This is a genomic window from Pseudomonas sp. (assembly GCF_035554175.1).
In the GTDB taxonomy this organism is placed as follows: Bacteria; Pseudomonadota; Gammaproteobacteria; order Pseudomonadales; family Pseudomonadaceae; genus Aquipseudomonas.
In genome coordinates this window covers 1-57,671 of sequence record NZ_DATMIV010000001.1, presented here as the reverse complement: position 1 = coordinate 57,671, position 57,671 = coordinate 1, and the positions used below count along the sequence as shown (strand labels likewise).

The 57,671-nt window shown below is 59.0% G+C and carries 46 protein-coding genes and 4 tRNA genes (1 of these 50 running past the window's edge); 32 read left to right on the top strand and 18 right to left on the bottom strand.

Annotation, left to right across the window (positions count from 1 at the left end; all coding sequences use genetic code 11):
* The 6 genes from VNV36_RS00250 to VNV36_RS00225 all read left to right on the top strand — a co-directional run.
* Nucleotides 1-996: the end of a calcium-binding protein gene (locus VNV36_RS00250; RefSeq protein ID WP_325715137.1), read on the top strand. The gene continues 2,550 nt to the left of window position 1, outside the view; the window shows 996 of its 3,546 coding nt (coding positions 2,551-3,546); the start codon falls outside the window, past its left edge; its stop codon occupies nt 994-996.
* A 408-nt stretch (nt 997-1,404) separates the two neighbouring features.
* Entirely contained in the window at nt 1,405-2,754 is a 1,350-nt protein-coding gene (locus VNV36_RS00245) for an NCS2 family permease (protein WP_325715135.1), read from the top strand.
* Between the two features lie 85 nt (nt 2,755-2,839).
* A complete protein-coding gene (locus VNV36_RS00240; RefSeq protein ID WP_325715133.1) occupies nt 2,840-3,469 on the top strand; it encodes a LysE family translocator in 630 nt (209 codons plus the stop codon).
* A gap of 195 nt (nt 3,470-3,664) precedes the next feature.
* Entirely contained in the window at nt 3,665-7,189 is a 3,525-nt protein-coding gene (locus VNV36_RS00235; RefSeq protein ID WP_325715131.1) for a calcium-binding protein, read from the top strand.
* 90 nt (nt 7,190-7,279) lie between these two features.
* Nucleotides 7,280-9,118: a hypothetical protein gene (locus VNV36_RS00230; RefSeq protein WP_325715129.1), complete on the top strand. Its 1,839-nt coding sequence runs from the start codon at nt 7,280-7,282 to the stop codon at nt 9,116-9,118.
* Between the two features lie 170 nt (nt 9,119-9,288).
* Nucleotides 9,289-11,142, top strand: a complete 1,854-nt coding sequence (locus tag VNV36_RS00225) for a hypothetical protein (RefSeq protein WP_325715128.1) — start codon at nt 9,289-9,291, stop codon at nt 11,140-11,142.
* A 102-nt stretch (nt 11,143-11,244) separates the two neighbouring features.
* Here VNV36_RS00225 and uraH read toward each other — a convergent pair whose 3' ends face one another.
* Complete coding sequence (gene uraH / locus VNV36_RS00220) at nt 11,245-11,598, bottom strand: hydroxyisourate hydrolase (RefSeq protein WP_325715126.1); 354 nt, start codon at nt 11,596-11,598, stop codon at nt 11,245-11,247.
* A 420-nt stretch (nt 11,599-12,018) separates the two neighbouring features.
* Between uraH and puuE the strand changes: the two genes are divergently transcribed.
* From puuE to VNV36_RS00180, 8 genes are all read left to right on the top strand, one after another.
* Nucleotides 12,019-12,945, top strand: coding sequence for an allantoinase PuuE (gene puuE, locus VNV36_RS00215; RefSeq protein ID WP_325715122.1), 927 nt, complete (start codon nt 12,019-12,021; stop codon nt 12,943-12,945).
* On the top strand, nt 12,942-13,457 hold the full coding sequence (gene uraD / locus VNV36_RS00210) for a 2-oxo-4-hydroxy-4-carboxy-5-ureidoimidazoline decarboxylase (protein ID WP_325715120.1): 516 nt from the start codon (nt 12,942-12,944) through the stop codon (nt 13,455-13,457). Before puuE ends, uraD begins: the two co-directional genes overlap by 4 nt.
* Nucleotides 13,458-13,547: 90 nt before the next feature.
* A complete protein-coding gene (alc, locus tag VNV36_RS00205; RefSeq protein WP_042608506.1) occupies nt 13,548-14,543 on the top strand; it encodes an allantoicase in 996 nt (331 codons plus the stop codon).
* Nucleotides 14,544-14,691: 148 nt separating this feature from the next.
* A complete protein-coding gene (locus VNV36_RS00200; protein ID WP_325715336.1) occupies nt 14,692-15,195 on the top strand; it encodes an ureidoglycolate lyase in 504 nt (167 codons plus the stop codon).
* A 51-nt stretch (nt 15,196-15,246) separates the two neighbouring features.
* Nucleotides 15,247-16,560, top strand: a complete 1,314-nt coding sequence (locus tag VNV36_RS00195; protein ID WP_325715117.1) for a urate hydroxylase PuuD — start codon at nt 15,247-15,249, stop codon at nt 16,558-16,560.
* A 221-nt stretch (nt 16,561-16,781) separates the two neighbouring features.
* Nucleotides 16,782-18,140 (top strand): nucleobase:cation symporter-2 family protein, encoded by a 1,359-nt coding sequence (locus VNV36_RS00190; RefSeq protein ID WP_325715115.1) that lies wholly within the window; start codon nt 16,782-16,784, stop codon nt 18,138-18,140.
* Nucleotides 18,141-18,296: 156 nt separating this feature from the next.
* Nucleotides 18,297-19,082 carry an outer membrane protein OmpK gene (locus VNV36_RS00185; RefSeq protein WP_325715113.1) on the top strand — a complete coding sequence of 262 codons (786 nt, stop codon included), beginning with the start codon at nt 18,297-18,299 and terminating at the stop codon, nt 19,080-19,082.
* A gap of 372 nt (nt 19,083-19,454) precedes the next feature.
* Nucleotides 19,455-20,240, top strand: coding sequence for an outer membrane protein OmpK (locus tag VNV36_RS00180; protein ID WP_325715111.1), 786 nt, complete (start codon nt 19,455-19,457; stop codon nt 20,238-20,240).
* A gap of 90 nt (nt 20,241-20,330) precedes the next feature.
* On the opposite strand, the gene VNV36_RS00175 is transcribed toward VNV36_RS00180, so the two are convergent.
* Both VNV36_RS00175 and VNV36_RS00170 read right to left on the bottom strand, forming a co-directional pair.
* A complete protein-coding gene (locus tag VNV36_RS00175; protein ID WP_325715109.1) occupies nt 20,331-21,503 on the bottom strand; it encodes a patatin-like phospholipase family protein in 1,173 nt (390 codons plus the stop codon).
* Between the two features lie 35 nt (nt 21,504-21,538).
* The gene (locus VNV36_RS00170) at nt 21,539-22,471 is read right to left on the bottom strand and encodes a lipid A biosynthesis lauroyl acyltransferase (RefSeq protein ID WP_325715107.1); all 933 of its coding nucleotides are present in this window, start codon (nt 22,469-22,471) and stop codon (nt 21,539-21,541) included.
* A 117-nt stretch (nt 22,472-22,588) separates the two neighbouring features.
* Here VNV36_RS00170 and minC point away from each other — a divergent pair, with 117 nt between their 5' ends.
* The 7 genes from minC (at nt 22,589) to VNV36_RS00135 (ending at nt 29,438) form a co-directional block, all read left to right on the top strand.
* A complete protein-coding gene (gene minC, locus VNV36_RS00165; protein ID WP_041479318.1) occupies nt 22,589-23,326 on the top strand; it encodes a septum site-determining protein MinC in 738 nt (245 codons plus the stop codon).
* 169 nt (nt 23,327-23,495) lie between these two features.
* Nucleotides 23,496-24,308: a septum site-determining protein MinD gene (gene minD, locus VNV36_RS00160; protein WP_096822931.1), complete on the top strand. Its 813-nt coding sequence runs from the start codon at nt 23,496-23,498 to the stop codon at nt 24,306-24,308.
* Nucleotides 24,308-24,562, top strand: a complete 255-nt coding sequence (gene minE / locus VNV36_RS00155) for a cell division topological specificity factor MinE (RefSeq protein ID WP_003223146.1) — start codon at nt 24,308-24,310, stop codon at nt 24,560-24,562. The genes minD and minE overlap by 1 nt, the downstream gene beginning before the upstream one ends.
* A gap of 169 nt (nt 24,563-24,731) precedes the next feature.
* Complete coding sequence (locus VNV36_RS00150; protein ID WP_024012204.1) at nt 24,732-25,367, top strand: RluA family pseudouridine synthase; 636 nt, start codon at nt 24,732-24,734, stop codon at nt 25,365-25,367.
* A 180-nt stretch (nt 25,368-25,547) separates the two neighbouring features.
* Nucleotides 25,548-26,837 carry a M18 family aminopeptidase gene (locus VNV36_RS00145; RefSeq protein ID WP_325715099.1) on the top strand — a complete coding sequence of 430 codons (1,290 nt, stop codon included), beginning with the start codon at nt 25,548-25,550 and terminating at the stop codon, nt 26,835-26,837.
* A gap of 193 nt (nt 26,838-27,030) precedes the next feature.
* Nucleotides 27,031-27,207: a hypothetical protein gene (locus tag VNV36_RS00140; RefSeq protein ID WP_325715097.1), complete on the top strand. Its 177-nt coding sequence runs from the start codon at nt 27,031-27,033 to the stop codon at nt 27,205-27,207.
* A gap of 74 nt (nt 27,208-27,281) precedes the next feature.
* Entirely contained in the window at nt 27,282-29,438 is a 2,157-nt protein-coding gene (locus VNV36_RS00135) for a mechanosensitive ion channel family protein (protein ID WP_325715095.1), read from the top strand.
* 47 nt (nt 29,439-29,485) lie between these two features.
* On the opposite strand, the gene VNV36_RS00130 is transcribed toward VNV36_RS00135, so the two are convergent.
* Nucleotides 29,486-29,740: a bacteriocin immunity protein gene (locus VNV36_RS00130; protein WP_186565859.1), complete on the bottom strand. Its 255-nt coding sequence runs from the start codon at nt 29,738-29,740 to the stop codon at nt 29,486-29,488.
* Nucleotides 29,740-31,650: a pyocin-S2/colicin E7-DNase domain-containing protein gene (locus tag VNV36_RS00125; RefSeq protein ID WP_325715092.1), complete on the bottom strand. Its 1,911-nt coding sequence runs from the start codon at nt 31,648-31,650 to the stop codon at nt 29,740-29,742. Before VNV36_RS00125 ends, VNV36_RS00130 begins: the two co-directional genes overlap by 1 nt.
* Before the next feature lie 306 nt (nt 31,651-31,956).
* Here VNV36_RS00125 and VNV36_RS00120 point away from each other — a divergent pair, with 306 nt between their 5' ends.
* Entirely contained in the window at nt 31,957-33,291 is a 1,335-nt protein-coding gene (locus VNV36_RS00120) for an amidohydrolase (protein WP_325715090.1), read from the top strand.
* A gap of 515 nt (nt 33,292-33,806) precedes the next feature.
* On the opposite strand, the gene VNV36_RS00115 is transcribed toward VNV36_RS00120, so the two are convergent.
* Nucleotides 33,807-34,520 (bottom strand): UTRA domain-containing protein, encoded by a 714-nt coding sequence (locus tag VNV36_RS00115; RefSeq protein WP_325715087.1) that lies wholly within the window; start codon nt 34,518-34,520, stop codon nt 33,807-33,809.
* Nucleotides 34,521-34,870: 350 nt separating this feature from the next.
* Here VNV36_RS00115 and VNV36_RS00110 point away from each other — a divergent pair, with 350 nt between their 5' ends.
* The 6 genes from VNV36_RS00110 to VNV36_RS00085 all read left to right on the top strand — a co-directional run bounded on the left by VNV36_RS00110 (nt 34,871) and on the right by VNV36_RS00085 (nt 40,305).
* Entirely contained in the window at nt 34,871-35,938 is a 1,068-nt protein-coding gene (locus tag VNV36_RS00110) for an ABC transporter substrate-binding protein (protein WP_325715085.1), read from the top strand.
* Nucleotides 35,939-36,117: 179 nt separating this feature from the next.
* Nucleotides 36,118-36,924 (top strand): alkaline phosphatase family protein, encoded by an 807-nt coding sequence (locus VNV36_RS00105; RefSeq protein WP_325715083.1) that lies wholly within the window; start codon nt 36,118-36,120, stop codon nt 36,922-36,924.
* Nucleotides 36,925-36,929: 5 nt separating this feature from the next.
* Nucleotides 36,930-37,766 (top strand): ABC transporter permease, encoded by an 837-nt coding sequence (locus tag VNV36_RS00100; RefSeq protein ID WP_325715334.1) that lies wholly within the window; start codon nt 36,930-36,932, stop codon nt 37,764-37,766.
* Nucleotides 37,753-38,553, top strand: a complete 801-nt coding sequence (locus tag VNV36_RS00095; RefSeq protein ID WP_325715081.1) for an ABC transporter permease — start codon at nt 37,753-37,755, stop codon at nt 38,551-38,553. The genes VNV36_RS00100 and VNV36_RS00095 overlap by 14 nt, the downstream gene beginning before the upstream one ends.
* A complete protein-coding gene (locus VNV36_RS00090) occupies nt 38,550-39,539 on the top strand; it encodes an ABC transporter ATP-binding protein (protein WP_325715079.1) in 990 nt (329 codons plus the stop codon). The genes VNV36_RS00095 and VNV36_RS00090 overlap by 4 nt, the downstream gene beginning before the upstream one ends.
* Before the next feature lie 112 nt (nt 39,540-39,651).
* A complete protein-coding gene (locus VNV36_RS00085; protein ID WP_325715077.1) occupies nt 39,652-40,305 on the top strand; it encodes an HAD family hydrolase in 654 nt (217 codons plus the stop codon).
* A gap of 98 nt (nt 40,306-40,403) precedes the next feature.
* On the opposite strand, the gene VNV36_RS00080 is transcribed toward VNV36_RS00085, so the two are convergent.
* Complete coding sequence (locus tag VNV36_RS00080) at nt 40,404-41,366, bottom strand: zinc-binding dehydrogenase (protein WP_325715075.1); 963 nt, start codon at nt 41,364-41,366, stop codon at nt 40,404-40,406.
* Nucleotides 41,367-41,504: 138 nt separating this feature from the next.
* Between VNV36_RS00080 and VNV36_RS00075 the strand changes: the two genes are divergently transcribed.
* Both VNV36_RS00075 and VNV36_RS00070 read left to right on the top strand, forming a co-directional pair.
* The gene (locus tag VNV36_RS00075; protein WP_325715073.1) at nt 41,505-43,589 is read left to right on the top strand and encodes a carboxy terminal-processing peptidase; all 2,085 of its coding nucleotides are present in this window, start codon (nt 41,505-41,507) and stop codon (nt 43,587-43,589) included.
* A gap of 118 nt (nt 43,590-43,707) precedes the next feature.
* Nucleotides 43,708-45,492 (top strand): bifunctional diguanylate cyclase/phosphodiesterase, encoded by a 1,785-nt coding sequence (locus tag VNV36_RS00070; protein WP_325715071.1) that lies wholly within the window; start codon nt 43,708-43,710, stop codon nt 45,490-45,492.
* Between the two features lie 86 nt (nt 45,493-45,578).
* Here the strand turns inward: VNV36_RS00070 and VNV36_RS00065 are convergent, their stop codons facing one another.
* From VNV36_RS00065 to bamJ, 7 genes are all read right to left on the bottom strand, one after another.
* The gene (locus tag VNV36_RS00065; protein ID WP_325715069.1) at nt 45,579-45,995 is read right to left on the bottom strand and encodes a hypothetical protein; all 417 of its coding nucleotides are present in this window, start codon (nt 45,993-45,995) and stop codon (nt 45,579-45,581) included.
* 11 nt (nt 45,996-46,006) lie between these two features.
* Nucleotides 46,007-50,734 carry an RHS repeat-associated core domain-containing protein gene (locus tag VNV36_RS00060; protein WP_325715067.1) on the bottom strand — a complete coding sequence of 1,576 codons (4,728 nt, stop codon included), beginning with the start codon at nt 50,732-50,734 and terminating at the stop codon, nt 46,007-46,009.
* Between the two features lie 239 nt (nt 50,735-50,973).
* Entirely contained in the window at nt 50,974-51,381 is a 408-nt protein-coding gene (locus VNV36_RS00055) for an SEL1-like repeat protein (protein ID WP_325715065.1), read from the bottom strand.
* Nucleotides 51,382-51,753: a hypothetical protein gene (locus tag VNV36_RS00050; RefSeq protein ID WP_003223109.1), complete on the bottom strand. Its 372-nt coding sequence runs from the start codon at nt 51,751-51,753 to the stop codon at nt 51,382-51,384. It abuts the gene before it with no gap.
* Nucleotides 51,750-52,094 (bottom strand): helix-turn-helix domain-containing protein, encoded by a 345-nt coding sequence (locus tag VNV36_RS00045; RefSeq protein WP_325715062.1) that lies wholly within the window; start codon nt 52,092-52,094, stop codon nt 51,750-51,752. The genes VNV36_RS00050 and VNV36_RS00045 overlap by 4 nt, the downstream gene beginning before the upstream one ends.
* Before the next feature lie 112 nt (nt 52,095-52,206).
* Nucleotides 52,207-52,662: a YkvA family protein gene (locus VNV36_RS00040; RefSeq protein WP_325715060.1), complete on the bottom strand. Its 456-nt coding sequence runs from the start codon at nt 52,660-52,662 to the stop codon at nt 52,207-52,209.
* A gap of 293 nt (nt 52,663-52,955) precedes the next feature.
* Nucleotides 52,956-53,672, bottom strand: a complete 717-nt coding sequence (gene bamJ / locus VNV36_RS00035) for a BamJ family beta-barrel-assembly machinery protein (RefSeq protein ID WP_007950433.1) — start codon at nt 53,670-53,672, stop codon at nt 52,956-52,958.
* Nucleotides 53,673-53,941: 269 nt separating this feature from the next.
* Between bamJ and VNV36_RS00030 the strand changes: the two genes are divergently transcribed.
* Together VNV36_RS00030 and VNV36_RS00025 are read left to right on the top strand one after the other, a co-directional pair.
* Nucleotides 53,942-55,753 carry a di-heme-cytochrome C peroxidase gene (locus VNV36_RS00030; RefSeq protein WP_325715057.1) on the top strand — a complete coding sequence of 604 codons (1,812 nt, stop codon included), beginning with the start codon at nt 53,942-53,944 and terminating at the stop codon, nt 55,751-55,753.
* On the top strand, nt 55,750-56,940 hold the full coding sequence (locus VNV36_RS00025; RefSeq protein ID WP_325715055.1) for a catalase family protein: 1,191 nt from the start codon (nt 55,750-55,752) through the stop codon (nt 56,938-56,940). Before VNV36_RS00030 ends, VNV36_RS00025 begins: the two co-directional genes overlap by 4 nt.
* Before the next feature lie 165 nt (nt 56,941-57,105).
* Here the strand turns inward: VNV36_RS00025 and VNV36_RS00020 are convergent.
* The 4 genes from VNV36_RS00020 to VNV36_RS00005 all read right to left on the bottom strand — a co-directional run bounded on the left by VNV36_RS00020 (nt 57,106) and on the right by VNV36_RS00005 (nt 57,639).
* Nucleotides 57,106-57,182 (bottom strand) — tRNA-Asp (locus tag VNV36_RS00020).
* Between the two features lie 19 nt (nt 57,183-57,201).
* A tRNA-Val gene (locus VNV36_RS00015) sits at nt 57,202-57,277 on the bottom strand.
* Nucleotides 57,278-57,467: 190 nt separating this feature from the next.
* Nucleotides 57,468-57,544: transfer RNA gene (locus tag VNV36_RS00010), tRNA-Asp, on the bottom strand.
* 19 nt (nt 57,545-57,563) lie between these two features.
* A tRNA-Val gene (locus VNV36_RS00005) sits at nt 57,564-57,639 on the bottom strand.
* Nucleotides 57,640-57,671 lie beyond the last annotated feature (32 nt).

Sequence of the window (57,671 nt, the reverse complement as noted above, 5' to 3'; positions counted from 1 at the left end):
GTCTTTGCCACCACGCCTTCCGTTTTGATGAACAACGCGGCGGATAAGGACAAGGTCAATGTCTCATGCGACTTTCTGTTTTATTTTGGCGAGAGCCTGTTGCAGATCGCCGGATTTGGCCAATATGCAGAAACGACGCTTGATGCTGCGCTGAAGAAAGCCGCAGCCAATATCTCCACCCATGGCTACATGCTGGTATTCCGCGATGGCACATCTCACACACTGGTCCTTGAAGAGGAATACGCCGTAGCTCCGGCGCATTACCAACACAGCGTTGTCGCCAATACGCTGACCAGCCATGACTTGCGTTTCCCGCTCAGAACAAATCCTGAAGCGGTTTTCGAAATCCCCGAGACCCCGCCTTTGAAGCTGGATCACGTTTCTGCTTGCATCCGGCCCTTGCCTATCGACAAACAGACGGCGATCGAAACCTTGGAAGGTGCGGGAGCTACCTATCATCTGCATTTGCGTGAGAACAGGGTATTGAGGATTTCGACGCCGGGCGGCCTGGCGACCGCCACAACACGGCTGAACAACTCATCCACCTGGGAGATCGATGCGACGCAAATCAAAGACTTCAACATCGTCCTGGCAGGCAATCAGCTTTATATCGGAACTGTAACCCTGCATCTGCCGCAGTACGAGGCGGATGACCTGATTGACCAGATTTTGGTGATTGGGCCAGAGGGTGTGGTTCACACGGTGGACCTGGCTTTTGACCAGGTTTATATCAGCAGCCTGGACGCCCGATACTTTGAACCGCCCACGCTTGCTGATTTACCTGAGGCATTTTCAGCGATTGCGCACCGCGAACTGCCCGTGCGCCATGTTGCATTGCGCGACGGCACTCGAGGCGCGTTGAAGTACAACCTGACCAACCGCAAGTGGATCCTGGACAGCAACAAATCCCGGGACATAAATTATTCGGAGCTGGAAGTTTTGAGACGTTGCGAGCATCAGACCAAAACGGCGCCCCCGTCGCTGCCCGACCACTGATCACTGGCCATTCGACGTCAGCGCCTGAATAAACCGGCCTCCGAATCTGAGCGTGAGGGAGTTGCTGGCCTTGCCCGGCGTGAGCAAACCGTTGGCTCACAGTCAGACTGGCCATGAGTGACTGAACCGACGCCATCGCGAGCAGGCTCGCTCCCACAGGGCAATGGATTCAAAGGTGGGAGCGAGCCCGCTCGCGATCGAACTGAAAGCCATATATCCCCATCATCAAAAAAATCGTCGACAAAACCCAAAACAATATTTGCTTTATTTGTACACAAAAGCATAATCCACTGCGTGCGAGTTCCTGACTACACGGTCAACAAATTCGCGTATGCCTCAAAGGGCCGCTGCCACCCCTCATGGGTCCGGTCCTGGAAATAACAATAAAACTCTTGAGGAGTACTCGCTGTGGAAAGCCGCAAATCCGAAGCACCGCCGCTCGAGCTCACGCCGCCATTACGCAATGGCCTGCTGGAGCGTCTGTTCAAACTCAGCTTGCATGGCACCACGGTGAAGACCGAGCTGATCGCCGGTCTGACAACCTTCATCACCATGGCCTACATCATCTTCGTCAACCCCAACATCATGGCCGATGCCGGGATCGACCACGGTGCGGCCTTCGTCGCTACCTGTATCGCCGCCGCGCTCGGCTGCCTGTTGATGGGCCTCTACGCCAACTGGCCGGTCGGCCTCGCGCCGGGCATGGGCCTCAATGCGTTCTTCACTTACACCGTAGTCGGCACCATGGGCTACAACTGGGAGACCGCCCTGGGCGCGGTGTTTGTCTCGGGTGTGCTGTTCATGTTTCTGACCTTTTCGCGGATTCGTGAATGGCTGCTCAACAGCATTCCGGTGAGCCTGCGCTTTGCGATGGGCGCCGGTGTCGGCCTGTTCCTTGGCCTGATCGGTCTGAAGACTGCCGGTATTGTCGTCGACAGCCCGGCTACCTTGATAAAACTCGGCTCCCTGCGCGAGCCAGGCCCGCTGCTCGCTACGATCTGCTTCCTGATGATCGCCATCCTCAGTTACCACCGCGTGTTCGGTGCAATCCTGATCAGCATCATCACCGTCACCCTCGCCGGCTGGGGCCTGGGCCTGGTGCACTACGAGGGCATCATGTCCGCCCCGCCGAGCCTGGCGCCCACCTGGATGGCGATGAACGTCGCCGGTGTGTTCAACGTCAGCATGATCAGCGTGGTGCTCGCGTTCCTCTTCGTGCACATGTTCGATACCGCCGGCACGCTGATGGGCGTAGCCCAGCGCGCCAACCTCTTCGCGGCTGACGGTCGCATCGAGAACCTGTCGCGCGCGCTGAAGGCCGACAGCGCATCCAGTGTCTTCGGCGCCGTCGTCGGCGTGCCGCCGGTAACAAGCTACGTGGAAAGTGCCGCCGGCGTAGCCGCTGGTGGTCGGACTGGTCTTACCGCCGTCACTGTGGGTGTGCTATTTATAGCGGCGATGTTTTTCGCACCGCTGGCTGGCATGATCCCCGCTTATGCTACCGCTGGTGCGCTGATCTACGTGGCGATGCTGATGATGGGCGGCATGGCCCACATCGAATGGGATGAAGCGACGGATGCCATTCCGGCGATCGTGACGGCAATCATGATGCCGCTGACCTTTTCGGTCGCCGACGGCATCGCGCTGGGCTTCATCACTTATGTGGCGTTGAAGGCCGGCACTGGCAAGTACAAGGAAATTTCCGTGAGCCTCTGGGTACTTTGCGCGATCTTCATCGCCAAGTTCATCTTCCTGTAAGCGCTGCGCGGCTCAGGCCTCAAACCAGCCTCACCCTCACGGGTGGGGCTTTTGTGCATCTCGATAACAACAAAGGAGCAAAGCGATGAGTCTGGAAACCTGGCTGCTGTTCAGTGGCGCAGCATTGGTAGTGATCCTGATTCCTGGGCCGCTGTCGTTGCTGATGATCAGCAACAGTCTGAATTACGGTTTGCGCCGGTCGTACCCGGCGTTTCTCGGCGGTGTGATTGCCTCGATCTGTCTGCTCAGCGCTTCGGCACTGGGGCTTGGCGCGTTGCTGCTGGCCTCGGAGCAGCTGTTCAGTGCGCTGAAAATCGTCGGCGCGCTGTACCTGTTCTATCTTGCCTGGCAGAGCTGGCAGCAATCACGGCAGCCTTCAGTGGGCGCTGAAGTGCCCCTGGCTGCACCTGTGCCACGCTTTCGCACGCTGTTCGGGCGTGCCTTCGTGTTGGGCGCGAGCAATCCGAAAGACATCCTGTTCTTCGCCGCGTTTCTGCCGCAGTTTCTGAGCGCGCAACAACCGTTTCTGCCGCAGTTGCTGATCATGATTGTGACGTGGGTGGTGCTCGATCTGTGCTGCAAACTGGCGTACGGGTTGGGTGCCCATGGGGCAGCGCGATATTTGCGTAGCGGCAAGGGCCAAAGCTGGTTCAACCGGATCAGTGCCGGATTGTTCGGTGGTGCCGGTGCTGCATCGTTGCTCAGTAGTCATTAAGTATTGCGACAATTAGCCATCCCGCCTGAACGGATTCAAGTCGGGATGGTGCTGTTTACAATTAATCACAGCGCCCCAACCCTGTAATCAGGGATATGCAATACAAGGCAACAACCCATCGATGTACAGCGCTCAAAAGCACGCCGTAATATCCGTTTCGACTCGAAACAAACCTGCCTGAACAAGGAAGTTCCAATGGCAACTTTGATACACGAAGCGTCAGTACAGACTGACCCGGCAATAAACCCGAACAACGACAAAGTTACGGATACGGTCGTTATCACGGATATGCAATTCGAAACCAACGAGCGCACTGCCTCAACTATTGACCTTGCGGAAATCCCACGCAAAACAAGTCAATTGAAATTGGTCGACGAAATATTTGGCCCTTTGCAGATGGGGAATATTTCAATCACTCGAGTTGCTCTGGACAGTTTGGGGGCGACCTTCGAAGGCAATCCGTTAAATGGTCGAAATACTTTCAGCGGGGTGCCCAAACGCTCTTTTTTCAATGCGCTGCAACTGGATCTCGACAAAGTCGAACACGCGATAAAAACCGCCACGGGCAGCGACAGTTATTTACTGCCGACGCTGCTGTTTGAAATGGCCAGTCAGCGCCCGCTGACCGCGCCTCCACTGTTCGCCAAGCGCAGTGCCGCCGAGAGTGATCCGGGCAATTACCGCCGCAAGCTGATCAAACTTGCAAATGCAGCGCAGACACTCGACCTGCAGCATGTGCATCTGCCCAAGCACGATCCACGCTGGAAGACATTGACCAAAAGCTACGCGACACTCGGCTCGAGCATCGGTATCCAGGGTTTCGGGATATTCATGGGCCTGCGTGGAGTGGTCGATGCGATCAAGGCCGACAACACACCGGAGATCGTGCTGAACGGCGTGGGCGTTGCGTCGGAGCTCGGATCGATCGCGGTCGATCTGACCGTCAGCAAAATGGCCACCGAGATGCTCACCGCCGGGCAACACGCTTTCCGCGACTTCGCGAGGACGCGGATGGCCCTCAGGCTGGGGCGCTCAGGTGGTCTGGTCGGCGGCGCGTTGACGTTGCCCTTCGATATCTTCACCGCCGTCCGCTCCATGAATGCCGCTGCGAACACCACTGGCAAGGAAGCGATGGATCACTACGTCAGCGCCGGGTTAAGCATTACCAGTGCAGCCATGACCTTGATCCTCGGCGCTGCGGCAATGGCCGGATTTTCGTTTGCCGGCCCGGTCGGACTGGCTGCCGGTGCGCTTCTGGCCATTGGCTCGCAGGTTTATGGTGCGGTACGCGTCGTCGACGACATTGACGACTATATCGAGCTCACCGTGGAAGAGCGGTGGCGTACCGGCTGGTTTTCGTTCTGCATGCTGGACATCGATCAGGACATTCAAGACCGCTATCTAAAAGCGAAGACGCTGGTACAGCACTCGCTCAAAGTGAAGACGACGACAAGACAGCTGCTCGATGGCCCTCTCAAGGACAGCACCGAAGCCATCGTCAATGGCCAGTTCGAAGTTCAGCTGCGGCCAACCCGCGCCTGGAAGCGACACTGGTGGACCAAACGGGATGCGTGGGTATCGTCAAATGTCCCTGAAATAGTGGGCCTCGACGACACCATCGATGCGCGCGAAGGCGTTACCAAGGACACGCCCGGTGCGGAATTGGGGACTGCGGCCGAGCACAAGGGCATTTTGTGGCTGCTTGCCGAGGGGCGTGACGCGATCCAGGGGGTCGAGAAAAAACCGAACGTCTTTCATTACAAGTCAGGCAGAAAACAACTGACTGGCGGCGAGAAAGACGACCGGTTCGTATTCGAAAACGCGGCTGACTTCCTGAAACAAGACACGAATGCGGCAGAATATTCGACACTGCGAGGCGGCGAAGGCAATGACACGCTGATGCTCGGCGGCCGTTACTCCAGTCACCTTACGAATAAAACCGGCTATGACGTCGACCTGCTGGCCGGCACGCTCCAGATCATCTCGACCGATCAGTCTGCCGATCAGGGCAAAAAATACGCCCTGCACAGCTTGATAGACAGCATTGAAAATGTTGAGACCGTCGACGGCGCGGCAAGCGTGGTGACCGGCACAGCGCAACCCAACATTATCAAGGCGCGCGGCAGCGACGTGATCGAAGCAGGCGCCGGGGATGACCGGATCTACTTGTCGCACAGGAATGCCAAAGCATCCGGTGAAGCGGGCGCCGATCAGTATTTCATTGCTCACGTGGAGGGGCGCTTCTCGATTTACGAAGATGGCAAGCAGGCAAGTTACATTGTACTGAACTGGAAAAAAGAGCTGATTGACTCATGGAAAGTCGAGGATAACGACTTGATCATTACTTCCGGATTCGAGTTTCTGGATATCCCGAAAAACATATTAACCATTCATGATGTTTATAAAAAAGAAGACAACGAACGGGTACTGATCAATAAAAACCTGATTTTCATCACTGGCGACGGCTACTCCTTCAGCCTGGATTTACCAGAGAAAATCAGCGACGGTCAGACAGCGGATATTCCCGAAATATTCATCAAACTTGGCCAACCGCAGAAATCGATCATCGTTTACTCGGATGAATGCTGGATCAGACATCAGCAGGAAGCGAGTTATTACGTGCCCCGCTCCGGTAACATGACCACCTTCTACTCGGTAGATCGCCCTACATTAGTTACCAGAATTTATCTGGATTACCGCAGTGACGAACTGACAAAGGCCGAGGCGCATTTTTTTGCAGTCAAACACAAGTCATATCCACTCACAGCAGGTTGCCACCTGGTTTATCACTTTGGCGAAAAACGTATCAAGTTGAATTATTTTGCCGCCGCCCGTAATCAAGATGATCACGATAACCTGACAAAAATCCTGCGCACCATGGCGGCCCGGCCGTTTTATCGTTACGTGCTGATTTTCAATGACGGTGTTGCCATCAATGCCGGTCTCACGGCTGAAACCGACGCCCTGCCGGCCTTCACTGATTACGCTGTGCCAAGGAACTGGATCACTCCGATGACTCTGCCCCTGGCCGTTCGCTCTCGGCGCTACAGCTCTGCGTTGCCGGAAAGCAAAGCGCACGAAACCGGCAATCGGAATGGCTGTGTCACGCTCGTATCCCTGACCGTCCAGACCGCCATGGAAAGCCTTATAGGTGCGGGCGCAAGATACCTGATTCATCTCGTTGCCGACATGACCATCAAACTATCGACACCGGGTGCCCTCGCCAAGTCGAGCGTTAGGCTAGCGCATTCTTCCACATGGGAACTCGATGCCACAAAACTGGGCCCCGTCGAAATCAAACTCACGGAAAACCGCTTATCCATCGGCACTTGCGCTGTCCACCTGCCAGTGTATGAAGCCGAGGACTTGATCGATCAGATCCGGGTTATTACCGAGAACGGAATTGTTCACACAGTCGATCTGGTTTTTGATCAGGTCTACCGGGATGGCCTGGATGCACGATTCTTTGAGGAACCGGATGCTTCGCAGCCGCTGCCCGCAGCGCTCAGGCCATTCGCCAACGATGTGGTGAAGGTCTCGAACGCTCAGTGGATATTCGATGAGACAGCTGCATTGAGTTACAGCTTCGCCGCACACGGTTGGGTGCTGCGTGCCGACAACTCACGGGTTGAAGCGTCCGAGCTGCAAGTAACCAATCGCTGCGGTCACCAGACCCGCATCTTCGAGGTCATGCCCCCCATCACTGTCCCGCCCGCTTAACGGCTAGAGCTTTCCATCGATCCCCTTCGCGAACGTTGCTTTTTGTGCAGGCGCCTGCGCGCCTGCGCATTCACTTTATGAGTATTTCCAATGGCCAAATCACCGAAAAAAGTTCCTCTTACCACCAAAGCCGAGCTGCCCGATACCGCGGGTTCAGGTTCGCCGACGCGAAGCAACAGCGTTGGTCTGGATATGCTGGACTACTTGTTGCTGGGCATTGAGCCTACCCCGGCAAACGGCAGCCCAGACACCTCGGCAGCGGTCGAGCGCCCCCCCGCGGTGATCGTTCATGAGTTGCCGCCGACAGCAGACGAATTCAGCGCGACTCGCAGCGCGACTGCCTGGCCGCCAGAGCGTTTTCACGAGCTGGTCCCCCTGCCAGACAACAGTGGACTGTTCACCGGCCCGGATCAGCGAACGTACGCACACATCGCCGGTGAAGGACGGTTCATGGTCGAACAGGATCCGCACGGCAACTACCATTTGCCGCTGACCTTTGCGCCCGGCGTCCCTGGCCTTGCCCTGGTTCGCAACGAAGGTCAGGCGAGCTGGCGCATCCAGCGCCCTGACCCGCAATCGATCCGGCCCGCCCCGGCCCCCCCCACCTACCTGACGCCATCCGAGGCCAATTCGCTGACCCAACCAGAGCTGGCCACTGATGGCATTCGCTACAACAAGCTCAGACAGACCTTCGTCACCACGGTAGACGGCACCGTCATGGTGCGCAAAAACAAGGCCGGCGAATATCAACAGGCGTTTGCGTCAACCCGCGAGGCCCCTGAAGTTTATTTTGAACAGATCCCGGGAACGCTGTTCTGGCGGCAGAAGATTTCCAGCACAAAGCCCGAAGAAACACCGTCATCCAGCCGACCGCCGATCGCCCGGACCGAAGAGCCAATCGCCGGCCCGAGCAAACGGCCACGGCTGGACGAGCCAGCCGAACCGGCAACATCGCAGCCGGCCCTCGTTCAGGATCAGCAAACCCCGTATCACTGGTTGTCCTGGGGGCACTTCACCAAGCTTGCGGGAGTCGAGTCGGTACAGCTTGGCGGGCTGCATTATCCCATCGTACCGGTTGGCTCAAATTCCGCAGCCAACGTTTATTTTGTGCGTCATCCCGAGTTTGTACCGACGCACTTTGAGGCTTTCGAAAACATGCTGGTCAACGCTCCGATGTTGCAGCCAGTGGCAACGTCTCGAATTGGCAGCAGCCTCACCGAAATCCACCCGGGAAAACGATTTTTCGAAGAGCCGATAACACAGTCAGTTGCTCGCGCATTCCCCCAGTTTTCCGACGCCACTGCGCGCGCCGTCGCCAAGCGGATGTTTGAACTGGCGGATCACTCGCCAACCATCACCGGCACCGGGCTGGTGAATATCCAGGCCGCGCTGCATCAATGGCTACAACAGCCACTATCCACGACGCCGATGCTCCCCGACCCGATAAGCATGCTGGCCGTGGCACCCGATATCGACCTTGGGGGGAAAAGACTGATTCCGATGCCTCCCCAGGTCGACAGCGAGTTGCGACGGCTGACTTTCGATCCGCAGCGTTTTGCCCCGGCCTGGAATCACTACACAACCTATCCCTCGGACCTCAACCTGAGGCGTCTGCTGCGCGCCTTGCTGTTGGACAGCGGCTACGAATTATTCCCGCTGACGTACGAACATCGCAAGCCGACGCTGGTGTTCAAACTGGCTGAGGGCGATCAGATTTTCTTCCTCAAACTCGGATCGATAGATCAGGCGGGGCTGACACACGTGCCCGGCAACGAACTGAATGAACCGAGCCTGCCCACCAGAGTTGGTCAGGTCGCTTTCAAGGCTCTCACCGAGGCCGCCGCGCAAAGCAAAGTGGTGTGGCTGATCGGCGGAGTATTGAAGGTCGCCGACAAACCTGACTCGGTATTCATTCTCCGCGAGCGCTGAGTAATGGCGAGGATGTCCTCGAGCACGGTCTGCCGTCGAGGGCGCCCGCGCAAAACACCCTCAGTCTCATCATCAGCTCAACACCTTTATACCGCACAGGATGCTTCGCTTTCGCCAAACATCCGTCTGCCCGCTACCGGGCTCCACTACATTGATCAAGGAATGATTAAATGGCCAAGCCACCGAAAGTCGGCGCCCCCCGTCCGACCACCGAGAATCCGTCGCCGCCCCGGACCACGTCAGACATACCGCAGGTTGAACTGACACACAACGGTATTGCCGACACACTTCCTTCCGTTGGCAGGCCCCAATCCGATGGGGCTGGCACTTCGACACCTGACGATACTGCGCCGCGCGTCGTGGTCAATTCCGTTACCGATCCCATGATGACGGAACTCAACGCTCGCCTCGCAGACATCACCTTGCCCGAATCGCAGGCACACCTGTTGCGCCCGCTCGAATCCGTCGACGGTTTGTACAAGACCCCGGATGGCAGGGTCTTCGCACCTCTTGAAGACGGCGGCCACTACCGCGTTGAAATCAATGCCGACGGGAATTACCAGATTCCCTGGCCGGACGCGCCGGGCATATCGCCGCCGGTTGTGAAGAAAATCGAAGGGCGGTCGCTGTGGCGTGTAGAAGCCGATTGGTATGCACAGCGAAGGCAGCTTCCAGCGACATCCGAGGCGACTACGATCACCGCGCACGCCGGACAGACGACGTACTTCCTGGAGCCGAACCTGGCGAGTCTGCTGCCTGCGGCACAACAATCGGCAGACGGCATACGCCAGGGACCACATGGGAGAATCTATGTCGACACCGCAAACGGCACGATCATGGTGCGCAAAAACCAGCAGGGCGAATATCAATTGGCATCCTCGACAACGAGGGATGTACCGGTTGAGATTTTCGAGCAAATACCCGGCGACGTTCTCTGGCGCCGTAAATTACCGCCATCTTCGCGCCCCGCTGGGGATGAGCCACAGCCCGGACCGGCCAAGCGTCCACGTTTGAATGAAAACGAGCACATGACACTGCTGCGCCCGGCCCTGGATCCCGATGACACCTGGCGGAGCTGGGGAAGCGAAACGAAGCCGCAGGATGGGGACTCCGTCGAAATCGACGGCAAGCACTATCGGATAGTTGCTCAACCCGGCCATGCTGACGATACGCTGGTGTTTATCACTCATCCGCTACTCCTGGCCATGGATTTCGAAGCGTATGAAGGCACGCTGGCACTTACGCCGGAACTGCAACCAAGAGGGGCCATCAAACTGGCGGATAAACGGAGCGGCCAGGGAGGGGATAAATGGCGAGTTGTGGACGGGTTGCCGTTCAAAAAGCCACTGACTCGATATGTCAAAGACAGCTTTCGCAATTTCACAGATGTTTCAGCGATCGAAATTGCTCGAGAGATGTTCATCCGCGCCAACCATTCCGATGTCATAACGGGGCGTGGGATAAATGACCTGCTTGAGATGTTGACGTATTGGAAAACGCGTCGGCGTGGCGCTTGGGACCAGACAATACCGGGACGGCAGGATCTGATGGATCCGTTTGTGCTGCTTTCGAAACTGCCGAGGGATGCCAACCATTACGTTCACCTGCCACCGGCATCCGCCACCGGCTTGCAGCGCATCGACATCGATACCAGGGATTTCTTTGGCAGGCAGTATCCAGCAGGCAGAGAGTCACAGCGGGAAAGCTTCAGGGATATTCTGCAAGACCACGGCTACAGGGTTTCCAATACTTTTCGCCGGAATGCGAAGGATGCACTGCTGATCCAGCGAAGGGATGTTGATACGGTTTTTATTCTGTTTCCTGACAAATTTGGTCAAAGCCCCGCTTACGTGCCCGACACGACCCAGTGGCTGAAGAGGCGTGCGTTGGTCACTCAAATTGATCCGAGTGATAAAAAAACCCTTCAAGATGCCCATGCCGCAAACAAGATCATCTATCTGGTGGGTGGTCATGAAAAGCTTGCTTCGGGGCAAACCAATCTTGTCATCGCCAGAATTGATTGACGCGTGATAACCCGCGCATAAAAAAGCCCGCAGTGTGAGCGGGCGAAAGACCAAAGAAGCTATATGCGCAGTCGCTTCCCGGTTGGGGCAGCTGCTTGGGGGTCAGCTGCCCCGATACGTGGAATAGCTGTAAGGCGAAATCAGCAGGGGAACGTGATAGTGCTCCTGCTCGGCGCAAATGCCGAAACGCAGCACCACCACGTCGAGAAACGCCGGCTCGGGCAGTTGCACGCCACGGGCGCGGTAATAATCGCCAGCGTGGAACTGCACCTGATAAACGCCGCTGCGATAATCCTCGCCTTGCAGCAGCGGCGCATCGACCCGGCCGTCGCTGTTGGTTGTCGCACTGGCGACCAATTCCAGATGCGATCCTTCAACGCGATACAGCTCGACCTTGATCGAGCTGCCCGGGCAACCGTGTGCAGCGTCCAAAACGTGTGTTGTCAAACGTCCCATTGATTCTGCGCGCCTGGCCGCCATGGGCGATCAGACTTCGCGCCTCCGAAGTCAGTTGAAAAAGGAGACCGCACCGATTCGGAGCACGAAAAGCTGCGGCGAGCGACTGATTAAGACACTTTTCAAAAAAATTGTACACAATAAAAATGACATTTTTCCCTCCGCTCCCGCCATCCGGGCTTTTACCGCTAATCGTCGGCGAATGCGCCTGATCATTGAACCTTCGATTCATTAGCTGACTGGTCAGGCAGGTTTCTTGCAGGCTTATACCCTGAACAGCAAAAGATGACGGCCGGTGAAAAATGCAAAAATTCAGGCTTACAAAATGCCAATAAAGTTGTATACAATCAGCGCATCGCTGTGACGCCAGCCTGCCAGGCCGCCACACCAATCTGTCAACGTACAAGAAGGAAGACTGCAGTGAGCGCTGACTACCCACGCGACCTGATCGGTTACGGCAGTAACCCTCCTCACCCACACTGGCCGGGCAACGCCCGGATCGCCCTGTCCTTCGTGCTCAATTACGAAGAGGGTGGCGAGCGCAACATTCTGCACGGCGACAAGGAATCCGAAGCCTTCCTGTCCGAAATGGTTGCCGCTCAGCCGCTGCAGGGCGCGCGCAACATGAGCATGGAATCGCTTTACGAGTATGGCAGCCGTGCCGGCGTATGGCGGATTCTCAAACTGTTCAAGCAATTCGACATTCCACTGACCATCTTCGCCGTGGCCATGGCCGCCCAGCGTCACCCGGACGTGATCCGTGCGATGGTCGAGGCCGGACACGAGATCTGCAGCCACGGCTACCGCTGGATCGACTATCAGTACATGGACGAAGCGCAGGAACGCGAGCACATGCTCGAAGCGATCCGCATCCTCACCGAACTGACCGGTGAACGTCCGCTGGGCTGGTACACCGGTCGCACCGGGCCGAACACCCGTCGCCTGGTGATGGAAGAAGGCGGCTTCCTCTATGACTGCGACACCTACGACGACGACCTGCCCTACTGGGAGCCGAACAACCCGACCGGCAAGCCGCATCTGGTGATCCCGTACACCCTCGACACCAACGACATGCGCTTCACCCAAGTGCAGGGTTTCAACAAGGGTGACGATTTCTTCGAATACCTCAAAGACGCGTTCGACGTGCTCTACGCCGAAGGTGCCGAGGCACCGAAAATGCTGTCGATCGGGCTGCACTGCCGGCTGATCGGCCGCCCCGCTCGCCTTGCTTCGCTCAAGCGCTTCATCGAATACGCCAAAAGTCATGAACAGGTGTGGTTCAGCCGTCGCGTCGACATCGCGCGCCACTGGCAGCAAACCCACCCGTACCAAGGGGCCGCCAAATGAGCCGCTTTCAAACCCTGCAACCGTCGACCCTGAACCGCGACGCTTTCGTCAAAGCCTTTGCCGACATCTACGAACATTCGCCATGGGTGGCCGAAAAGGCCTACGACCTGGGCGTAGATGCTTCGATCGACGAGATCGAAACCCTGCACCAGCGCATGAGCGACATCCTGTTGAGCGCCGATCATGCAAGCCAGCTTGCCCTGATCAACGCTCACCCGGACCTGGCCGGCAAAGCCGCCGTCCAGGGCCAGCTTACCGCGGCCAGTACTGAAGAACAGTCGGGCGCGGGGATTCACCAATGCACGGCCGAAGAGTTCCAGCGCTTCACCGAGCTGAACGACGCCTACAAGGCCAAGTTCAAGTTTCCCTTCATCATGGCGGTAAAAGGCAGCAACCGGCATCAGATCCTCGCGGCGTTCGAAACGCGCATCAACAATTCGGCAGACGCCGAGTTCAAATGCGCGCTGGCGGAGATCAACAAGATTGCCCTGTTCCGTTTACTGACTCTTTAGCAAGCCTGGCCCGAGAAACCTCTAGAACGCTTGTGTTTCCCAGGGCCCTGCAAGCATCCCCAGCCACTTATTCAAAGGCAGACAAGAAGAATGAAAGCTTACGCCGTACCTTTCGAAAAATACGTCAACCTGGCCGATGCCCGTCTGGGCACCAAGATCATTTCGGTCACCGATGACTGGTTCGCAGACGCCAATCGTCTGTTTCAGCCGACTCCGGCCGTGTGGAAGGAGGGCGTGTTCGATGACAACGGCAAGTGGATGGACGGCTGGGAGTCGCGCCGCAAGCGCTTCGAAGGCTACGACAGCGCGGTGATCCGTCTGGGCGTACCGGGCTCGATCAAAGGCGTGGACATCGACACTTCATTCTTCACCGGCAACTACCCGCCATCGGCCTCGCTGGAAGCGTGCTTCCTGGCCTCGGGCGAGCCGGATGAAAACACCCAGTGGACCGAAGTGCTGTCGGCCGTCGAGCTGCAGGGCAACAGCCATCACTACCACGAAATCAGCAACGACCAGGCCTTCAGCCACCTGCGCTTCAACATCTACCCGGACGGCGGCGTTGCCCGTCTGCGCGTGTACGGCATTCCGTTCCGCGACTGGTCGGCGGTTGGCGACAACGAGCAAGTCGATCTGGCCGCAGCCCTGAACGGTGGCCGCGCCCTTGCCTGCTCCGACGAACACTTCGGCCGCATGAGCAACATCCTCAATCCGGGCCGTGGCATCAATATGGGCGACGGCTGGGAAACCGCGCGTCGTCGCACGCCGGGTAATGACTGGGTCATCGTCGCCCTGGGCCATCCGGGCGAGATCGAGAAAATCGTCGTCGACACCCTGCACTTCAAGGGCAACTACCCTGACACCTGCTCGATCCAGGGCGCGTTCGTCAAGGGCGGCACCGACAGCCAGATCGAAACCCAGTCGCTGTTCTGGCGCGAACTGCTGCCGAGCCAGAAGCTGGAAATGCACGCCGAACACACCTTCGTCGAGCAGATCAAGGCACTGGGCCCAATCACCCACATCCGCCTGAACGTGTTCCCGGATGGTGGCGTGAGTCGCCTGCGTGTATTGGGCAAGGTCGCGAAGTAATGCTGAGTCTGTAGGAGCTGCCGCAGGCTGCGATCTTTTGATCTTAAAAACAAAATCAAAAGATCGCAGGCTTCGCCAGCTCCTACAGGGATTGCGCAAGACGCACTGGCAAGTTGAACAACACAGAATTTTGGATAAGAAGAACAGCATGCGCACACTGACGATTGAACCGCTGACCAAAGAAGCCTTCGCCCCTTTCGGTGACGTGATCGAAACCGATGGCAGCGATCACTTCATGATCAACAACGGTTCGACCATGCGCTTCCACAAACTGGCGACGGTCGAAACCGCAGCGCCTGAGGACAACGCCATCATCAGCATTTTCCGCGCCGATGCGCAGGACATGCCGCTGACCGTTTGCATGCTGGAACGCCATCCGCTGGGCAGCCAGGCTTTCATTCCGCTGCTCGGCAACCCCTTTCTGATCGTGGTCGCGCCACTTGGCGATGAACCTGTATCAGGCTTGGTCCGCGCCTTCGTCACCAACGGCAGGCAGGGCATCAATTACCATCGCGGCGTCTGGCACCACCCGGTGCTGACGATCGAAAAGCGGGATGACTTCCTGGTGGTTGATCGCAGTGGCACAGGCAATAACTGCGATGAGCATTTTTTCAAAGAGGATGAGCGTTTGATCCTCGCCCCCCACCAATAAGAGAAGGTCTGATCACTCGACAACAAGAGTGACAGGCGAGAGGTAAAGACTGTGGAAGCACATCTGTTGGAATGGCTGAACCTGAGCGTGCGCTGGGTTCACATGATCACTGGCGTGGCCTGGATCGGCGCGTCGTTCTACTTCGTCTGGCTGGAGAACAACCTCAACCGCGTCAACCCGAAAACCGGTCTGGCCGGGGATCTGTGGGCGATCCACGGCGGCGGCATCTACCACCTGGAAAAATACAAACTGGCCCCTCCATCGATGCCGGAGAACCTGCACTGGTTCAAATGGGAAGCCTACTTCACCTGGATGTCGGGGATCGCGCTGCTGTGCGTGGTGTTCTACTCCAATCCCGTGCTTTATCTCGTGGCACCCGGCAGCGGCCTCAGTGGCCCTGAAGGCGTGGCCATCGGTATCGGCTCGCTGATCGTCGGCTGGTTCGTCTACGACTTCCTCTGCGATTCGGCCCTGGGCAAAAAACCCGCCCTGCTCGGCTTCATCCTGTTCGTCCTGATCATTGCCGCGGCCTATGGCTTCAGCAAAGTGTTCAGCGGTCGTGGCGCCTACCTGCACGTCGGCGCGATCATCGGCACCATCATGGTCGGCAACGTGTTCCGCATCATCATGCCGGCGCAACGCGCACTGGTCGCGGCGATCGCCGAGAACCGCACGCCGGATCCGGCACTGCCGGCCAAGGGTCTGCTGCGTTCGCGGCACAACAACTACTTCACCCTGCCGGTGCTGTTCATCATGATCAGCAACCACTTCCCGAGCACCTACGGCAGCCAGTACAACTGGTTGATCCTGGCCGGGATCGCAGTGTTGGCGGTGCTGGTGCGTCACTACTTCAACACCCGTCACGACAGCCACAAGTTTGCCTGGACCCTGCCGGTGGCAGCGGTGGGTATGATCAGTCTGGCCTACGTCACCGGCCCGACGCCGATGTCGAGCGCACCTGAAGTGGCCAAGGCGCCAGCCAAAATCGAGTACCAACCGCTGCCGGAAACGGCACTGGGCGGTGGCGCGAAACCGGCCGCAGCGGCGCAACCGGCGGCACCCGCAGCGTCTGCGGCAGCGCCGGCACAAGCCTCCAATGCAGGTCCAGGTTTTGACAAGGTGCACCACGTGATTCAAGAGCGTTGCACGGTGTGCCATTCGTCCAAACCGACCAGCCCGTTGTTCAGTGCGGCCCCGGCCGGTGTGATGTTCGACACCCCCGAGCAGATCCGCCAGAACGCCGCGCGCATTCAGGCGCAGGCCATCACCACGCAGATCATGCCACTGGGCAACATCACCCAGATGACCCAGCAGGAACGTGACCTGATCGCTGCCTGGATTGCCCAGGGAGCACAGACCAACTAAGCCGTAAAAGCTTCGCGAGCAGGCTCGCTCCCACAAGGACACCTTCAATTCCTGTGGGAGCGAGCTTGCTCGCGAAAGCGGTGGGTCAGACACATTGATGTTCAGTGAAACGGCGCCTTCGCGAGCAAGCTCGCTCCCACAGGTTTCCCTGATGCAAAGAAACAGCTGCAAGCAACCCGGCAGCTGTCAATCACAAGAATAAAAAAGATCCGAGGTGTTGCATGTCCGAGCTATCCAAAGCGCGCATCCCCGACGCACCCGCCATTCAGCGTTTGCCCCTTTTGCAACTGATTCTGGTCGGTTTGCAACATGTTCTGCTGATGTACGGCGGTGCCATCGCGGTGCCGCTGATCATCGGACAGGCCGCTGGCCTGAATCGTGAAGAAATCGCCTTTCTGATCAACGCCGACTTGCTCGTCGCCGGGATTGCCACCATCGTGCAGTCGCTCGGCATCGGCCCGATGGGCATTCGCATGCCGGTGATGATGGGCGCCAGTTTCGCCGCGGTCGGCAGCATGGTCGCCATGGCCGGCATGCCCGGTATCGGTCTGCAAGGCATCTTCGGTGCGACGATCGCCGCCGGTTTTTTCGGCATGCTGATCGCGCCGTTCATGTCCAAAGTCGTGCGCTTCTTCCCGCCGCTGGTGACCGGCACGGTCATCACCTCGATCGGTTTATCGTTGTTTCCCGTGGCCGTGAACTGGGCCGGTGGCGGTGCCGCCGCCGCGCAATTCGGCTCACCGATCTATCTGGCCATCGCCGCTCTGGTGCTGGCCACCATTTTGTTGGTGCACCGTTTCATGCGCGGTTTCTGGGTCAACATTTCCGTGTTGATCGGCATGTGCCTGGGCTACGTGCTGTGCGGCGTGATCGGTATGGTCGACCTCAGCGGCATGGCCAACGCGCCGTGGATTCAATTCGTCACTCCGCTGCATTTCGGCATGCCCAAATTCGAGCTGGCACCGATCCTGTCGATGTGCCTGGTGGTGGTGATCATCTTCGTCGAGTCCACCGGGATGTTCCTCGCGCTGGGCAAGATCACCGGTCAGGAAGTCTGCCCACGCATGCTGCGCCGCGGCTTGCTGTGCGACGCCGGCGCCTCGTTCGTGGCCGGTTTCTTCAACACCTTCACCCACTCTTCGTTCGCGCAGAACATCGGCCTGGTGCAGATGACCGGCGTGCGCTGCCGTTCGGTGACTGTCGTCGCCGGCGGTCTGCTGATCGTTCTCAGTCTGCTGCCGAAAGCAGCCTTTCTGGTCGCGTCGATTCCGCCGGCGGTTTTGGGCGGCGCGGCGATTGCGATGTTCGGCATGGTCGCCGCCACCGGCATCAGGATCCTTCAGGAAGCCGACATCGGTGACCGGCGCAACCAGTTGCTGGTCGCGGTGAGCATCGGCATGGGCCTGATCCCGGTGGTGCGCCCGGAATTCTTCGCGCACTTGCCGATGTGGATGAGCCCGATCACCCACAGCGGCATCGCCATGGCCACCCTCAGCGCGCTGACCCTGAACCTGCTGTTCAACATCCTCGGTGGCAAGGAGCGTGCGGCGATCAACGATTGCCATGCTCACCAGCATTAACGGAGTCACCACAAAACCTTGTGGGAGCGAGCCTGCTCGCGAAAGCGGTGTGTCATTTGACAGCGATGGCGACTGACACCCTCTTCGCGAGCAGGCTCGCTCCCACAGGGGCAAGCGACACCCTGCCTCAACAATAAAAACAAGAGGGAGCAACAGATGACTCGCACGCATACCAACGTTCTGTTGGGTGGCGGCCTGCTGGCCGCGTCCCAGGCCATGGCCGGCGATCTGCTGCTGTGGCAGACCAACAGCCTCAGCTATCTGTACGGCAAGAACTTCGCGATCAACCCGTCGTATCAGCAGACAGTCACCTTCGAGCATGCCGACAAGTGGAAGTACGGCGACAACTTTCTGTTCGTCGACAAGATCTTCTACAACGGCAAGGAAGACCCGAACAAAGGCCCGCACACCTTCTACGGCGAATTCACCCCGCGCCTGTCCTTCGGCAAGATCTTCGATCGCAAGATCGAATTCGGCCCGATCAAGGACGTGCTGCTGGCGATGACCTATGAGTACGGCGAAGGCGAAAGCGAGGCCTACCTGATCGGTCCCGGCTTCGACCTGAAAGTGCCCGGTTTCAATTACGTCACCCTCAACATCTTCCGCCGCCACACCGAAGGTCCGCGCCCCGGCGATGGCGTCTGGCAGATCACCCCTGCCTGGTCCTGGAGCTTCCCGCTGGGCAATTCCGATGTGCTGATCGACGGCTACCTCGACTGGGTCGTCGACAATGACGAGAACTCGCGCGGCACCTATCACGCCAACCTGCACATCAACCCGCAGATCAAATATGACCTCGGCAAAGCACTGGGCTGGAGTCAGAAACACGTGTACGTCGGCACCGAGTACAGCTACTGGAAGAACAAATACGGCATCGAAAGCAGCCACAATTTCGACACCAACCAGAACACCGCCAGCCTGCTGCTGAAGGTGCACTTCTAGGATGGCCCGCCACTGTGCTCCATACCTGTCGTCGCCGCTCTGTTGCGGGGCACTTGAGCGCTGGCCGAGGAGTCAGTATTCTCCGCGGCCTTCCGAATTCGGTCTAAAAAAAAGCCCGGATTTATTTCCTGACCGAAAAGCCAACTTACCCCGGCCACGGTCAGCACTGAGGCATCCCGAAAACACGCTCGATCGACTGTTTTTCAGCAGCCGACGGGCGTTTTTTTGCGTTTGGAAAAGCCTTGGCGCAGCTCTTGCTAACAGCAATGAAGCTGACCGATCGGATGATTTTTTCAGCAACGAAAAAAGGCGCCACACCAGAGCGCCGAACTTAAAAAAATAACGTGGAACACCTACTTTGGGAGCAACCGAATGAAACGCATGTGCACCAGCCTGATGCTGGCCGGATCGATGTTCGCCGGCGGCCAGGCCATGGCCGAAGGCCTGCTGCAGTGGCAGAACAACAGCCTGACCTACCTGTATGGCAAGGATTTCCAGGTCAATCCACGCATTCAGCAGACCGTGACCTTCGAGCACGCCGATGCCTGGACGTACGGGGATAATTTCTTCTTCTTCGACAAGATCTTCTACAACGGTGGCAAGGACTTCAGCAACGGCCCGAACACCTACTACGGTGAGTTCAGCCCGCGCATCTCGCTGGGCAAGGTGCTCGACCAGAAGATCGGGTTCGGCCCGGTGACCGACGTGCTGCTGGCCATGACGTATGAGTTCGGTGAAGGCGATACCGAGGCTTATCTGATCGGTCCAGGTTTCGACCTGGCGATTCCGGGCTTCGACTACTTCCAGCTGAACTTCTATCAGCGTCACACCCAGGGCGCACGCGCCGGTGACAATGTCTGGCAGATCACCCCGGTGTGGTCCTACACCATCCCGGTCGGCAAATCGAACATCCTGATCGATGGCTTCATGGACTGGGTGGTCGATAACGACTCCAATTCCAAGGGCGACTACCACGCCAACCTGCACTTCAACCCGCAGGTCAAATACGACCTGGGCAAAGCGCTGAATTTCGGCGAGAAGCAGCTGTATGTCGGCGTCGAATACGACTACTGGTCGGACAAGTACGGGATCAAGGACAGTCAGTATTTCAAGACTGATCAGAGCACCACGAGCTTCCTGGTGAAGTTCCACTTCTGATAGTGAAAGCTTCGCGAGCAGGCTCGCTCCCACATTCGACCGAGTTCCAATGTGGGAGCGAGCCTGCTCGCGAAGGCCTCAGCGCCGTTTTCAGGCTGGAATGAGCGCTTCGGATATCCGCAAAAACCTGCACAGCTCCTCGCGCTTGGCCAGCGCATCCCGCCGCCCCAGCTCAATCAACTCGCTGCAGTACCCCGCTTCGAACAGCAGATAACTCAGCACACCCGCCCCACTCGTCTTCGTAGCCCCAGGCCCTCGCAAGAACAGACGCAACGCCGCCGGCAATTCCTGGCGATGCCGCGCGGCGATCTCGTCGATCGGCTGACTCGGCGCAATCACCAGCACCTCCACCGGCGCGACGCCCAGCGCACGGGTCGGCGTACCGGGCGGCAATAAATGACTGAACTGGTTGAGGCGTTGCAGCAATTCGATATCGCTCTCGAGACTGTCGATGAACGTGCTGTTGAGCATGTGCCCGCCGATCTGCGCCAGCGTCGGTTGCTGGCCGGTGTAGGCGCGCTCCAGCGGCTGCTGCGGATCGAGGCCGCGCGGGTTGCCGCTGACGCCCACCACCAGCACGCGACTGGCGCCCAGGTGCAGCGCCGGACTGATCGGCGCCGACTGGCGCACCGCGCCATCGCCGAAATACTCCTCGCCGATTTTCACCGGCGCGAACAGCAGCGGAATCGCCGAACTGGCCAACAGATGATCGACCGACAGGTGTGTCGGCACGCCAATGCGGCGATGGCGCAGCCAGGCATCAATAGTGCCGCCGCCCTGATAGAACGTCACCGCCTGCCCCGACTCGTAGCCGAATGCGGTCACCGCCACGGCCTGCAACTGCTTGCGCGCGATGGACTCGGCAATGCCGGGCAGGTGCAGTTTTTCATCCAGCAGTTCGCGCAGCGGCGAACTGTTGAGCAGCGCCACCGGCATTTGCCGACCGAGGCCGAGCAGGCTGTGGCTGACAAAACGACTGGCCTGATGAATTACGCCGGGCCAGTCGCTGCGCAGCACGCGGTGGCTGCGAAAGCCCTGCCAGAACAGGGACAGGCGTTCGATGGCGGCGCGAAAGTCAGTGGCGCCGCTGGCCAGGCTGACCGCGTTGATTGCACCTGCGGAGGTGCCGACGATCACTGGAAACGGATTGTCGGAGCCTGCCGGAAGCAACTCGGCAATCGCCGCCAGCACCCCGACCTGATACGCCGCCCGAGCCCCGCCGCCGGAAAGAATCAAACCTGTGACCGGTTCAGCAGGACTCATCGCAACACTCCAGGGTGCTTTTCAGGACGGATACGTCAACGGCGCTTGGGGTAAAGCTTCGGCTCGCCCGGCGGGCGGCTCTTGAAGCGTCGATGCGCCCACAGATATTGCTCGGGGCAGGCACGCATGGCGCTCTCGACCCACTGATTGATGCGGATGCAATCGGCTTCTTCGGTTTCACCGGGAAAGTCTTCCAGCGGCGGATGGATCACCAGGCGATAACCGCTGCCGTCGGCCAGACGTTCCTGGGTGAACGGCACCACCAGCGCCTTGCCCAGGCGGGCAAATTTGGTCGTCGCGGTGACCGTTGCGGCCTGAATGCCAAACAGCGGCACGAAGATACTTTGCTTGGCGCCGTAGTCCTGATCCGGCGCGTACCAGATCGCCCGGCCCGAGCGCAGCAGCTTGAGCATGCCGCGCACGTCGTCGCGCTCCACCGCCAGCGAATCGAGGTTGTGCCGCTCGCGGCCACGGCGCTGAATGAAGTCGAACAAGGGATTTTTGTGTTCGCGGTACATGCCGTCGATGGTGTGCTGCTGGCCGAGCAGCGCTGCGCCGATTTCCAGAGTGGTGAAATGCGCGGCCATGAGGATCACTCCTTTGCCTTCGCGCTGGGCCTTTTGCAGATGCTCCAGGCCTTCGACGTGAGCCAGTTTCGCCAGGCGCTCGCGCGACCACCACCAGCTCATCGCCATTTCAAAGAAGGCGATACCGGTGGAGGCGAAGTTTTCCTTGAGCAGGCGTTTGCGCTCGGCGGCGGATTTCTCCGGGAAGCACAATTGCAGATTGCGCCGAGCGATGGTTCGCCGGTCACTGGCGACGCGATACATCAACGCACCCAAAACTCGACCGATGGTCAGCAGCGCCGGATACGGCAACTGCACGATCAGCCACAAGAGCCCCAGGCCACACCAGAGCGGCCAGAAGCGCGGAGCAAGATATGCTTTTCGAAAACGCGGGCGATCCATTAAAGCTTCCGTAAATACAGTGGCCGCGCATTCTACATCGTTCGACCCGGCTTGCGGCTCGCGGGCGTTCTCGTTATAAGTCTCGGCACTTTTAGTGACAAGCCGTTGTATGCCGACATGAGCCAAACCGACCCGTTAGACCAAGATCCCGTATTCCAGCTCAAGGGCAGCATGCTGGCCATCACTGTGCTGGAACTGGCCCGTAACGACCTCGAAAGCCTCGATCGGCAATTGGCCGCCAAAGTTGCCCAGGCGCCGAATTTTTTCAGCAACGCACCGCTGGTGCTGGCGCTGGACAAACTGCCGCCGAACCAGGGCGCCGTCGACTTGCCGGGCCTGATGCGTGTCTGCCGTCAGCATGGCCTGCGCACCCTGGCCATTCGTGCCAGCCGCATCGAAGACATCGCCGCCGCCATCGCCATCGACATTCCCGTGCTGCCGCCCTCCGGCGCTCGCGAGCGACCGCTGGAAACGCCGGAAGCTGAAGTCAAAAAGAAACCGGAAAAACCGCCTGAGCCAACCGTCAAACCGACCCGCGTCATCACCACGCCAGTACGTGGTGGCCAGCAGATTTACGCCCAGGGTGGCGATCTGGTGGTGGTCTCTTCGGTCAGTCCGGGGGCGGAACTTCTTGCCGATGGCAACATCCATGTATACGGCCCGATGCGCGGCCGCGCGCTGGCCGGCGTCAAAGGTGATACCAAGGCACGGATTTTCTGTCAGCAATTGAGCGCTGAACTGATCTCCATCGCCGGTCATTACAAGGTCTCCGAGGACCTGCGTCGCGATCCGATGTGGGGCTCGGGCGTCCAGGTCAGCCTGTCGGGCGACGTGTTGAACATCATTCGGCTTTAACGGATACTGCCGCATTTTCCAAGCATCTCTAAAACGTAGCGAAAACGGCTCAAACGAAGTAGGAAAATGGCTCAAAGCCAAATTCCAGCCAAGGCTGTCCGACTGCAGTAGTTTTCAAGAGATGTTTTTCAGGGGCTGAACAGTCCTTCTTCCTTAGGGGTGAAACACCTTGGCCAAGATTCTCGTGGTTACATCCGGCAAGGGTGGTGTGGGTAAGACCACCACCAGCGCCGCTATCGGTACCGGTCTCGCTCTGCGCGGCCACAAAACAGTGATCGTCGACTTCGACGTGGGCTTGCGTAACCTCGACCTGATCATGGGTTGCGAGCGCCGCGTGGTGTATGACTTCGTCAACGTCGTCAATGGCGAAGCCAACCTGCAACAGGCACTGATCAAAGACAAGCGCCTGGAAAATCTCTACGTATTGGCCGCCAGCCAGACCCGCGACAAAGACGCGCTGACCGTCGAAGGCGTGGAAAAAGTCCTGATGGAGCTCAAGGAACAATTCGAGTTCGTCGTATGCGACTCCCCGGCGGGCATCGAAAAAGGTGCACACCTGGCCATGTACTTCGCCGATGAAGCGATCGTCGTGACCAACCCGGAAGTTTCCTCGGTACGTGACTCGGACCGCATGCTCGGTCTGCTGGCGAGCAAATCGCGCCGCGCCGAACGTGGCGAAGACCCGATCAAGGAACACCTGCTGATCACCCGCTACCACCCGGAGCGTGTTGAAAAGGGCGAGATGCTCGGCGTTGAAGACGTCAAGGAAATCCTCTCGGTGACCCTGCTCGGCGTGATCCCCGAATCCCAGGCGGTGCTCAAGGCTTCCAACCAGGGCGTGCCGGTGATTCTCGACGACCAGAGCGATGCCGGTCAGGCTTACAGCGATACCGTCGACCGCCTGCTGGGCAAAGATAAAGCCCACCGATTCCTCGATGTCGAGAAGAAGGGATTCTTCGAGCGCCTGTTTGGAGGTAGGTAATGAACCTTTTTGACTTCTTTCGTGCCAACAAAAAGCCAAGTACCGCCTCGGTAGCGAAAGAGCGTCTACAGATCATCGTGGCGCATGAGCGCGGCCAGCGCAGCACGCCGGATTACTTGCCAGCCTTGCAGAAGGAACTGGTCGACGTGATCCGCAAGTACGTCAACATCGGCAACGACGACGTACACGTTGCACTGGAAAGCCAGGGCAGTTGCTCGATTCTGGAACTCAACATCACCCTGCCCGATCGCTGAGTCGATTTGGCAGTCGCTACGGCGGCTCGGACTATTGATGCTCGTGCAGGAGCTGCCGAAGGCTGCGATCTTTTGATCTTCAAAGTCAAAAGATCGCAGCCTTCGGCAGCTCCTGCAGGTTTATCAGCAGTTCCGAGCCGCCGTTGGCATTTGTTACGAGGCTGTTTTAATGCCGCTGTCCAACATCCGCATCATCCACGAGGACGCCGCCGTTCTGGTGGTCGACAAACCGACCCTGCTGCTCTCGGTGCCCGGGCGCGCCGATGACAACAAAGACTGCCTGATCACCCGTCTGCAGGAAAACGGCTACCCGGAAGCGCGCATCGTCCATCGGCTGGACTGGGAAACTTCCGGGATCATCCTGCTGGCCCGTGATGCCGACACTCACCGCGAACTGTCGCGGCAGTTTCACGACCGCGAAACCGAAAAAGCCTACACCGCACTGGCCTGGGGTCAGCCGGAACTGGACAGCGGCAGCATCGACCTGCCGTTGCGCTACGACCCGCCCACCAAACCACGGCACGTGGTCGATCATGAATTCGGCAAGCATGCGCTGACGTTCTGGAAAGTGCTGGAACGTTGCGGCGACTGGTGCCGCGTCGAGCTGACACCAATCACCGGCCGCTCGCATCAGTTGCGCGTGCACATGCTGTCGATCGGTCATCCGCTGCTCGGTGACGGACTCTACGCCCACGAACAAGCGCTGGCGGCGTGGCCGCGCCTGTGCCTGCACGCCAGCATGCTCAGCTTCACCCACCCGCAAACCGGCGAGCGCCTGCGCTTCGAGTGCCCGGCGCCGTTCTGACGAACACCGCCGAACCCATGTAGGAGCTGCCGAAGGCTGCGATCTTTTGATCTGGTGTTTCGTAAATCAAAAACAAGATCAAAAGATCGCAGCCTTCGGCAGCTCCTACAGGGTTCCGGTGCAGATTCAATTCCCCGGCCAATACGTTAAACTCCCGCCCATTGCTGTCTGGAGTTTCTTATGCGCGCAGAGTTGAACCAGGGCCTGATCGACTTTCTCAAGGCCTCCCCTACCCCGTTCCACGCCACCGCCAGTCTCGTTCAGCGTCTGGAGGCTGCCGGTTATGTGCGCCTCGACGAGCGCGAGCCTTGGACCACCGAGGCCAACGGCCGCTATTACGTGACCCGTAACGACTCCTCGATCGTTGCGATCAAAATGGGCCGCAACTCGCCCTTGCACGACGGCATTCGTCTGGTCGGTGCCCACACCGACAGCCCCTGCCTGCGGGTCAAGCCGCAACCGGAACTGCAACGTCAGGGCTTCTGGCAACTGGGCGTCGAAGTCTACGGCGGCGCGCTCCTGGCGCCGTGGTTCGACCGCGATCTGTCGCTGGCCGGCCGGGTGACCTTCCGCCGTGACGGCAAGGTCGAGAGCCAGTTGATCGACTTCAAGGCACCGATCGCGATCATTCCCAATCTGGCCATTCACCTCAACCGCGAAGCCAACCAGGGTTGGGCGATCAACGCGCAGACCGAGCTGCCGCCGATTCTTGCGCAGTTCGCCGGTGACGAGCGGGTCGATTTCCGCGCCGTACTCACCGATCAACTGGCCCGCGAACACGGTTTGAACGCCGACGTGGTGCTTGATTACGAGCTGAGCTTCTACGACACGCAAAGCGCTGCGGTCATCGGCTTGAGCGGTGATTTCATTGCCGGTGCGCGCCTCGACAACCTGCTGTCCTGCTACGCCGGCCTGCAAGCGTTGCTCAGCGCCGAGACCGACGAAACCTGCGTGCTGGTGTGCAACGACCACGAGGAAGTCGGTTCCTGCTCGGCCTGCGGCGCCGACGGCCCGATGCTCGAACAGACCCTGCGCCGTCTGCTGCCCGAAGGTGACGAGTTCGTTCGCACCATCCAGAAATCCCTGTTGGTCTCGGCCGACAACGCCCACGGCGTGCACCCCAACTACGCGGACAAGCACGACGCCAACCACGGCCCGAAACTCAACGCCGGTCCGGTGATCAAGGTCAACAGCAATCAGCGCTACGCCACCAACAGCGAAACCGCCGGTTTCTTCCGTCATCTGTGCATGGCCGAAGAAGTACCCGTGCAAAGCTTCGTGGTGCGCAGCGACATGGGCTGCGGCTCGACCATCGGCCCGATCACCGCCAGCCACCTGGGCGTGCGCACCGTCGACATCGGCCTGCCGACCTTCGCCATGCACTCGATCCGCGAACTGTGCGGCAGCCATGACCTGGCACATTTGGTCAAAGTGCTCAGCGCGTTCTATGCCAGTCGTGAATTGCCGTAAAAGCTGAAGAACTTCGCGAGCAGGCTCGCTCCCACATTGAGTTGCATTCCAACCTGTGGGAGCGAGCCTGCTCGCGAAAGCGCTTGTGCAGACAGCAGAATCCTCTCTGACCTGATGCATTCCTGAGCCACATCACACCCCGCCTCGAAAACCTGCCTAGACTCAAAGGATCACCCAAGACAAGGCAGTCTCCATGATCTCGATGTCCTCGTTCCACGCCATGCTCATTCCCATTCTTTGCGGGATGATCCTGCTGGCCATCGGCTTCAACTTCCGCGACAAGAACGCGGGGGTGTTGGCCATGTGGATCGGCATGCTGATGATCCTCGCCACCGTGGTCTACAAGATCCTCGCCAAACTCAACGAATGACCGAGCCCGGCTCGCATTGCGCCCGAGGGCCTCGTACACTCCTGCGCATCCGCCTATCGCGAGGTTGTCCCCTGGTGTTCGCTCGTCTTTTTGCTTTGCCTGGTCTGTTGCTTGTCTGCCTGATGACCCTGTTGCCGCTGGCGCCCGCGCAAGCGGTCGGTCTGCCCGGTCTGCTCAACACTTCCAAACCCCAGCCCGAGGCCCAGGAACCCCTCGGCCAATCGCTGGATGAAGTGATCAAATCGCTGGAAAACGACAAGCAACGCGCGCAGCTGCTCAGTGATCTGAAAAAACTGCGCGATGCCACAAAAAAGGCTCAGGCCACCCCGGAGGAAGGCGTTCTCGGCCTGATCGGCGGCACCCTCGCCAACTTCGAAAAACAGTTCTCCGGCGCCGACAGCCCGATCACCCGCTGGTCCAACGAGTTCGAACTGGCCAGGGACGAACTGACCAGCAAGCTGCTGCCGGCCAATGAATGGCTGCCGATCATCTTCGGTTTCGCCATGATCCTGATGGTCTGGAGCCTGCTCGCCGCCGCCTTGATCTGGCTCGGCCACCGCGTGCGCCTGCGCTTCGGCCTGACCGAAGAACTGCCGCAACACCCCAAGGCCCTCGACATGCTGCGCTTCGCCCTGCGCAAGCTCGGGCCGTGGTTGATCGCCCTGGTGATGACCGTTTACATGAGCTACGCGCTGCCGTCATCGCTGGGCAAAAGCCTGGCGATGGTGTTGGCCTATGCCCTGGTCGTCGGCACCTGTTTCTCGGCGATCTGCGTAATTGCCTTCTCCCTGCTGGACGGCCCGCATCGCCATCGCGCGCTGTACATCCTGCGCCATCAGGCATTTCGACCGCTGTGGCTGATCGGCAGCTTCGCCGCGTTCGGTGAAGCGTTGAGCGATCCGCGCCTGGTCGAGAGCCTCGGCGTGCATCTGGCGCACACCGCAGCGACTACCGCCAATGTGCTCGCCGCCCTGTCGACCGGCCTGTTCATCCTGCGATTCCGCCGGCCGATCGCGCACTTGATCCGCAACCAACCGCTGTCGCGCCGCCTGACCCGCCGCGCCCTCAGCGACACCATCGAAATCCTCGGTACCTTCTGGTACGTACCGGCGCTGGTGCTGGTCGGCATCTCGCTGTTCGCCACGTTCGTCTCCGCCGGCGACACCAGCACCGCGCTGCGGCAGTCGCTGATCTGCACGGTTCTGCTGGTGTTGTGCATGGTGATCAACGGCCTCGTGCGTCGGCATTCGCTGAAGCCGCAACGCGGGCCGAAACGCCATGCGCTGTATTCGGAACGACTGAAAAACTTCTTCTATACCCTCGCGCATTTGCTGGTATGGCTGGTCTTCATCGAACTGGGCCTGCGTGTCTGGGGCCAGTCGCTGATCGCTTTCGCCGACGGCGAGGGTCACGACATCAGCGTCAAACTGTTCAGCCTGATCGGCACGCTGGTTTTCTCCTGGCTGATCTGGATCCTCGCCGACACCGCCGTGCATCACGCCCTCACCCGCTCGCGCAAAGGCCTGGCCAACGCCCGCGCGCAGACGATGATGCCGCTGATCCGCAACGTGCTGTTCGTGGCGATTTTCATCATTGCACTGATCGTCGCGCTGGCGAACATGGGCATGAACGTTACGCCACTGCTGGCCGGTGTCGGTGTGATCGGTCTGGCGATCGGTTTCGGCGCACAGTCCCTGGTCGCTGACTTGATCACCGGCCTGTTCATCATCATCGAGGACTCGCTGGCCATCGATGACTATGTCGACGTAGGTGGCCACCTCGGCACCGTCGAAGGCCTGACCATCCGCACCGTGCGCCTGCGCGACATCGACGGCATCGTCCACACCATCCCGTTCAGCGAAATCAAAAGCATCAAGAACTACTCGCGGGAATTCGGCTACGCGATCTTCCGCGTCGCCGTGCCATACAACATGGAAATCGACGACGCGATCAAACTGATGCGCGACGTCGGCCAGAAGATGCGCAGCGATCCGCTACAACGCCGCAACATCTGGTCGCCGCTGGAGATTCAGGGCGTGGAAAGTTTCGAGTCCGGCAGCGCGATCCTGCGCGCTCGGTTCAAGACTGCGCCGATCAAACAGTGGGAAGTTTCCCGGGCGTTCAACTTGTCGCTGAAAAGGCAACTGGATGAGGCGGGGCTGGATCTGGCGACACCGCGGATGAGTGTGCAGGTGATTACGCCTGGGGTGGAGGTCAAGAAAGGCGATTGAGTCCCCTTGAGCCCCCTATCGGCAGATGCGCCAATAGGGGGCAGCGCTTACTGGTCTTTGAAACCAGGTTTGCCGTGGGCGGCCCGCCATCTTTTTACTTCCGCCACAATGTTTTCCGGACCACCTTTGCCCGGTTCCGGGTAATAGATTAAATCGGAACGCGCTGGATGCTCGCTCAGTCGTTCAAACTCCATAACAGCTGAGGTATGCCCCTTTTCAGTCGCGTAATCCGATTGACATATCTTTTGTACAAAATGCAAAAACTGCTCTTCGGACATATCACTGATCATTAACTTTTTCATTACTCGACTCCCTTATGAACTTCCAAATGCTGCTTCGGAGTTAGCAAACGCAGGTTATCAATATCGTACAACTGCCCACCGTCCGATAACGATGAGACGTGGTGCAGCTCAAGTTTCACTCGTTTACCAACTCGATCACCCGCTCTCACAAACGCTGACCGCCCTTTGCTCATTGCACTGAGACTATTTGGATCAAACCACATCGCCAGCTCAACGTCAGCGCTCACCGCCTTCCAGAAAGTCTCCCTGAAAGCCCTGAAATCGTTGAACTGCTTGCCTCGCAATTGATCTGCGATTCTCGATGGAATCGCCGCGCCCTCGCCTTGCGTTGCCGCCTCCAGCCATCCATTCGCAACCGGCTCTCCATAACCACTGGCCACCCCTGGATCATTGCGTCGATCCCGGAACATGACGTACTGCGGGGGCAGACCCAATTCCGGAGGGAAGACCAGAATGAAGTCGTCGAAACGAATGTTGCCCCGCCCCGGATAAGCGTCGATCCGCCCTTTGATCGGTACCAGATTGCCGCCGATGTATCGAGGCGGAGCCGGATTTTCGATGGGAAACAGCGTTGAACTGTCTGTAGGAGTTATCGATGGCGTCCAGACCGCAGTGGTCGGCGGAATGTCATTGAGCGTCGCGCTGTAAGTGTTATCCCCAGCGTTGTAGCCAGCTGCTATCACGCGAACGCCGGATGGCAGTTTTGTCCCCGCTACCGGAACGACAAGCAGCTCGGCGAGTGATCCCGTCAGTGGCCGGGCACTCAAACGCACCGGCAGATTCAGTCGTGCTCTTTCGTTCGCCAGCGTGTTCAGATCAGGCAACGGACCGGGCAGCAGATCTGCCAATGGAAGGCTGAGCAGAAAGCGTTCAGGCAGCTCACCATTGCCCAACACCGGCGAGTAGACAAACGCACTCACCCCCACCATCAGGCCGGACGCTGTGCCAGCAGCCAGCCCAGATAAACCGGCAACCGCCGAGCGAATCGAAGCGGCAAGACCCGCCATCAGGCTGTCGGCAATCGCAACCGCCCCACCGGAGGTCGCAAATACCAGTTGGGCGTGGCTGATATTGCCCTGAAAGCGCAATGGGCTACTGTGCCCACCGGGGGTTTGCTGCCGGCGCTTTTCCTCATCCACCCTGCGTGCTTCGGCTTCAGCCTCAAGCGCCGCCTGTTCCTCGGCACGCTTGCGCTCCAGTGCCTCAGCCGCCATGCGGGCCTGTTCTTCTTCAAGCCGCCTGAGTTCATTGGCGGCGGCCTGCCGCGCCAGTTCTTCCGCCAGCCGCCGCGCCTGCTCCTGAGCGACGCGGGCCTGTTCCTGTGCAGCCTGCCGGGCGTGTTCCGCCGCCAACCGCGCCTGATCCTGGGCGATCCGCTCGGCTTCCTGAGCTTGCACCACAGCAATCATGCCTTTGACCGTGGCCGACTGGCTGTTCAACAAGTTGATGCCTTCGATTAGCAGCTTGGCATTGAACAAGGCGCTATAGGCCTGCCGAACGCTGACACTACTGCCTCGCCGATTGACCTGTGGTAACCGGCCACCGTTAAAAAAAATTTCAATTTGGGCATGACTGAAACGTTGAATGGCAACGTCTCTCGCCACGAAAAACGCATTGAATTTTCGTGTCGTCAGCGACTCCCTGAAGCGCATCTCCCGCGCCAGCGCATCCAAAGGAGGCAATACACTTTGATCACCTGCTGCCCGCACTTCTGCCAGTTCATGTTCAATGACCTGAGCAATATTCCTGGAAGTATCTTTATAGATACTTTCCATATCGAGTATTTCACCCAAAGGCGCAAAGTTGATGTTTGGCCCCGAACCGTCTCCTGCACCTAAATAATGTAAATATTCATCTTGTTTATCCGGACGCACAACAATCGGCGGAAGCGTTATTCCATTACGCTGCATTTATAAATCCTCCATGGACAATAGTTTTCGTCGCGCTGGCCGGTCACCCTCAAACAGCCAATAAAGTGACCGGCACCTGGAGAAATTTATTGAAATAAATGTTGCGCGGTGCGGTACATAGTTATCGCCCGCGTTTTATCTGTCACGCCGGACGGAACTGATAAAGCGGTAGGAGTTTTCGCTGATAACTTATGCTCAAACGTAAATCTGTAGGAGCGCATAGCGCTTTCCTGAACGGATCGCACTTGCGTGCAGAGCCTTTGTCACAGGCAGGCAAGCCCGACAACAATAATCAAGGAGAACCCTATGCAACTGACGCGCATTGCCCAGACCCTTTTGCTCACCCTGGTCGCCAGCCATGCGGGCGCCGCGACCCTGGACAGCGCCCGCACACAGATCGCCGAGCAGGCGCAGAAGCTCGAGCCGCAACTGCTGGAAACCCGCCGCGACCTCCACGCCCACCCGGAACTTGGCAACAGCGAGAAACGCACCGCTGAGCTGGTTGCCAACCAGTTGCAAGCCCTGGGCCTTGAAGTTAAAACCGGCGTCGCTCGCACCGGCGTGGTCGCCATTCTCAAAGGCGCCCTGCCCGGCCCGACCGTGGCCCTGCGCGCCGACATGGACGCGCTGCCGGTCAAGGAAGTCTCCGACCTGCCGTTCGCCTCGAAAGCCAAAGGCACTTATCTCGACAAGGAAGTCGACGTCATGCACGCCTGCGGCCACGACGCGCACACCGCGATCCTGCTCAGCGCGGCGAAAATTCTTACCGGAATGCGCGAGACTTTGCCAGGCACCGTGGTGTTCTACTTCCAGCCCGCCGAAGAAGGCCCGAGCGACTTCATTCCCGACGGCAAAAATACCTGGGGCGCGAAGATGATGGTCGAGGAAGGCGTGATGAAGTCGCCGAAACCCGACGCGGTGTTTGGCCTGCACGTCTGGGCCGGCGTCCCCGCTGGCCAGATCGCCTGGCGCCCCGGCCCGACCCTGGCCAGCTCCGATGACCTGCGCATCAAGATCCACGGCAAACAAACCCACGCCGGCCGTCCCTGGGACGGCATCGACCCGATCACCGTCGGCGCACAAACCATCGTCGGCCTGCAAACTGTGGTCAGCCGCCGCACCGATATCTCCTCTTATCCCTCGGTGGTCAGTATCGGCACCATCAACGGTGGCACCCGCTACAACATCATCCCCGAATCGGTCGATATGACCGGCACCATCCGCTCCTACGACTACGGCATCCGCCAGAAACTGCACAGCGACGTCCGCCAGACCGTAGAAAAAATCGCCGAAAGCGGCGGCGCGAAAGCCGACGTCACCATCATCGAAAAATACGACCCGACGATTAACAACCCGGCACTGACAGAAAAGATGCTGCCGACTTTGAAGTGGGCCGCCAAGGATGATGTGGTGCAGGGACCGCTGGTAGGCGGCGCGGAAGATTTCTCGTTCTTCGCTAAGGAGGCGCCGGGGTTGTTTGTATTTCTTGGTGTGACGCCGCGGGATCAGGACATGAGCAAAGCTGCGCCGAATCATAATCCGGGGTTCTTTGTGGATGAGTCGGCGCTGGTGGTTGGGGTCAGGACATTGGCGTCGTTGGCGACGGATTATTTGTATGGGAATGCGGCGGTGGGCAGGTAGAGAGGGGGTGAGCGTGGAGGCGCCTTCGCGAGCGGCTCGCTCCCACAGGGATTGAGTACATCCGACAGAGATCGGGCGGCTCTTAAGCCGCCATCGCGAGCAGGCTCGCTCCCACAGAACAGCAAAATCAAAATCAAAAGATCGCAGCCTTCGGCAGCTCCTACACACAATGAGCGCAAGCTCGAGTAACGCTTTTGATCTTGGAGCCCGTCGGCAGGCTGAGTGGAGGGATTGATCCGGGCGTGGGAGCGCAGCGACCGTACGACGCAGTCGTACACAGCGAGTGTAGGTGCAGCGAAGCAAACCGGAGCCGCTGCGCCAGGATCGATCCCGCAGCGAAGGAACCCCGAGCCTAAGCGAGCGGGCCGAACGTCAGGGCGCAGCCTTTTTGGGTACTTTTTCGGCGTCTGGAAAAAGTGCCTCGCCGTAAGGGCGAAACCATAAGAAGCCGTTACCGCAGCAACGAATATTGACCCACCCCCCCCAAAACCTGGTCGGCCCAGAGGCCGCCAAGGTCAAACCACATCAACCCCAACGTGAATCGCATCATGCCGCCAAAACTCCAGATCACAATCAATCAACCGCCCATGCTGATCGTAATTGACCCGCGCAATGCGCAAGCCCGGACTCCCCACCGAAACCCGCAAAGCCGCTGCCGCATCGACAGATAAAGACGTAGGCACCATCTCGAACCGCACCCGGCCATAGTGCAAATCGTAATGCCGGGCATACAGCTCGGTGATCGACTGATTCAAATCAAACTCGAGAATCCCGGGAAAAAACTGCGGATTCAAATAGTGCTCCACATACAACACCAGCCGCCCGTCAATGCGCCGCGAGCGGCAAATCTGAATCACGCTCGACAGCGCCGGCAGCTGCAGCCACGCGCACACCGCCGCCGAAGCCGGCTGCAATCGCGCCGAAATCACCTCGGTCGAAGGCACGCGGCCCTGCGCACTGACCATCGCGTGAAAATGACTGCGCTGCATCAGGTTGTAAGCCAGACGCGGCGGCGATACGAACCAGCCGCGTCGCTCCTCGCGATAAATCTGCCCCTGCGCCTCGAGCTGCAACAGCGCCTCACGCACAGTGATCCGCGTTGTCCCGAACAGCTCACTGAGCTTGCGTTCGGCCGGCAACTTGCTGCCGGCGGCCAACAGACCGTGATCGAGCTGTTCCTGCAGCACTTGGCCAATCGCTGTCACCGCTTTCGTTGCCTCATCGCGCATCAACGTTACCTATCTGGACTAGACCAGCACTGTTTCGGGGCAAAACCGAACGCCATATGGATCGCTGTCGGGTGTTGCAAGCCTAGGCAGTGCAGATGACCGCCAGATGACAAAATTACCGAACGGTCGCTTTCACGACTTGCAATACATCGGCCAAGTCCCCTGTCTGTCGGGCCTTCGGCATGGTCTACGCTTATCTGGCACCTGCCGATCACAGGCGGATAAAAGACCTGCCACACCAGCGTCGACATCAAAGTGTCATCCAGCGCGCCTAAATTGGCTCAGGTATTGCTGACCTAGACCAACACATACCGCAATCGCAGCGTTGAACACGACCAAGGAGCTTCGGAATGAAACAGCTTTTCCTGGCAACACTGTTAGGCTCGACCATTGCCATGTGCACCGCCGCGATGGCGGCCGACACCGATCTGAAAACTCTCGAAGCCGCTGCGAAAGCGGAAGGCGCCATCAACAGCGTTGGCATGCCAGATGACTGGGCCAACTGGAGAGGCACCTGGGAAGACCTGGCGAAAAAATACGGCCTCAAGCACATCGACACCGACATGAGCTCCGCCCAGGAGATCGCCAAGTTCGCCGCCGAAAAAGACAACGCCACCGCCGACATCGGCGACGTCGGTGCGGCTTTCGGCCCTATCGCGGTCAAGCAAGGCGTGGTGCAACCGTACAAGCCGAGCACCTGGGATCAGGTGCCGGACTGGGCCAAGGACAAGGACGGCAACTGGGCGCTGGCCTACACCGGCACCATCGCGTTCATCGTCAACAAGAAGCTGCTGCACGGCTCCGAGGTGCCGACCAAGTGGGCTGACCTCAAAACCGGCAAGTACAAGGTCTCCATTGGCGACGTGAGCACCGCCGCCCAAGCTGCCAACGGCGTGCTCGCCGCGGCCCTGGCCAACGGTGGCGACGAGAAAAACATCCAGCCAGCCTTGCTGCTGTTTGCAGACATCGCCAGACAAGGCCGTCTGTCGATGGCCAATCCGACCATCGCCACCATGGAAAAAGGCGAGATCGAAGTCGGCGTGGTCTGGGACTTCAACGGCCTGAGCTACAAGGCCAAGATGGCCAACCCGGATGACTACGTGGTGCTGATTCCGTCCGATGGCTCGGTGATCTCCGGCTACACCACGATCATCAACAAGTACGCAAAAAACCCGAACGCCGCCAAGCTGACCCGCGAATACATCTTCAGCGACGCCGGCCAGACCAACCTTGCCCGTGGCAACGCCCGTCCGATCCGCGCCGAACACCTGCAACTGCCGGAAGACGTGAAAGCCAAGCTGCTGCCCAACGAGCAGTACAAAAAGGTCACGCCGATCAAAGACGCCGACGCGTGGGAAAAGACCTCCAAGGCCCTGCCGCAGAAGTGGAACGAAGAAGTCATCGTAGAGATGAAATAAACCTGTAGATCCCTGTTCGGGATCCTTGAAGATCCAAATGTGGGAGCGAGCCTGCTCGCGAAGGCGGCGTGTCAGTCGACATCACTGTTGAATGATGTACCGCATTCGCGAGCAGGCTCGCTCCCACAGGGGATCGATTCGATTTCGCAATATCTGAATTTCGCGGAGTGTTTGCCCCTATGAAGCACAACGTCATCCTTGTCGTGCTCGACGGCCTCAACTACGAGGTTGCGCGGCACGCCATGGGGCATCTGCAGGCCTATGTTGACGCAGGACGCGCGGCGCTCTATCAACTGGAGTGCGAACTGCCCGCCCTGTCCCGACCACTTTACGAATGCATCCTCACCGGCGTGCCGCCCATCGACAGCGGCATCGTCCACAATAATGTCTCGCGCCTGTCGAACCAGCGCAGCATCTACCACTATGCCCGCGATGCCGGCCTGAAAACGGCCGCTGCGGCTTATCACTGGGTCAGCGAGCTGTACAACCGATCACCGTTCGAAGCCACACGCGACCGCCACACCGACGATCCGTCCTTGCCGATCCAGCACGGTCACTTCTACTGGAACGATCACTACCCCGATTCGCACCTGTTCGCCGACGCCGAAAACCTGCGCTTGCGCCACGCGCCGAATTTCCTGCTGATCCATCCGATGAACATCGATGACGCCGGGCACAAGCACGGTCTCGACAGTTCGCAATACCGCAACAGCGCGCGCTCGGCGGACATCATCCTCGCCGACTATCTGCATACCTGGCTCGACGCTGGTTATCAGGTGCTGGTAACCGCCGACCACGGCATGAACAACGATCGTTCGCACAACGGCTTGTTACCCGAAGAGCGCCAAGTGCCGATGTTTGTCCTTGGCGAGGCTTTCAGCCTGACTCCCGATGCCGCACCGAAGCAGACCGAAATCTGCGGCACGGTCTGCGAACTGCTCGGCGTGCCTCACGACAAACCTGTGTGCCGGGAGCTGTTCAAGTGAATGCCATGACTCGCGGCAAATGGCTCGCGGCGCTGTGCCTGGTGCCCTTCGCGCTGTTCTTCATAGTCTTCGAAATCGCCCCGCTGGTCTGGGTGATGATCAATAGCCTGCAGTCGGAAGAATTCGGCTGGGGCTTGGCCAATTTCAGTAAGGTCTTCAGTTCGAAGTTTTATCGGCAGGCGATCCAGTACAGCCTGGAGATCAGTTTCTGGTCGAGCGTGTTCGGCATCATCATTGCTGTGCTCGGCGCATACTCGCTGCGTCGCGTCGATTCGAAGCTGCGCAACTTTGTGAATGCCTTCGCCAACATGACCAGCAACTTCGCCGGCGTGCCGCTGGCGTTCGCCTTCATCATCCTGCTCGGCTTCAACGGCAGCATCACCATCATGCTCAAGCAGTCGGGGATCATCCAGGACTTCAACCTGTACTCGAAAACCGGGCTGATCATCCTCTACACCTACTTCCAGATTCCCCTCGGTGTGCTGCTGCTCTACCCGGCTTTCGACGCCCTGCGTGAGGACTGGCGCGAGTCCGCCGCGCTGCTCGGCGCCAACGGCTGGCAGTTCTGGCGGCACATCGGTCTGCCGGTGCTGACCCCGGCATTGCTCGGCACGTTCGTGATCCTCCTGGCCAACGCACTCGGCGCTTACGCCACGGTCTATGCACTGACCACCGGCAACTTCAACGTCCTGCCGATTCGTATTGCGGCGATGGTGTCCGGGGATATCTCGCTCGATCCGAACCTGGCCAGCGCACTGGCCGTGGTGCTCGTGGCGCTGATGACCCTCGTCACCGTCGTGCATCAACTGCTGTTGAAGAGGAGCTACCATGTCTCGCGCTGAATCGGGCCCGGCCGGCCTCTACCACCGCGTCGTGGTCTATCTGTTGTTCGCCATTCTGCTGTTGCCGCTGGTGGGCACGCTGGTCTATTCGATCGCCAGCAGTTGGTCGGCGACCATTCTGCCCAGCGGCTTCACCTTCAAGTGGTATATCCAGCTGTGGAGCGATCCACGCTTTCTGCACGCATTCGGCCAGTCACTGATCGTCTGCGTCGGCGCCCTGGTGTTGTCGGTGGTGCTGATCCTGCCGCTGCTGTTCGTGGTGCATTACTACTTTCCGAAACTCGATGCGCTGATGAACATCCTGATCCTGCTGCCCTTCGCGGTGCCGCCGGTGGTGTCTTCGGTGGGGCTGTTGCAGCTCTACGGTTCCGGGCCGATGGCGATGGTCGGTACGCCGTGGATTCTGATCGGCTGCTACTTCACCGTGGCATTGCCGTTCATGTACCGGGCGATCACCAACAACCTGCAAGCGATCAACCTGCGCGACCTGATGGATGCTGCGCAACTGCTCGGCGCCAGCACCTTTCAGGCGGCATTGCTGGTGGTACTGCCGAATCTGCGCAAGGGTCTGATGGTGGCGCTGCTGCTGTCGTTCTCGTTCCTCTTCGGTGAATTCGTCTTCGCCAACATCCTCGTCGGCACGCGCTACGAAACCCTGCAGGTCTATCTGAACAACATGCGCAACAGCAGCGGTCACTTCACCAGTGCGCTGGTCATTTCGTACTTCTTTTTCGTGCTGGTCCTGACCTGGATCGCCAACATCTTGAACAAGGACAAAAGCGAATGAGCTACGTCAGCGTCCGACACCTGCAGAAGCGTTATGCGGGCACTACTGTGTTCAGCGACATCGATTGCGAAATCAACAAAGGCGAGTTCGTTACCCTGCTCGGTCCGTCCGGGTGTGGCAAATCCACCTTGTTGCGTTGCATCGCCGGGCTGACGCCGGTCGATGGCGGCCAGATCCTCCTCGACGGTGTCGATATCGTGCCGTTGAGCCCGCAGAAACGCGGAATAGGCATGGTCTTTCAGAGCTATGCACTGTTCCCCAACATGACCGTCGAACAGAACGTTGCTTTCGGCCTGCGCATGCAAAAGGTCAACGCCGATGACAGCCAAAAACGCGTTTCTGAAGTGTTGAAACTGGTTGAATTGCACGACTTCGCCAGGCGCTACCCGCATCAACTGTCGGGTGGTCAGTGCCAGCGTGTCGCCCTCGCCCGCTCGCTGGTGACCCGCCCGCGCTTGCTGCTGCTGGATGAGCCGCTGTCGGCGCTGGACGCACGGATTCGCAAGCACCTGCGCGAACAGATCCGCCAGATCCAGCGCGAACTTGGGCTGACCACGATCTTCGTGACCCATGATCAGGAAGAAGCACTGACCATGTCCGACCGGATTTTCCTGATGAATCAAGGAAAAATCGTACAGAGCGGCGACGCCGAAACCCTCTACACCGCGCCGGTCGATGTGTTCGCCGCCGGCTTCATCGGCAACTACAACCTGCTCGACGCCGAGGCCGCCTCGAAACTGTTGCAACGGCCGATCAACCATCGCATCGCCATCCGCCCGGAAGCCATCGAACTGAGCCTTGACGGCGCACTCGATGCGCAGATCCGTAGCCACAGCCTGCTCGGCAACGTCATTCGATATCGTGTCGAAGCGCGTGGCGTGGAGCTGGTGGTCGATGTGCTCAACCGCTCGGCCGCCGATCTGCATCCGGACGGACAGCGCCTGGCACTTTCCATCGATCCGACGGCCTTGTGTGAGGTGGCTTGAAGGCAGCGACAAGCTTCGAGCCGCAAGCTACAAGCTGTAGACTGCGGCCCACCTGATTTTAATTCTTGCAGCTCGAGGCTTGTAGCCTGCAGCTGTTCTCGGAGAGAACCCGATGGCCCTGGCAATTTTTGATCTGGACGAAACGTTGATCCACGGCGACTGCGCCACCCTCTGGAGCGAGCAGATGGGGCGTCTGGGCTGGGTCGATCCCGAGTCGTTCATGCGCCGCAACAATGAAATGATGGATGCCTACAGCCATGGCAAATTGCGCATGGACGAGTATATGGCGTTCAGCCTTGAGCCGCTGATCGGCCGCACGCCGGAAGAAGTCGAGCACTTGGTCGGGCCATGGGTTGAAGACTTTATCGAACCGATCATCTTCAGCGACGCGACCAAAACCATCGCCGCCCACCGCAAGGCCGGCGACCGGATCCTGGTGATCTCGGCGTCGGGCACGCATCTGGTTCGGCCGATTGCCGATCGACTGGGTATCGACGAGATTTTGGCCATTGAACTGGAAGTCGCCCATGGCGTGTACAGCGGCAACACCGTCGGCACTCTGACTTACCGCGAGGGCAAGATCACCCGCTTGCTGGAGTGGCTTGACGCCGAAGAAGAAAACCTCGAAGGCGCGAGTTTTTATTCCGACTCGCGCAATGATCTGCCCTTGCTGCAAAAAGTAGACTTCCCGCACGTGGTCAACCCGGATCCGGTGTTGCTTGAGCACGCGGAAAAATCGGGCTGGCCGATCCATCGCTGGAAATAAAAAGCAAAAGATCGCAGCCTTCGGCAGCTCCTGCATTTGGAATGCATTCACCCTGTAGGAGCTGCCGAAGGCTGCGATCTATTGACCCCGCTTTTCTGTCAGCTCAGATTTTCGTCAATTATCAACACCAACTTGCCCGCCACCGTATTACTCGCCAACTCGGCAAACGCCGCCTCGGCATCCTTCACCGCAAAAGCCCTGGCCAATTGCGGACGCAAACGCCCCTCGGCAAACAGTGGCCACACATGCTGGCCCAGGTCACTCAGCAGATCCGCCTTGAACTGATCGTCACGACTGCGCAGCGTCGACCCCAGTAACTGCACACGCTTGGCCAGTACCTGCGCCAGATCCAGTTTCGCCTCGCGCCCGCCCATCAAACCGATCAACACCCAACGACCATCCAGCGCCATCAACTTGAGGTTCAGCGCAGAGTAATTGCCGCCCACCGGGTCGAGAATCACATCGAACGGCCCGAAGTCACGCAGGCTCTCGATGTCATCGGTACGCACCACGCCGCCCTGCGCACCCAACGCTTCGCAGTACGCGAGGCGCTCGGCGGAACCGACGCTGACCCAGCAAGGGTTGCCGAACGCTTTGCACAGCTGAATGGCAGCTGAACCGATGCCACTTGCGCCGGCGTGCAGGAGAATTTTCTCACCGGGTTTCAGCGCTGCAAGTTGAAACACATTCAGCCAGACGGTGGCGTACACCTCGGGCAATGCCGCCGCCTCGATCAACGAAACGCCTTCGGGCACCGGCAATACATGCCGCCCGTCGACGACCACTTCTTCGGCCATGCCGCCCCCGGCCAGCAAGGCGCAAACCCGATCGCCGACCTGCCAGGACGATCCCGCGCCGACCTCGCTGATCACGCCGGAGCACTCAAGACCGAGCACTTGGCTGGCGCCTGGCGGCGGAGGATAAAGCCCTGCCTTCTGCAATAAATCGGCACGATTGAGGCCGGCTGCCGCCACACGGATGCGGACTTGTCCTACATCGCACGTAAGACTCGGCTCTTCAACCCATGCCACTCGACCTTCAACGCCTTGCAATGCCTTCACACTGCCTCCATAGTGAGTCTGGACTGAGCCCGAAGCTGTAGCGCCGGGCTTTTTGCATTATGCGACCGGCTCTCGTAGAACCGGCGACTTCAAAGACGGCCTAATATGCGTTATCAATTGTCCCCGCGTCGAATCAGCATGAAGCATTTGCTCCCCAGCACCGCCCTCGCTCTCTTTATCGGTATCGGTCTGTTGCCGGTGTCGGGCACCACATTCGCAGCCAACAGCTGGGACAAGTTGCAGCCTGATCGCGATGAAGTCATCGCCAGCCTGAACGTCGTCGAGTTGCTCAAGCGTCACCACTACAGCAAGCCGCCGCTCGACGATGCACGCTCGGTGATCATCTACGACAGCTACATCAAGCTGCTCGATCCGTCGCGCAGCTATTTCATGGCCAGCGACATCGCCGAATTCGACAAGTGGAAAACCCAGTTCGACGACTTCCTCAAAAGCGGTGACCTCAACGCCGGGTTCACCATCTACAAGCGCTATCTGGATCGCGTCAAAGCGCGTCTGGACTTTGCCCTTGCCGAGCTGAACAAAGGTGTCGACAAGATGGACTTCACGACCAAGGAGACCTTGCTGATCGATCGCAAGGATGCCCCTTGGCTGAAATCCACCGCAGAACTCGACGACCTGTGGCGCAAACGCGTCAAGGACGAGGTGCTGCGCCAGAAGATCGCCGGCAAAGAGCCGAAGCAGATCCAGGAAACCCTGACCAAGCGCTACAAGAACCAGTTGGCGCGCCTGGATCAGACCCGTGCCGAGGACATCTTCCAGGCCTACATCAACACTTTCGCCATGTCCTACGACCCGCACACCAACTATCTGTCGCCGGATAACGCGGAAAACTTCGACATCAACATGAGCCTGTCCCTCGAGGGCATCGGTGCCGTGTTGCAGAGCGACAACGACCAGGTGAAGGTCGTGCGTCTGGTGCCGGCGGGCCCGGCTGACAAGACCAAACAAGTTGCTCCGGCAGACAAGATCATCGGCGTTGCCCAAGGCAACAAAGAGATGGTCGACGTGGTCGGCTGGCGTCTGGACGAAGTGGTCAAATTGATTCGCGGACCGAAAGGCACCGTGGTGCGCCTGGAAGTGATCCCGGCCAGCAATGCCCCGAACGACCAGACCACCAAAATCGTGCCCATCACCCGTGAAGCGGTGAAGCTCGAAGATCAGGCCGTGAAGAAGTCGATCCTGAGCCTGAAACAGGACGGCAAGGACTACAAGCTGGGCGTGATCGAAATTCCAGCCTTCTACCTCGACTTCAAGGCATTCCGTGCCGGTGATCCGGATTACAAGAGCACCACCCGGGACGTCAAAAAGCTGCTGACCGAACTGCAGAAAGACAAGGTCGACGGCGTGGTCATCGATCTGCGCAACAATGGCGGCGGCTCCCTGCAGGAAGCCACCGAGCTGACCAGTCTGTTCATCGACAAAGGCCCGACCGTACTCGTGCGTAATGCCGATGGTCGCGTCGACGTCCTCGAGGACGAAAACCCGGGTGCGTTCTACAAAGGCCCGATGGCGCTGCTGGTCAACCGCCTGTCCGCCTCGGCTTCGGAGATCTTCGCCGGCGCCATGCAGGACTACCACCGCGCGCTGATCATCGGTGGCCAGACCTTCGGCAAAGGCACCGTGCAGACCATTCAGCCGCTGAACCATGGCGAATTGAAACTGACCCTGGCCAAGTTCTACCGCGTCTCCGGTCAGAGCACGCAGCACCAGGGCGTACTGCCGGACATCGACTACCCGTCGCTGATCGACACCAAGGAAATCGGCGAGAGCGCCCTGCCGGAAGCCATGCCGTGGGACACCATCCGCGCGGCAATCAAACCGGCGGCCGATCCATTCAAGCCGTTCCTGGGCCAACTGAAGTCCGAGCATGACGCGCGCACCAACAAGGATGCCGAGTTCGTGTTCATCCGCGACAAACTGGCCTTGGCGCAGAAACTGATGGAAGAGAAAACCGTCAGCCTCAATGAAGCCGACCGTCGTGCCCAGCACGCCGATATCGATGCCAAGCAACTGGCGATGGAGAACATCCGTCGTAAGGCCAAAGGCGAAGAACCGCTCAAAGAGCTGAAGAAAGAAGACGAAGACGCGCTGGCCGCTGCCGAGCCGGATAAGGTCAAACCAGAGGACGATGCCTACCTGAGCGAAACCGGGCGCGTGCTGCTGGATTACCTGAAGCTGAGCAATCAAGTGGCCAAGAAGTAAGTGATGGCAATTTAGTGCTGACGATCCCCGGATCGTCATCAAACAGTCATCATTCTGTCGTGCAATAAAGGACCGGGAGCCAACGCTCCCGGTCCTTTTTTTATCGCCAGAGACTGCCATGACCACGACCGAACAGCTGAGCGCCTTGAGCTCGATCCTGACTCAAAGCGGTTTACACAGCCTGTTCCAGCCGATCATCTGTCTTTCCGAGCGACGTGTTCTCGGTTATGAAGCGCTCACCCGTGGCCCGTCCAACAGCCCTCTGCATTCGCCAATTGCCCTGTTCGCCGTAGCCCGTCAGGCCGGGCGACTGAGCGAACTGGAAATTGCCTGCCGGCAAAGCGCCTGCCGCCGCTTCAATGAGCAGCAACTTTCGGGCAAGCTGTTCCTCAATGTCTCGCCGGAGTCCTTGCTCGAAGCGGCGCACCAACCAGGGCGTACGTTGCAACTGCTGCAGGACTTCGGCATACCGCCCAGTCAGGTGGTGATCGAACTCACCGAGCAGACGCCGATCGATGACTTTCAGTTGCTGCAAACCGCCCTGCATCACTATCGGGCCATGGGCTTTTCCATCGCGCTGGATGATCTCGGCGCGGGGTATTCGAGCCTGCGCCTGTGGTCGGAGCTGCGTCCGGACTACGTGAAGATCGATCGGCACTTCATCGATGGCATTCATCAGGACGCGTTGAAAAGAGAGTTTGTCGGCTCGATTCTGCAAATCGCCAAGGCCTCCCGCGCGCAAGTGATTGCCGAAGGCATCGAGTTGCCGGAAGAACTTGCGGTGCTGACTGAAATGGGCGTCGATCTGGTGCAGGGTTACCTGCTCGGCCGCCCGCAAGAACAACCGCCTCGCGACGCGCGCGCTTTGATGCCCAAACACGACAGCAACGCCGTCGCACTGAACGACGAAGGCTGCGACCTCAGCGCCCTGCTCAACGACCAGCCTGCCGTGCAGCGTGATACGCCAACGGCGACGGTACTGGAAGCCTTCCGTCGCCAGGCCAACCTCAATTCACTTGCCGTGCTCGACGAACAAGGCCAGCCCTGCGGCATCGTCCATCGCCACTCGCTGTCGGACGCCCTGCTCAAACCGTTTGCCACCGACCTCTTCGCCCGCAAACCGATCAGCCGCCTGATGAACGACGACTTCCTCGCCGTCGAGATGAGCCAGTCACTGCAGCAAGTCAGCCGCCTGATCACCAGCCGCGCCCGCCAGCGCATCGAAGAAGACTTCATCATCACCCTGAACGGCAGCTACCTCGGCCTCGGTCGGGTGATCGACGTGCTCAAACTGATCACCGAATTGAAAATCCAGCAGGCCCGTTACGCCAATCCACTGACCCTGTTGCCGGGTAACGTGCCCATTCAGCAATGCCTCACGCGTTTGCTACAGCAAGGACGCGAGTCGATCATCTGCTACGTCGACATCGACAGTTTCAAACCCTTCAACGACATCTACGGCTACGGCCGGGGCGACGAAGTCCTTCTGTGCCTGGCGCAATGCCTCAACGAACGCGTCGACCCCTCCCGCGACTTCGTCGGCCACATCGGCGGCGACGACTTCCTCCTCGTCCTCGGCCCCGAAGACTGGCGCAAACGCCTCAACCAATTGCTCGACGACTTCCAAAGCCAATGCCGCCGCTTCTACCGCCCCGAGCATCTCGAAGCCGGATGTTTTGTAGCGCCGAATCGCCAGGGCGTGCGGCAGGAGTTTGCGTTGTTGTCGTTATCGATTGGGGTGGTTCATCTGCGACCCGAAGCTTGTGCAACGCTTGATGCCAGCCAGCTTGCGGAGATGGCTTCGCAGGCTAAGCATCATGCGAAGGGGGTTGTGGGGTTTAGTGTGTATTTGTTAGAGGTTGGCAGCGCTCCTTCCCCTCAGATCTCAATGTTGACTAGCTAAACGGTGGTATCTTCTGAGAAGGTTTGCTAGCAGGCGGTCTGGCCAATTCGATTTTTAAGAATGGATCAGCGTCTTAACATTTCGCATTACCAACTTAATCGGTCCTCAAGACTGGCGCGGTGTAAATCCTCCCTCCACACTTCACTAGCCACTTGGTAGATATCCTGAAAAAAAAGACGGGCATTTTCAACTTCGTCGTTACTCCACACCATAGTTATGCATTCGTCATAATCATTCTCAAACTGCACAGAAAAATCATGGCTTTGGTCCTGAAGAGCATCTTTCAACACTTCGAGCAAGGCGTATTTATGCCTGTAACCAAGATATTCCAGATCAGGGATCAAAAACTTTTCAATTACCTCCTTACGCTCGCTAGGCACGTTAGGATCGTATCGCAAATATACTTCACCCTCTTCTTCTCTATCGTAGATTTCGAGCGCTCCCAGAAAATAGGAAATTTTTGGCTCCCAAGGCAGAGCTACATTTTCAAACGGTGACTTCATGCAAATACTCCCTATCTAGTGAAAGCCGTAAATGGGCGTTTGACATCGTTTTTTCGAAATCTTATTTCCGCCTCATTCATCACTTCAATATATTTCGGATTAGCAGGATCTTTGCTATTCGGTTTATAACCTCGCCCCACGCCGGGAATTTGCACTCGAACGTAGGGATTACCTGCAGCATCATGTCCGGTAGGCTCCGGCACAGCCTTGTTCATCTTGGAGAGAGCATAAGCGATAGCTTGATGTTGTAAGGTCCAGCTTGTGAATTGTGAACTCGCATTTATCGCTTCCCTCCTACCCTTTTTAGTTGGATGAGATCCATCAATAGAACGCTGCTTAAGCGCCGCATCGGGGATTTCTGGCCCATGCTTTTCTACTGAGTGCATACGGTATCGCCTTTCCCATGCCAGAACTTCACGCTTAGCATCTGCATCAGGCAGCGGCCTAGGAAGAATCGGAGCGCCTTTATCGACAGTAGGTAACTGGCAATTCTTATTATTCTTGTTAGGCGGCGGGCAATTAGACGTCAACCCCAACGGATCCACCCACCCCGTCGGATTCGGCACGTACTGGTACTGGTTCAACCCACCCGCCAGCTTCACCGGATCCGGCGTCAGATACCGTCCCAACCTCGGGTCGTAATACCGATGGCGGTTGTAGTGCAGCCCGCTTTCCGCATCGAAGTACTGCCCCTGAAAACGCAGCGGTTGGTCGAGGTAATCCTCGCCGGCCAGGGTCACGGTGGCGACTTTGCCGTAGGCGTCGTATTGCGCCGACCAGACGATTTCGCCGCCGTAGTCGGTCAGTTCCTGCGGGGTGCCGAGGTGGTCGAGCTGGTAGTAGAACGGGCAGGCTTTTTTCGGGCCTTTGCCGTCGAGCAGCGCCAAGGGGCGGAAAGTGCCGGGTTCGTAGACAAAGCTGCGGTACTGGCTGTCGCTGCTTTCGGCGACGAGGTGCTCGCCTTGCCAGAAGAACTCGGTGCTGACGCCGTCGACGGTTTTGCGGATGCGCCGGCCGAAGGCGTCGTACTGGTAGCTGGCGGTCTGGCCGTCGGGGCGGGTCAGGCCGATCAGGCGGTGTTGGCAGTCGTAGCGATATTCGGTGACCAGGGTCTGGCCGTGGCCGCGGCGTTCGCGGATCAGGTTGCCGAAGGCGTCATAGTCGTAATGACGGTCGCCCTGCATCAGCAGGCGGTTGCCCTTGATCTGCGCAGGTCCGGGGCGATCCTGCATCAGCAGGTTGCCGGCCGGGTCGTGGGCGAAGGATTCGGGCAGTTCGTCGCGCGAGTGGCGCACGCGGATCAGCCGGTCGAGGGCGTCGTAGCCGTAGGTGCGCTGGCCGTGGCGGCTGTCGGCAATGTGCTCGAGGTTGCCGTTGGCGCTGTAGGCATAATCGCGGCGGTACAGCGAGGCGTGGCGATGGCCTACGGCGTGGGCGAGTAAACGGCCCTGATCGTCGTAGGAATATTCGCTGAGCAGCAGGCCTTGCTGACGTTGCTGTTCGCGACCGGACTGGTAGACGTGGCGCGTGAGCGGCGTGCCGTTGAGGTCGATGGCGCTCAGCGCGCCGCCCTTGGCGTAGTGATAATCGAGCTTGCTGTTGTCCGGCAGGCGCAGGCGCTTGAGCTGGCCGCAGGCGTCGTAGGCGTAGCGCAAGGTGCCCCAGCCCTGATGCTCGGTGATCAAGCGATCCTGACGGTCGTACTCGAAGGCCAGCGGATGATTCTGCCCGTCATCGACACCAACCAAGCGGCCGAGGCGGTCGTAGTCATAACGCACCTTGACCCCGTCGGGCAGGGTCTTGACCCGCAACCTTCCAGCCGCGTCGCGTTGGTAGTGGGTGACCAGCGATAAACCCTGCTCGCCGAACTCGGTCTTCTCCAGCAGATGGCCATTGAGGTCGTAGGCGTACGCGGTACGCCGCCCATCAAACCCGGTTTCCTGTCGGATCAATCCGGTCGGCGTGTAGTCCAGTCGGTACTTTTCCCCCGACTCGTTTTCGATCTCGGTGAGCAGCAGCCGCGCATGGTCGTAGCGGTACTGCACGCGGGTGCCGTCGGGGTTGATGCGCCGCGACACCAGGTGCAGGTCGTCGTCATATTCGTAGCGGGTGATGTGCCCCAGTTCGTCGCGCTCGGCGGTGATCTGGCCGTAGGCGCCATAGCTGTAGGCGCGTGTGCTTCCCGTAGGAGAAGTCGTCAGAATCAGTCGGCCGGCTGCATCCCACTGCTGACGACTGACAACACCAAATTCGTCCTGGGTGGTAATCCGCCGTCCCAGCGCATCGTAGGAAAAGCGCCGTACGCCGCCGTCGGGCAGGGTTTCTTCGATGAGTTGGCCGAGCTCGTTCCACACCCAGCGATGGCGGCTGCTGTCCGGATAACGCAGCGACAGCAACTGGCCGCGCAGGTTGTAGTAGTAATGGGTGACCTGACCATCGGGATCGACCGCTTCGGTGACCGCACCTTCGGCATTGCGCCGATAGATCCACACCGCATCGCCACGGCAACGCTTGTAGAGAAAACCGTTGCGGTACTCGTAGGACGTTGGCGCATCGTCCGGCGGAATCAGCGCGATCAGCCGTCCGACCTCGTCGTAGCGGTATTCGGTGACGGCGCCCAAAGCGTCCTGCTCGGCGATCAAGCGGCCCTGCTCGTCGTAGGCCTTGAGCTGTTCACCGCCATCGGCCGCAACCTGACGCACCAGCCGCGCGCGCTCGTCGTGAACGTAGACTTCCTCGGTGCCGTCGACGTAATGCACGGTCACGCTGGCGTCGTCATCGTTCCAGACGTAACGGGTGTTCATCTGCGAGAACGAGGCCCAGTGCCTCACGCAGCGCGCCGCCTTGCCCTCGCGCTGCCACTCCCAGAAGAAGCTCGCGCCGCCGGTCAACTGCCGCTGGAGGATGACGTGGTGATCGTCGTAGTCGTAGCGCTCGCTGTCGCCAACCGCGTTGGTGGCGGTCAGCAGCCGTTGCCGGGCATCGAAGCTGTAGGTGGCGAGGGTTTGCTCGGTGGTCCACTCGCCCTGAACGAACACCTGGTAATCGACCGCCGTGAGGTGCGTGCGGTCATAACGCAACAGCAGCGCGCGCCCGGCGCCGTTGTCCAGACGCTGAATGCGGTCGGAGCGATCGCGTTGCAGCGTCAGACGATTGCCGTAGACATCGCTGATCGCCGTCAGCCGGCCGGCGCGAAAGTGGTAAAAGCGTGCGCTGTCGCCGGCCAGAGCGAGGATCAGTTCTTCCGGTTCATCACCCAGAAAGATCGCCGCTCGCGACAGGCTGTTATGGATCGCCGGGCGCGCCACATTGGGCAGGGGAAAACGGGTACGGCGGTTCTCGTGATCGATCCAGATCACGCCGTCACCATCGAAGGCCAGGCGATGGGCCAGCGTATGGCTCCAGCCAAAACCCAGACCGATGTCGAGCTCGATGGCGCTGCTGCGGTACAAGCGGGTGAACTCGAACGGCAGTACGCCGTCGAGCACCGCGTCGGTCAGGGTCAGCAGTTCTTCGCCGGTGACCATCGACACCGGACAGCCGTTGGTGCAGGTATTGGGCACGCAGTCGGCGGCTTCGCCGTTGGGGTTTTTCGCCTGGTCGGGGACGTCGTCATGACGTTCGTCTTTCTTCAACAAGGCGTTGCGCTTGGCATCCCAGCGCAATTGCATCCGGCCGTTCTTCACGCCAGCGGCAACGCCCCGCGCGGCAACAGCTTTGTAGCGATCTACGTAGTCAATGAAGGCGCTGACGATGCTGAACATCGCCTTGACCAGACGCTTGGCGACGTTAAACAACTGCGCTGCACGATCGGCCAGACGCAGCGTCAGATAAGCGATCCCCGCCCCCGCCCCAACGAATGTCAAAACGACAGCGATCAGCACATCGATGATCACCTGGACGATCATCATCGACGCCACTTCAGCGGTCTTGGCGGCGATCTCGCCTGGCGGCAGCATGTCCAGCCACAGGCTCGCCGAGCGTAACAGCAAGCACAGCGCCGCCTCGTCACTGACCAGCAGCTGCAACTTTTCCATGAGATCAGGCGCGGTCTGCGCCAGCTTGATCAGGTCAGCCGCGCCACTGCCCAAACGCTCGGCAAACTTGCCGGGGTCCTGAAGAATGTCCGAGAGCAAACCGAGGCTGTCCCACACGCCTTCGATAGCTGCCCAACTGCCGGCGAGCATGCCGTTGCTCGCCGCCGTCGCTACCGACTGTGACCACTGCGGCTTGAAGCCCCGCCACTCGCTGCGCAGCCAACCTTGCAGTTCGTTGGTCAAACCGTCGTAGGATTTGAACAGCTCGGCGACCTGATCGCCGGTGACAGCGTCATGCACATGCACACGGTAGAACTTGCCCGCTTCTCCTTTGAATTCGCCTTTGCCCTGCTGATCAAGTTCGACTTTGGTGGTCTCACCGCTATCTACCGCCACCACATCGACGACGATGTTGCCCAGCGCAATGTCGTAGACCGATTCGAATTTGCTCTCGATCTGCATCAGCCTGCCCTGGGGACACTGGACCACGCCGGAAACGAATTCGGCGTCGCCGCTGCTGACCGCCGTACTCCGTTCGCCGAAACGAATGATCCGCTCCATGCCCATCAGCGACGGCAGATCTGCCGCGTCGCTGGCCTGGTCAGCCGCGCGACTGAGCCAGTGATCGAGCTGCTTGCGGTAGAGGCTGAGGGTGTCGGGAAAGCTGTCGAGTTCCTGCTCGATGCGAGCGATGGCTTCCATCAACACACGCTGACAGACAAGGTGAGCTGAAAAACGGGCTGGAGCATGAGCGGTCCCTCGCGCAAAAAATTAGTCGCGGGAACTGTGCGGGGGATCAAACAGGAAAGAAGTCAGGCGAGTAGGCAAAGGATGTAGGACTAATCTGCAATCCAACACCCAGCAAAAACGCACCGAGCTAAACGCAAACGCGGCGTGAGGAAAACCTCACGCCGCGTTTATCGGGACAGACACATATGGACTTACTGCGTTGAATCCCCAGCTTTCAGCTGTTGCAGTTTCAGCTCTGCCAACGGATGCCCGGCCTTGGCGGCCATACTCCACCAACGGGCAGCTTCAACGGGGTCCGGCGCTTTGCTCGGCGTACCGGCGAGGCTGATGACACCGACTTGATACGCCGCTTTGCCATCTCCGGCCAGCGCCGCCAGACGCAGCAAACGTACGCCTTCTTCACGCGCACCCAGGCCGACGCCACGAAAGGTCAGGATATGCCCATAAAAGCTTTGCGCGGCGACATCGCCGAGGTTGGCCATGCGCGCAAACTGGCCTTCAAGCCAGCGCCAGCCGCGCGGCTGGCGGACAAACCACGACCAATGAAACAGCCTGCGGGCCAGCCAGTAACCAGCCCGCGCCCTGAGGCGTAGCACCACTCAGGCCTCCGCCGATTCCGGGTACTCGTATTCAAACACGCGCACCACTTCCGACGCGTGCCAGGAGGCTGCGGCAACGCCATCCGACGGGCCGGAAAAGCGTCCCAAACGCTCGACACATTCAAAAAAACCGGTACGCGGCAAACGACTGGCACCCTGACTGATGACCAGCGAACTGCGCAACGGCTGCTCGGCTTTGGCATCCAGTGCGGCCAGATGCTCCAGCGCCGCCGTCAGCGTTTGCATCGCCGGGGTCGGCAGTTGCAAACGTTCCAGCAGCGCTCGATATGTCAGAAGATGGCGCTGACGGCGCGCCTGATCCAGTTCCCCCAGCAATCCGTCCCAATGTTGACGGCTGATGCGTACGCTCACGATTCATCCCTCCAACCTGGCACCGTCAATTCCCAGGCCAGGCTGCGGCGAATCGCGGCGTCGGGTTGACGCTCACCACTTTCGATCATGGCCAGATAAGACGGGCTGATGCCTACCGTGCGGGCCAGCGCCTCGATGGCGATGCCCTTCCCTTCGCGCAAACTGCGTAATTGATCCAGACCCGGAAGAATCGGCTCTGACGATGATGCGGCGAGCGGCACTGCAGGCTGCTGCGCCGGTGATGCATTGATCCCTGCTGCTTTCAGTAGAGCCTGATATTGAGCCCACGGCAGAACCGCGTATTCGGGTTCGCCATCGCGTGCAATTATCTGAATATCCATGACTACCCCGTAGGACAACACCACTTAGCGAGTCGGCACTTTTCCCTAGAAGTGTAATCCTAACAGCGGCCAAGGTCGCGGGGGGTATCTATCTACAGGCAGTCTTTGTCATTCAGGACTTTTTCGGGCCTTGCAATTGCAATTGTTCAGGGGTGTCCGGCAGGCGTTCGACCACTGCCAGCTTCTCGGGATGCTGGCGCTTGCGCCAGAGGCGGAAGGCGTTGAGTTCGTTGTCGAGGGTCTTCATCAGCCAAGCCAGGACGGCGATGTCATCGAGCATGCCGAACATGGGAATGAAATCCGGAATGGCATCGACAGGACTGAGGAAATACATCAGGCCGGCCACCACCGAGATCAGCGACTTGGCACTGATCGCGCGGTATTCGCCGCGCCAGTAGGCCAGGCACAGCGACTGCAGCAAACGCAGATCATCTTTCAACTTGCCGAGGCGATTGCCTTGCGCAGCGCCTTTGCTGGCCACGGCAAACAAAAGTGTCGGAAGGCGTCCACGGGCCAGAAGGCGTCCGGCCAAGGGCAGGAATCGAGCGAAATTCCACGGAGCTTTCATCAATTCCTCCCGTTGAAATGTTATCCACACAAATTGTGGATAACCTTGTGAACAGAGCTGCATTTCAGCGCTGAAAGCCCCGATTTATATGGGCTTAGCTCAGATCGGGCGTTTTTTACTCACATAAAAAACCCCAATATTTCATTGACTTGGCGGCTCGGGGCGGCTAGCGCGGGCGGCCTCAAAGCTATGACTGTGTTGATCGGCGTCAGTTCGCTCTGTTTACCCTTGCCGCTCTCCAGATGCAACAACGCCCCGCATAAGCGAGGCGTTGTAGTCGATACCGTTGCGTGTTACTTGGCAGCGGCGTCTTCTTTGGCTGGATCCTTGATAGCCAGCAGTTCAAGGTCGAAAACCAGAACCGAGTTGGCCGGGATTGCCGGGCTTGGCGACTGAGCGCCGTAAGCCAGATCGCTAGGGATGTACAGTTTGTACTTCTCGCCAACGTGCATCAGTTGCAGACCTTCAACCCAACCCGGGATCACGCCACTGACCGGCAGATCGATCGGGCTGCCGCGCTCGACGGAGCTGTCGAATACGGTACCGTTGGTCAGCTTGCCGGTGTAGTGAACGGTCACGACGTCAGTCGGCTTGGGCTGTGGGCCATCGGCTTTCTTGACCACTTCGTACTGCAGGCCCGAAGCGGTGGTGGTAACACCTGCCTTCTTGCCGTTTTCTTCGAGGAATTTTTTGCCAGCGGCTGCCGACTCTTCACTCATCTTGGCCATACGCTCTTCAGCACGCTTTTGCAGCGCGGCGAAGGCTTCGACCAGTTCTTCATCTTTCAGCTTCTGTTCTTTCTTGCCTACGGCATCTTCGATGCCCTGGGCTACCGCTTTGGAGTCCAGATCATCCATGCCTTCCTGAGCAAGGCTTTTGCCCATGTTCAGGCCGATGCCGTAGGAAGCTTTTTGCGCCGGGGTTTTCAGCTCTACGCTGGTCTGCGAATCACAACCCGCGAGTACCAGGCTAACCAGGGCTACCGCCGCCGCCAACCGATGCTGTTTCATGCTATTTCCTTGTTCATGCGCCGAATGGGCAATCGAGTAAAGCCGCGAGCTTATCAGGCCGCCACGACCAATGGCTACCGGCATGAGAGCAGGAATCTTCCGATAAGTTCAGGGATTAAAACGCATTTGGACGGCGGCTGGATGAAGCTTCTGTCATCCGCTGCCGACAAGGGCCGTCGGCGTCTGGCTTGGCATCCGGGGTAATGGCCACTTGCCCAGCGCTCGCGGCTCAGGCATAACAGCGCAACAATTCGACAAGGATGTTTAACTTGCGCCTCTTATTCCGCGTTCTCGTTGTGATAATCGTGCTGCTGGGAATCGCCGTTGCGGTGATTCTCTACTATGTAGCCAATCCGAAATTGCCTTTTTACACCGCACCCGAACAGGTGCATTACCTGGACCAGTGGAGCGAGCAGCAACGCCAGACCTACTATTTCACGCCGCAGGGCACGCAAGTCAAAGGCCTGCGTTACGAGTGGTTCCAGGCGCTGGAACTGCCCTTTTCCCAACAGCGATTCGCCTCACCTGACTACCTCGCCCGCTTCGGTTTTCTGGTCGACCCGCTGCAGAAAGCCACGGCGAACAATCCCGGCAACCTTCCGATCGGTTTCGCTCGGCACCAGAATCCCGGTAACCCCTCCGAGCATTATCTGGACATCACTTGTGCCGCTTGCCACAGCGGCGAGTTGCGCTTCAAAGGGCAGGCGGTGCGGATCGATGGCGGCGCTGCGCAGCACGTGTTGCCTTCCAGCGTTCCTACACTGCGCGGCGGCAGCTTCGGACAGGCACTGGTCGCCAGTCTTGCCTCGACTTACTACAACCCGTGGAAATTCGAACGTTTCGCCCGCCAGGTACTCGGTGACGATTACGACGCGCGCCACGCGCAATTGCGCAAAGACTTCAAAACCTCGCTGAACACCTTCCTCAAAGTCGCCTGGAACGACACCCACCGCGGCCTCTATCCGACCGAGGAAGGCCCCGGGCGCACGGATGCGTTCGGCCGGATTGCCAATGCGACGTTCGGCGATGCGATTTCTCCCGCCAACTACCGCGTGGCCAACGCCCCGGTGGATTACCCGCAACTGTGGGACATGTGGACTTTCGATTGGGTGCAGTGGAACGGTTCAGCCCAGCAACCGATGGCGCGCAATATCGGCGAGGCACTTGGCGTCGGTGCCACCCTGAATTTCTTCGATGCCAACGGCCAACCGCTGCAAGGGGATGACCGCTACGCCTCCAGCGTGCGCGTGCGCGATCTGCACAAGATCGAAGAAACCCTGCAGCAACTCAAGCCACCAACGTGGCCGGAGGAGCTGTTCGGCGCGATCGACAAACCGCTAGCCGCCAAGGGCCGCACGCTGTTTGCCGAAAACTGTGCCGGTTGCCACGTACCCCGCCAGACCCAGGCAGGCGAACGCTGGGTGCAACATTTGCACATGCTGCCCGTGGACGTCATTGGCACCGACCCGAACGCGGCGAACAACATCGCCAGCCACCGCTTCGATCTGACAGCGTTGCAATGGGATATGAAGGAGCTGGAAAAGATGGACGTCAAGCTGCATCCTGCACCGAAGGAACCGCTCGATCCGAGCCAATTGTCGGTGGCCAAGGGCTTGGCTTACGTCACTGCGTTCGTGGAAAACCGTGCCTATCGCGAAGCCGGCGTCACGTCGGAGGAAAAACCAGATCTGGACGGCTTCGGCCTGCCAATTGGCGTACGCGAAAAAATCGCTTACCAGGCCCGGCCGCTGGCGGGGGTCTGGGCGACCGCGCCATTTCTGCATAACGGCTCGGTTCCCAGTATCTATCAGTTGCTGTCACCGCAGGATGAGCGGGCGACGACCTTCTATAAGGGCACGGTCGAATACGACCCGCGCCACCTCGGCTACCGCACCGAGGCCTTCACCAACGGTTTTCTGTTCGACACGCGCATCAGCGGCAACCACAACAGCGGCCACGAATTCCGTTCTGGCGCACGCGGCAACGGGGTGATCGGCCGACTCCTGCAACCCGAGGAACGCTGGGCGCTGCTCGAATACCTGAAAGTGCTGGGCGGACCATTGGAGGCGCAGTTGCCATGAGCATGCCGACATTTAAAAAGGAGCTGCCGCCACTGGCGCGTTTCTGGCTGTGGCTGGGGCGTTTGTTCAGTAAAACACTGCTGATTGTGCTGGTTATCGGCTTGCTCGGCTGGGCAATCGCCGCGGCGTGGTTTGCCTGGCAACATCGTGGGCCGGTGTCAGCGCAGGAACAGCTGCCGCCGGGCGAAGCGGCGATGACTCAGGACATCATTCAAACCGCAGTGCGCATTGTCGACCAACACCGCGAAGGCACCCGATATCTGCGTGACGCTCACGCCAAGGCACATGGTTGTGTGAAGGCGCAGGTGCAAGTGCTGCCTGACCTGGCGCAGGCGTTGCAACAAGGCGTGTTCAACGAACCGGGCAAAATCTGGCAAGCGATGATCCGGCTGTCCAACGGCAATGCCTATCCACAATTCGACAGTATTCGCGACGCTCGGGGGATGGCGATCAAGCTTTTCGATGTGCCGGGCAAGCAACTGCTCGGCAATCGCCAGGGCCAGCATGAACAGGATTTCGTGATGTTCAGCCATCCGAATTTCTTTGTCAGCGATGTCGCCGAATACCGTCAGAATGTGGCGGCGCAGGCTGACGGCAAGAAAGTCATGGCGTTTTTTCCGACATGGGATCCGCGCAGCTGGCAGATTCGTCATTTGTTTATCGCGTTGGCCACGCTGTCACCGCCGCCGGACAGCCCGACCGCGACCACGTATTTTTCCGTGTCGCCTTACAAGTTTGGCGAGGCCAATGCCAAATTTCGCGTCGTGCCGGATCCAGCCAGTTGTCCGGCCTACGCGCTGCCCAAGCAGAATCACGACTTGCCCAATTTCCTGCGCAGCGCACTGAATCAGCAGTTGTCGACGGATCGGGTGCCGGCCTGCTTCGCCTTGCAAATTCAGCGTCAGGATGCGCACAAGTACATGCCGATTGAAGACACGAGTATTGAATGGCGTGAGCAGGATGCGCCGTTTGCAACCGTGGCGCGCATCACCCTGCCCGCGCAGGACTTCGATACGCCGGCGCTGAATCTGCAATGTGACAACCTGTCGTTCAATCCCTGGTTCGGGATCGAGGCGCATCGACCGATCGGCGGGATCAATCGCTTGCGCAAGGCGGTTTACGAGGCGGTGAGCGATTATCGGCATAGCCGCAATGCCGCCCAGCCAGAAGCGCACACCCCCCTGTAGGAGCTGACGAGTGCAACGAGGCTGCGATCTTTTGATCTTGCTTCCAAGATCAAAAGATCGCAGCCTTCGGCAGCTCCTACAGGATATTCATAAATCGCAGACAGCAAAAAGCCCGCACAAGGCGGGCTTTCCGGGTATCTGGCGTTCAGTTCCAGATACCGAATATGGCGCAGCGGACGGGACTCGAACCCGCGACCCCCGGCGTGACAGGCCGGTATTCTAACCGACTGAACTACCGCTGCGCGAAACGCTTGAAACGAATGGTGGGTGATGACGGGATCGAACCGCCGACATTCTGCTTGTAAGGCAGACGCTCTCCCAGCTGAGCTAATCACCCTTCGCTTCGTTACGGGGCGCATTATGCCACATGTTTTCGTAAAATGTTGATTTAATTGAATATTTTTCAAAAAAATCTGAAAACCGGTGAAACAGCACATCCCGCGGGTACAACCTTGAGACAGAAAAAAACCCGCCTCAGCGGGTTTTTCCGTGGTGACCTGGCGTTCAGTGTTCCAGGTGACCGAATATGGCGCAGCGGACGGGACTCGAACCCGCGACCCCCGGCGTGACAGGCCGGTATTCTAACCGACTGAACTACCGCTGCGCGTAACACTTGAAACGAATGGTGGGTGATGACGGGATCGAACCGCCGACATTCTGCTTGTAAGGCAGACGCTCTCCCAGCTGAGCTAATCACCCTTCGCTTCGGTGTGGCGCGCATTCTACGGAGC

What these genes read in the sequence shown, in the direction of transcription:
- VNV36_RS00090 (WP_325715079.1), top strand. Translation starts at nt 38,550, where the DNA reads ATGAGCTACGTCAGCGTCCGACACCTGCAGAAGCGTTATGCGGGCACT.
- VNV36_RS00240 (WP_325715133.1), top strand. Translation starts at nt 2,840, where the DNA reads ATGAGTCTGGAAACCTGGCTGCTGTTCAGTGGCGCAGCATTGGTAGTG.
- VNV36_RS00140 (WP_325715097.1), top strand. Translation starts at nt 27,031, where the DNA reads ATGATCTCGATGTCCTCGTTCCACGCCATGCTCATTCCCATTCTTTGC.
- VNV36_RS00185 (WP_325715113.1), top strand. Translation starts at nt 18,297, where the DNA reads ATGACTCGCACGCATACCAACGTTCTGTTGGGTGGCGGCCTGCTGGCC.
- VNV36_RS00230 (WP_325715129.1), top strand. Translation starts at nt 7,280, where the DNA reads ATGGCCAAATCACCGAAAAAAGTTCCTCTTACCACCAAAGCCGAGCTG.
- VNV36_RS00085 (WP_325715077.1), top strand. Translation starts at nt 39,652, where the DNA reads ATGGCCCTGGCAATTTTTGATCTGGACGAAACGTTGATCCACGGCGAC.
- VNV36_RS00145 (WP_325715099.1), top strand. Translation starts at nt 25,548, where the DNA reads ATGCGCGCAGAGTTGAACCAGGGCCTGATCGACTTTCTCAAGGCCTCC.
- VNV36_RS00040 (WP_325715060.1), bottom strand. Translation starts at nt 52,662, where the DNA reads ATGAAAGCTCCGTGGAATTTCGCTCGATTCCTGCCCTTGGCCGGACGC.
- VNV36_RS00180 (WP_325715111.1), top strand. Translation starts at nt 19,455, where the DNA reads ATGAAACGCATGTGCACCAGCCTGATGCTGGCCGGATCGATGTTCGCC.
- VNV36_RS00175 (WP_325715109.1), bottom strand. Translation starts at nt 21,503, where the DNA reads ATGAGTCCTGCTGAACCGGTCACAGGTTTGATTCTTTCCGGCGGCGGG.
- VNV36_RS00105 (WP_325715083.1), top strand. Translation starts at nt 36,118, where the DNA reads ATGAAGCACAACGTCATCCTTGTCGTGCTCGACGGCCTCAACTACGAG.
- VNV36_RS00100 (WP_325715334.1), top strand. Translation starts at nt 36,930, where the DNA reads ATGACTCGCGGCAAATGGCTCGCGGCGCTGTGCCTGGTGCCCTTCGCG.
- VNV36_RS00045 (WP_325715062.1), bottom strand. Translation starts at nt 52,094, where the DNA reads ATGGATATTCAGATAATTGCACGCGATGGCGAACCCGAATACGCGGTT.
- VNV36_RS00075 (WP_325715073.1), top strand. Translation starts at nt 41,505, where the DNA reads ATGAAGCATTTGCTCCCCAGCACCGCCCTCGCTCTCTTTATCGGTATC.
- VNV36_RS00060 (WP_325715067.1), bottom strand. Translation starts at nt 50,734, where the DNA reads ATGGAAGCCATCGCTCGCATCGAGCAGGAACTCGACAGCTTTCCCGAC.
- VNV36_RS00025 (WP_325715055.1), top strand. Translation starts at nt 55,750, where the DNA reads ATGAGCATGCCGACATTTAAAAAGGAGCTGCCGCCACTGGCGCGTTTC.
- VNV36_RS00115 (WP_325715087.1), bottom strand. Translation starts at nt 34,520, where the DNA reads ATGCGCGATGAGGCAACGAAAGCGGTGACAGCGATTGGCCAAGTGCTG.
- VNV36_RS00070 (WP_325715071.1), top strand. Translation starts at nt 43,708, where the DNA reads ATGACCACGACCGAACAGCTGAGCGCCTTGAGCTCGATCCTGACTCAA.
- VNV36_RS00110 (WP_325715085.1), top strand. Translation starts at nt 34,871, where the DNA reads ATGAAACAGCTTTTCCTGGCAACACTGTTAGGCTCGACCATTGCCATG.
- alc (WP_042608506.1), top strand. Translation starts at nt 13,548, where the DNA reads ATGAAAGCTTACGCCGTACCTTTCGAAAAATACGTCAACCTGGCCGAT.
- VNV36_RS00065 (WP_325715069.1), bottom strand. Translation starts at nt 45,995, where the DNA reads ATGAAGTCACCGTTTGAAAATGTAGCTCTGCCTTGGGAGCCAAAAATT.
- VNV36_RS00120 (WP_325715090.1), top strand. Translation starts at nt 31,957, where the DNA reads ATGCAACTGACGCGCATTGCCCAGACCCTTTTGCTCACCCTGGTCGCC.
- VNV36_RS00095 (WP_325715081.1), top strand. Translation starts at nt 37,753, where the DNA reads ATGTCTCGCGCTGAATCGGGCCCGGCCGGCCTCTACCACCGCGTCGTG.
- minE (WP_003223146.1), top strand. Translation starts at nt 24,308, where the DNA reads ATGAACCTTTTTGACTTCTTTCGTGCCAACAAAAAGCCAAGTACCGCC.
- VNV36_RS00190 (WP_325715115.1), top strand. Translation starts at nt 16,782, where the DNA reads ATGTCCGAGCTATCCAAAGCGCGCATCCCCGACGCACCCGCCATTCAG.
- bamJ (WP_007950433.1), bottom strand. Translation starts at nt 53,672, where the DNA reads ATGAAACAGCATCGGTTGGCGGCGGCGGTAGCCCTGGTTAGCCTGGTA.
- VNV36_RS00150 (WP_024012204.1), top strand. Translation starts at nt 24,732, where the DNA reads ATGCCGCTGTCCAACATCCGCATCATCCACGAGGACGCCGCCGTTCTG.
- VNV36_RS00225 (WP_325715128.1), top strand. Translation starts at nt 9,289, where the DNA reads ATGGCCAAGCCACCGAAAGTCGGCGCCCCCCGTCCGACCACCGAGAAT.
- VNV36_RS00235 (WP_325715131.1), top strand. Translation starts at nt 3,665, where the DNA reads ATGGCAACTTTGATACACGAAGCGTCAGTACAGACTGACCCGGCAATA.
- VNV36_RS00125 (WP_325715092.1), bottom strand. Translation starts at nt 31,650, where the DNA reads ATGCAGCGTAATGGAATAACGCTTCCGCCGATTGTTGTGCGTCCGGAT.
- uraH (WP_325715126.1), bottom strand. Translation starts at nt 11,598, where the DNA reads ATGGGACGTTTGACAACACACGTTTTGGACGCTGCACACGGTTGCCCG.
- VNV36_RS00170 (WP_325715107.1), bottom strand. Translation starts at nt 22,471, where the DNA reads ATGGATCGCCCGCGTTTTCGAAAAGCATATCTTGCTCCGCGCTTCTGG.
- VNV36_RS00200 (WP_325715336.1), top strand. Translation starts at nt 14,692, where the DNA reads ATGCGCACACTGACGATTGAACCGCTGACCAAAGAAGCCTTCGCCCCT.
- uraD (WP_325715120.1), top strand. Translation starts at nt 12,942, where the DNA reads ATGAGCCGCTTTCAAACCCTGCAACCGTCGACCCTGAACCGCGACGCT.
- VNV36_RS00130 (WP_186565859.1), bottom strand. Translation starts at nt 29,740, where the DNA reads ATGAAAAAGTTAATGATCAGTGATATGTCCGAAGAGCAGTTTTTGCAT.
- minC (WP_041479318.1), top strand. Translation starts at nt 22,589, where the DNA reads ATGAGCCAAACCGACCCGTTAGACCAAGATCCCGTATTCCAGCTCAAG.